Origin of the sequence: Streptomyces sp. NPDC059452 (genome assembly GCF_042750035.1) — a bacterium.
Lineage (GTDB): Bacteria > Actinomycetota > Actinomycetes > Streptomycetales > Streptomycetaceae > Streptomyces.
Genome location: NZ_JBHYVE010000006.1, coordinates 112,004 through 166,841 on the forward strand (window position 1 = coordinate 112,004; position 54,838 = coordinate 166,841).

Annotated in this window: 45 protein-coding genes and 1 tRNA gene (1 of these 46 only partly in view); 27 read left to right on the plus strand and 19 right to left on the minus strand. The window is 71.1% G+C overall.

What is annotated here, in order from left to right; translation table 11 throughout:
- From ACFW9Z_RS11220 to ACFW9Z_RS11270, 11 genes are all read left to right on the plus strand, one after another.
- A protein-coding gene (locus ACFW9Z_RS11220; protein ID WP_384637812.1) for a Gfo/Idh/MocA family protein crosses the window boundary here: on the plus strand, positions 1-1,049 show its 3' portion. Its footprint begins 187 nt before the window's first position; 1,049 of the gene's 1,236 nt are visible here — the last part of the coding sequence; the start codon falls outside the window, past its left edge; its stop codon occupies positions 1,047-1,049.
- Positions 1,050-1,067: 18 nt separating this feature from the next.
- The gene (locus tag ACFW9Z_RS11225) at positions 1,068-2,072 is read left to right on the plus strand and encodes a sugar phosphate isomerase/epimerase family protein (protein ID WP_384637815.1); all 1,005 of its coding nucleotides are present in this window, start codon (positions 1,068-1,070) and stop codon (positions 2,070-2,072) included.
- 324 nt (positions 2,073-2,396) lie between these two features.
- Complete coding sequence (locus tag ACFW9Z_RS11230) at positions 2,397-6,116, plus strand: ThuA domain-containing protein (RefSeq protein ID WP_384637817.1); 3,720 nt, start codon at positions 2,397-2,399, stop codon at positions 6,114-6,116.
- 93 nt (positions 6,117-6,209) lie between these two features.
- Positions 6,210-7,391, plus strand: a complete 1,182-nt coding sequence (locus ACFW9Z_RS11235; protein ID WP_384637820.1) for an inositol-3-phosphate synthase — start codon at positions 6,210-6,212, stop codon at positions 7,389-7,391.
- Positions 7,388-9,046 (plus strand): UbiA family prenyltransferase, encoded by a 1,659-nt coding sequence (locus ACFW9Z_RS11240; protein ID WP_384637823.1) that lies wholly within the window; start codon positions 7,388-7,390, stop codon positions 9,044-9,046. The genes ACFW9Z_RS11235 and ACFW9Z_RS11240 overlap by 4 nt, the downstream gene beginning before the upstream one ends.
- Entirely contained in the window at positions 9,043-9,903 is an 861-nt protein-coding gene (locus ACFW9Z_RS11245; protein ID WP_384637825.1) for a sugar phosphate isomerase/epimerase family protein, read from the plus strand. Before ACFW9Z_RS11240 ends, ACFW9Z_RS11245 begins: the two co-directional genes overlap by 4 nt.
- A complete protein-coding gene (locus tag ACFW9Z_RS11250; RefSeq protein WP_384637828.1) occupies positions 9,897-10,634 on the plus strand; it encodes an EboA domain-containing protein in 738 nt (245 codons plus the stop codon). Before ACFW9Z_RS11245 ends, ACFW9Z_RS11250 begins: the two co-directional genes overlap by 7 nt.
- On the plus strand, positions 10,634-11,482 hold the full coding sequence (locus tag ACFW9Z_RS11255; protein ID WP_384637831.1) for a TatD family hydrolase: 849 nt from the start codon (positions 10,634-10,636) through the stop codon (positions 11,480-11,482). Before ACFW9Z_RS11250 ends, ACFW9Z_RS11255 begins: the two co-directional genes overlap by 1 nt.
- 5 nt (positions 11,483-11,487) lie before the next feature.
- Positions 11,488-12,663 carry a metabolite traffic protein EboE gene (gene eboE / locus ACFW9Z_RS11260; protein WP_384637833.1) on the plus strand — a complete coding sequence of 392 codons (1,176 nt, stop codon included), beginning with the start codon at positions 11,488-11,490 and terminating at the stop codon, positions 12,661-12,663.
- On the plus strand, positions 12,660-14,078 hold the full coding sequence (locus tag ACFW9Z_RS11265) for an alkaline phosphatase family protein (RefSeq protein WP_384637836.1): 1,419 nt from the start codon (positions 12,660-12,662) through the stop codon (positions 14,076-14,078). Before eboE ends, ACFW9Z_RS11265 begins: the two co-directional genes overlap by 4 nt.
- Before the next feature lie 74 nt (positions 14,079-14,152).
- A complete protein-coding gene (locus ACFW9Z_RS11270; RefSeq protein ID WP_384637839.1) occupies positions 14,153-15,247 on the plus strand; it encodes a sugar phosphate isomerase/epimerase family protein in 1,095 nt (364 codons plus the stop codon).
- Positions 15,248-15,281: 34 nt separating this feature from the next.
- Here ACFW9Z_RS11270 and ACFW9Z_RS11275 read toward each other — a convergent pair whose 3' ends face one another.
- The gene (locus ACFW9Z_RS11275; protein ID WP_384637841.1) at positions 15,282-16,586 is read right to left on the minus strand and encodes a DUF2254 domain-containing protein; all 1,305 of its coding nucleotides are present in this window, start codon (positions 16,584-16,586) and stop codon (positions 15,282-15,284) included.
- Positions 16,587-16,696: 110 nt separating this feature from the next.
- Between ACFW9Z_RS11275 and ACFW9Z_RS11280 the strand changes: the two genes are divergently transcribed.
- Positions 16,697-16,784 (plus strand) — tRNA-Leu (locus ACFW9Z_RS11280).
- A gap of 88 nt (positions 16,785-16,872) precedes the next feature.
- Here the strand turns inward: ACFW9Z_RS11280 and ACFW9Z_RS11285 are convergent.
- Together ACFW9Z_RS11285 and ACFW9Z_RS11290 are read right to left on the minus strand one after the other, a co-directional pair.
- Positions 16,873-18,150: a tyrosine-type recombinase/integrase gene (locus tag ACFW9Z_RS11285; RefSeq protein ID WP_384637843.1), complete on the minus strand. Its 1,278-nt coding sequence runs from the start codon at positions 18,148-18,150 to the stop codon at positions 16,873-16,875.
- 29 nt (positions 18,151-18,179) lie between these two features.
- A complete protein-coding gene (locus tag ACFW9Z_RS11290; protein ID WP_384637846.1) occupies positions 18,180-18,743 on the minus strand; it encodes a hypothetical protein in 564 nt (187 codons plus the stop codon).
- 156 nt (positions 18,744-18,899) lie between these two features.
- Between ACFW9Z_RS11290 and ACFW9Z_RS11295 the strand changes: the two genes are divergently transcribed.
- The 3 genes from ACFW9Z_RS11295 to ACFW9Z_RS11305 all read left to right on the plus strand — a co-directional run bounded on the left by ACFW9Z_RS11295 (position 18,900) and on the right by ACFW9Z_RS11305 (position 21,274).
- Entirely contained in the window at positions 18,900-19,064 is a 165-nt protein-coding gene (locus tag ACFW9Z_RS11295; protein WP_384637849.1) for a helix-turn-helix domain-containing protein, read from the plus strand.
- Positions 19,065-19,176: 112 nt separating this feature from the next.
- On the plus strand, positions 19,177-19,551 hold the full coding sequence (locus tag ACFW9Z_RS11300) for a hypothetical protein (protein ID WP_384637851.1): 375 nt from the start codon (positions 19,177-19,179) through the stop codon (positions 19,549-19,551).
- 889 nt (positions 19,552-20,440) lie between these two features.
- Positions 20,441-21,274 carry a recombinase family protein gene (locus ACFW9Z_RS11305; RefSeq protein WP_384637854.1) on the plus strand — a complete coding sequence of 278 codons (834 nt, stop codon included), beginning with the start codon at positions 20,441-20,443 and terminating at the stop codon, positions 21,272-21,274.
- Between the two features lie 23 nt (positions 21,275-21,297).
- On the opposite strand, the gene ACFW9Z_RS11310 is transcribed toward ACFW9Z_RS11305, so the two are convergent.
- The 9 genes from ACFW9Z_RS11310 to ACFW9Z_RS11350 form a co-directional block, all read right to left on the minus strand.
- Positions 21,298-22,140 (minus strand): hypothetical protein, encoded by an 843-nt coding sequence (locus tag ACFW9Z_RS11310; protein ID WP_384637856.1) that lies wholly within the window; start codon positions 22,138-22,140, stop codon positions 21,298-21,300.
- A complete protein-coding gene (locus ACFW9Z_RS11315; RefSeq protein WP_384637859.1) occupies positions 22,133-23,038 on the minus strand; it encodes an aldo/keto reductase in 906 nt (301 codons plus the stop codon). Before ACFW9Z_RS11315 ends, ACFW9Z_RS11310 begins: the two co-directional genes overlap by 8 nt.
- Positions 23,035-24,222: a cupin domain-containing protein gene (locus ACFW9Z_RS11320; RefSeq protein WP_384637861.1), complete on the minus strand. Its 1,188-nt coding sequence runs from the start codon at positions 24,220-24,222 to the stop codon at positions 23,035-23,037. The genes ACFW9Z_RS11315 and ACFW9Z_RS11320 overlap by 4 nt, the downstream gene beginning before the upstream one ends.
- 14 nt (positions 24,223-24,236) lie before the next feature.
- On the minus strand, positions 24,237-24,374 hold the full coding sequence (locus ACFW9Z_RS11325) for a hypothetical protein (RefSeq protein ID WP_281207503.1): 138 nt from the start codon (positions 24,372-24,374) through the stop codon (positions 24,237-24,239).
- Positions 24,375-24,452: 78 nt separating this feature from the next.
- Complete coding sequence (locus tag ACFW9Z_RS11330) at positions 24,453-24,575, minus strand: hypothetical protein (protein WP_356149245.1); 123 nt, start codon at positions 24,573-24,575, stop codon at positions 24,453-24,455.
- 301 nt (positions 24,576-24,876) lie between these two features.
- On the minus strand, positions 24,877-25,710 hold the full coding sequence (locus tag ACFW9Z_RS11335) for a helix-turn-helix domain-containing protein (protein ID WP_384637864.1): 834 nt from the start codon (positions 25,708-25,710) through the stop codon (positions 24,877-24,879).
- Positions 25,707-26,219: a DUF6879 family protein gene (locus ACFW9Z_RS11340; RefSeq protein WP_384637867.1), complete on the minus strand. Its 513-nt coding sequence runs from the start codon at positions 26,217-26,219 to the stop codon at positions 25,707-25,709. The genes ACFW9Z_RS11335 and ACFW9Z_RS11340 overlap by 4 nt, the downstream gene beginning before the upstream one ends.
- Positions 26,203-26,412, minus strand: coding sequence for a hypothetical protein (locus ACFW9Z_RS11345; protein ID WP_384637869.1), 210 nt, complete (start codon positions 26,410-26,412; stop codon positions 26,203-26,205). The genes ACFW9Z_RS11340 and ACFW9Z_RS11345 overlap by 17 nt, the downstream gene beginning before the upstream one ends.
- Before the next feature lie 526 nt (positions 26,413-26,938).
- The gene (locus ACFW9Z_RS11350) at positions 26,939-30,919 is read right to left on the minus strand and encodes an AAA domain-containing protein (protein WP_384637872.1); all 3,981 of its coding nucleotides are present in this window, start codon (positions 30,917-30,919) and stop codon (positions 26,939-26,941) included.
- 395 nt (positions 30,920-31,314) lie between these two features.
- Between ACFW9Z_RS11350 and ACFW9Z_RS11355 the strand changes: the two genes are divergently transcribed.
- The 5 genes from ACFW9Z_RS11355 (at position 31,315) to rbsD (ending at position 37,285) form a co-directional block, all read left to right on the plus strand.
- A complete protein-coding gene (locus ACFW9Z_RS11355) occupies positions 31,315-32,331 on the plus strand; it encodes a LacI family DNA-binding transcriptional regulator (RefSeq protein WP_384637875.1) in 1,017 nt (338 codons plus the stop codon).
- The gene (locus ACFW9Z_RS11360; RefSeq protein WP_384637877.1) at positions 32,328-33,905 is read left to right on the plus strand and encodes a sugar ABC transporter ATP-binding protein; all 1,578 of its coding nucleotides are present in this window, start codon (positions 32,328-32,330) and stop codon (positions 33,903-33,905) included. Before ACFW9Z_RS11355 ends, ACFW9Z_RS11360 begins: the two co-directional genes overlap by 4 nt.
- Positions 33,895-35,850 carry a substrate-binding domain-containing protein gene (locus tag ACFW9Z_RS11365; protein ID WP_384637879.1) on the plus strand — a complete coding sequence of 652 codons (1,956 nt, stop codon included), beginning with the start codon at positions 33,895-33,897 and terminating at the stop codon, positions 35,848-35,850. Before ACFW9Z_RS11360 ends, ACFW9Z_RS11365 begins: the two co-directional genes overlap by 11 nt.
- A gap of 119 nt (positions 35,851-35,969) precedes the next feature.
- Positions 35,970-36,899, plus strand: a complete 930-nt coding sequence (locus ACFW9Z_RS11370) for a ribokinase (protein ID WP_384637881.1) — start codon at positions 35,970-35,972, stop codon at positions 36,897-36,899.
- Positions 36,896-37,285: a D-ribose pyranase gene (rbsD, locus tag ACFW9Z_RS11375; protein ID WP_384637884.1), complete on the plus strand. Its 390-nt coding sequence runs from the start codon at positions 36,896-36,898 to the stop codon at positions 37,283-37,285. The genes ACFW9Z_RS11370 and rbsD overlap by 4 nt, the downstream gene beginning before the upstream one ends.
- Positions 37,286-37,438: 153 nt before the next feature.
- Here the strand turns inward: rbsD and ACFW9Z_RS11380 are convergent, their stop codons facing one another.
- From ACFW9Z_RS11380 to ACFW9Z_RS11410, 7 genes are all read right to left on the minus strand, one after another.
- Positions 37,439-38,038 carry a DinB family protein gene (locus ACFW9Z_RS11380; RefSeq protein ID WP_384637886.1) on the minus strand — a complete coding sequence of 200 codons (600 nt, stop codon included), beginning with the start codon at positions 38,036-38,038 and terminating at the stop codon, positions 37,439-37,441.
- Between the two features lie 42 nt (positions 38,039-38,080).
- Positions 38,081-38,905: an N-formylglutamate amidohydrolase gene (locus ACFW9Z_RS11385; protein WP_384637889.1), complete on the minus strand. Its 825-nt coding sequence runs from the start codon at positions 38,903-38,905 to the stop codon at positions 38,081-38,083.
- A gap of 65 nt (positions 38,906-38,970) precedes the next feature.
- Positions 38,971-39,960: a sphingomyelin phosphodiesterase gene (sph, locus tag ACFW9Z_RS11390; RefSeq protein WP_384637891.1), complete on the minus strand. Its 990-nt coding sequence runs from the start codon at positions 39,958-39,960 to the stop codon at positions 38,971-38,973.
- Positions 39,961-40,166: 206 nt separating this feature from the next.
- Positions 40,167-40,808, minus strand: a complete 642-nt coding sequence (locus ACFW9Z_RS11395) for a class F sortase (RefSeq protein WP_384637894.1) — start codon at positions 40,806-40,808, stop codon at positions 40,167-40,169.
- Positions 40,809-40,898: 90 nt separating this feature from the next.
- Complete coding sequence (locus ACFW9Z_RS11400; protein WP_384637897.1) at positions 40,899-41,315, minus strand: hypothetical protein; 417 nt, start codon at positions 41,313-41,315, stop codon at positions 40,899-40,901.
- Positions 41,316-41,567: 252 nt separating this feature from the next.
- Positions 41,568-43,457 carry a sensor histidine kinase gene (locus ACFW9Z_RS11405; RefSeq protein ID WP_384637900.1) on the minus strand — a complete coding sequence of 630 codons (1,890 nt, stop codon included), beginning with the start codon at positions 43,455-43,457 and terminating at the stop codon, positions 41,568-41,570.
- A 55-nt stretch (positions 43,458-43,512) separates the two neighbouring features.
- Positions 43,513-44,241, minus strand: coding sequence for a response regulator transcription factor (locus tag ACFW9Z_RS11410; protein WP_384638252.1), 729 nt, complete (start codon positions 44,239-44,241; stop codon positions 43,513-43,515).
- A 237-nt stretch (positions 44,242-44,478) separates the two neighbouring features.
- Here ACFW9Z_RS11410 and ACFW9Z_RS11415 point away from each other — a divergent pair, with 237 nt between their 5' ends.
- From ACFW9Z_RS11415 to ACFW9Z_RS11445, 7 genes are all read left to right on the plus strand, one after another.
- Positions 44,479-45,834 carry a cytochrome P450 gene (locus ACFW9Z_RS11415; protein WP_384637903.1) on the plus strand — a complete coding sequence of 452 codons (1,356 nt, stop codon included), beginning with the start codon at positions 44,479-44,481 and terminating at the stop codon, positions 45,832-45,834.
- Positions 45,831-47,084, plus strand: coding sequence for a cytochrome P450 (locus ACFW9Z_RS11420; RefSeq protein ID WP_384637906.1), 1,254 nt, complete (start codon positions 45,831-45,833; stop codon positions 47,082-47,084). Before ACFW9Z_RS11415 ends, ACFW9Z_RS11420 begins: the two co-directional genes overlap by 4 nt.
- A gap of 334 nt (positions 47,085-47,418) precedes the next feature.
- Positions 47,419-48,921: an aldehyde dehydrogenase family protein gene (locus tag ACFW9Z_RS11425; RefSeq protein ID WP_384637909.1), complete on the plus strand. Its 1,503-nt coding sequence runs from the start codon at positions 47,419-47,421 to the stop codon at positions 48,919-48,921.
- A 98-nt stretch (positions 48,922-49,019) separates the two neighbouring features.
- A complete protein-coding gene (locus ACFW9Z_RS11430; protein ID WP_384637912.1) occupies positions 49,020-50,639 on the plus strand; it encodes a GMC family oxidoreductase in 1,620 nt (539 codons plus the stop codon).
- Positions 50,636-51,739, plus strand: a complete 1,104-nt coding sequence (locus ACFW9Z_RS11435; RefSeq protein ID WP_384637915.1) for a glycine betaine/L-proline ABC transporter ATP-binding protein — start codon at positions 50,636-50,638, stop codon at positions 51,737-51,739. The genes ACFW9Z_RS11430 and ACFW9Z_RS11435 overlap by 4 nt, the downstream gene beginning before the upstream one ends.
- A complete protein-coding gene (locus tag ACFW9Z_RS11440; RefSeq protein WP_384637918.1) occupies positions 51,739-53,724 on the plus strand; it encodes an ABC transporter permease in 1,986 nt (661 codons plus the stop codon). Before ACFW9Z_RS11435 ends, ACFW9Z_RS11440 begins: the two co-directional genes overlap by 1 nt.
- A gap of 1 nt (position 53,725) precedes the next feature.
- Positions 53,726-54,703 (plus strand): ABC transporter substrate-binding protein, encoded by a 978-nt coding sequence (locus tag ACFW9Z_RS11445; protein WP_384637921.1) that lies wholly within the window; start codon positions 53,726-53,728, stop codon positions 54,701-54,703.
- Positions 54,704-54,838 lie beyond the last annotated feature (135 nt).

A 54,838-nucleotide genomic window follows, 5' to 3' on the forward strand; every position in this document is an offset into this window, starting at 1 on the left:
GACGCGACCGGGCGGCGGTCGACGCCGCCGCCGCCCGGCACGGCTGGGCGGCGGCGGAGACCGACTGGCGGGCGCTGATCGCCCGGGACGATGTGCAGCTGATCGACATCTGCACCCCCGGCGACAGCCATGCGGAGATCGCCATCGCCGCCCTGGAGGCGGGCAAGCACGTGCTGTGCGAGAAGCCGCTCGCCAACACGGTCGCGGAGGCGGAGGCGATGGTCCGCGCCGCCGAAGCGGCCCAGGCCCGGGGGCAGGTGGCGATCGTGGGCTTCAACTACCGCAAGGTGCCCGCCATCACCTACGCCCGGCAGCTCATCGCGGACGGCCGCCTCGGCACCCTGCGCCACGTACGGGCCAGCTACCTCCAGGACTGGCTGGTCGACCCGGCCTCCCCGCTCACCTGGCGGCTCAAGCGCGAACACGCGGGCTCGGGCGCGCTGGGCGACCTGGGGGCGCACATCGTGGACCTCGCCCAGTACCTGGCGGGGGAGTTGCTGACCGGGGTGTCGGCGGTCAGTGAGACCTTCGTACGGGAGCGGCCCCTGCTCTCCGGACCCGCCGCAGGCCTCTCCGGCAGCGCCGACACGACGGAGCTGGGCGAAGTGACCGTGGACGACGCGGCGTTGTTCACCGGCCGCCTCGCCTCCGGGGCGCTGGCCTCCTTCGAGGCGACCCGGATGGCGGCGGGCCGCAAGAACGCGCTGCGGCTGGAGATCAACGGGGAGCTGGGCTCGCTCTCCTTCGACCTGGAGCGGCTCAACGAGCTCTCCTTCCACGACCACACCGAGCCCGCCGCCACCGCCGGCTTCCGCCGCATCCTGGTCACCGAGCCCGAACACCCCTACCTGGAGGCCTGGTGGCCGCCGGGCCACGGCCTCGGGTACGAGCACACCTTCGTCCACCAGGCCCGTGACGTGGTCCGCACGATCGCCGAAGGGCTGGCCCCCCGGCCCTCGTTCGCGGACGGCCTCCAGGTGCAGCGGGTGCTCGCCGCCGTCGAGGAGAGCGCCGCCAAGAACTCCGTACACACCCCCATCCCGTCCTAGTCCCAGGAGGCAGCCGCCATGCCCCGCCCCTTCACCCTCTTCACCGGCCAGTGGGCCGACCTCCCGCTGGAGGAGGTCTGTGAGCACGCCCGGGACTTCGGTTACGACGGGCTCGAACTCGCCTGCTGGGGCGACCACTTCGAGGTCGACAAGGCGCTGTCCGACCCCGGATACGTGGACAGCAGGCGCCAACTCCTCGACACGTACGGGCTGAAGTGCTTCGCCATCTCCAACCACCTGGTCGGCCAGGCAGTCTGTGACCACCCGATCGACGAGCGTCACCAGGGCATCCTGCCCGCCCGCATCTGGGGCGACGGCGAGGCCGAAGGCGTACGGCGGCGGGCCGCCGCCGAGATCGCGGACACCGCCCGGGCCGCCGCCGCCTTCGGGGTGGACACGGTCATCGGGTTCACCGGCTCCTCGATCTGGCATTTGGTCGCGATGTTCCCGCCGGTCCCGCCGCACATGATCGAGCGGGGCTACGAGGACTTCGCCGAGCGCTGGAACCCGGTCCTGGACGTCTTCGACGCGGAGGGGGTGCGCTTCGCCCACGAGGTGCACCCGAGCGAGATCGCGTACGACTACTGGACCACCAAGCGCGCCCTGGAAGCGGTGGACCACCGGCCCGCGTTCGGGCTCAACTTCGACCCGAGCCACTTCGTCTGGCAGGACCTCGACCCGGTCGGCTTCCTCTACGACTTCCGGGACCGGATCTACCACGTGGACTGCAAGGAGGCCCGCAAACGGCTCGACGGCCGCAACGGCCGCCTCGGCTCGCACCTGCCGTGGGGCGACCCCCGGCGCGGCTGGGACTTCGTCTCGGCGGGCCACGGTGACGTGCCCTGGGAAGACGTGTTCCGGATGCTGCGGTCCATCGGCTACGAGGGCCCGGTCTCCGTGGAGTGGGAGGACGCGGGCATGGACCGGCTGACCGGCGCTCCGGAAGCCCTTGCCCACCTCAGGCGGTTCGACTTCGACCCGCCCTCGGCCTCCTTCGACGCGGCCTTCGGCGGCGGCGAGTAGCACCACCGGTCAGGGCGGAGCAGAGCGGGGGAGAGCAGGGGAGGGCTGGGCAGGTCCCGGGGTCAGGGTCTTCGTGAAGGGCTCCCGGGGCTGCCCCGCCCTGCCCGGAATCCCCTTTGTCCTGGCCCGGGCAGAAGTTCGATCCACCTGTTGCACAAGGGCTTTCCGTCCCAGACGAACAGGTCTACCGTCCTCAGCGTGTACACGACATGACTCGCGTCACCGGGGTCACTCCCCGTCTCCGGTGACGCACGCGCGGCAGTCCCCGCGCGGCACGGCACGGCCCCACCCGCCCGTACAACCGGCACTCTCCGGAGGACCTTCGTGCACCGAACCAGAAAGCGGCTCCTGGCCCGGACCCGCGTCCGTAAATCGCTGGCACTGTTCACCGGCGGACTCCTCGCCGCCGCGACCCTGACCCTCGGCTCCGCCCCCGGAGCCACCGCCCACCCGGGCCACCCCGGGCACGAGGCGCCCGTGGCGGAGGACTTCCAGCAGGTCACCCTCGCCAAGGGCGTCGAGGAGACCGGCGAGCCCATGTCGCTGGCCGTCCTCCCCGACCGCAGCGTCCTGCACACCTCGCGCGGCGGCGAGCTGCGGATCACCGACAGCGCCGGCAACACCAAGATCTCCGGCACCCTCCCCGTGTACACGCACGACGAGGAAGGGCTCCAAGGCGTCGGCGTCGACCCGGACTTCGCCGACAACCGGGCCATCTACCTCTTCTACGCACCCCCGTTGGACACCCCGCCGGGCGACGCACCCGAGACCGGGACCGCCGCCGACTTCGCGAAGTTCGACGGCGTCAACCGGCTCTCCCGCTTCGTCCTGAACGAGGACGGCACGCTCGACACCGCCAGCGAGAAGAAGGTTCTGGACGTCCCCACCTCGCGCGGCATCTGCTGCCACGTCGGCGGTGACATCGACTTCGACAAGGACGGGAACCTCTACCTCTCCACGGGCGACGACACCAACCCCTTCGCCTCGGACGGGTACACCCCGATCGACGAACGCCCGGACCGCAACCCGGCGTTCGACGCCCAGCGCACCTCCGGCAACACCAACGACCTGCGCGGCAAGATCCTGCGCATCAAGGTCGCCGAGGACGGCTCGTACACCGTCCCCGAGGGCAACCTCTTCGCACCCGGGACGGACAGGACCCGCCCCGAGATCTACGCGATGGGCTTCCGCAACCCCTTCCGCTTCTCCGTCGACCAGGCCACCGGCATCCTGTACGTCGGCGACTACGGCCCCGACGCCGGTTCGGCCGACCCGAAGCGCGGGCCCTCGGGCCAGGTCGAGTTCGCCCGGGTGACGAAGGCGGGCAACTTCGGCTGGCCGTACTGCGTCGGCGAGAACGAGCCGTACATCGACTACGACTTCGCCACCAAATCCTCCGGCGCCGCCTTCGACTGCGCGGGCCTCAAGAACGAGTCGCCGCACAACACCGGCCTCGTCGACCTGCCGCCCGCCGAGGCCGCCTGGATCCCGTACGACGGCGGCTCGCTGCCCGAGTTCGGCAGCGGCTCCGAGTCCCCGATGGGCGGACCGGTCTACCGCTACGACGCCGACCTCGACTCCCCGGTCAAGTTCCCCGAGGCCTACGACGGCGACTTCTTCGCCGGAGAGTTCGGCCGCCGGTGGATCAAGCGCATCGAGCAGGACGCCGACGGTGCCGTCCAGTCCATCAACGACGTGCCGTGGTCCGGTACGCAGATCATGGACATGGCCTTCGGTCCCGATGGGGCGCTCTACGTCCTGGACTACGGACTCGCCTGGTTCGGCGGCGACGAGAACTCCGCGCTCTACCGCATCGAGAACGCCACCGGAGGCCGCTCACCCATCGCCGAGGCCTCGGCCGACAAGACGTCCGGCATCGCGCCCCTGGAGGTGACGTTCTCCTCGGCGGGCACCGAGGACGGTGACGGCGACCCGCTCACGTACGCCTGGGACTTCGGTGACGGCGGAACCTCCACGGCCGCCGACCTCACGCACACGTACACGGAGAACGGCACCTACACCGCCACCCTCACCGCCGAGGACCCGACCGGCCGCACCGGTTCTGCCAGCGTCCACATCACGGTCGGCAACACCGCCCCGACCGTCGAGCTGGTGCTCCCCGAGGACGGGCAGCTCTTCGAGTTCGGTGACTCCGTGCCGTTCGAGGTGAACGTCAGCGATCCGGAGGACGGGACCATCGACTGCACCAAGGTCGAGGTCAAGTTCACCCTGGGCCATGACAGTCACGGCCACGACATCACCACCGAGCACGGCTGCGAGGGCACGATCAAGACCGCCATGGAGGGCGGCCATGACCCCAACGCCAATATCTACGGCGGTATTTCGGCCTCCTACACCGACAACGGCGGTGGCGGCCAGGCCAAGCTGACCGGCAGGGACCAGGCGCGCCTCCAGCCCAGGCACCGGCAGGCCGAGCACTTCGACGACTCCTCCGGCGTCACCACGCCCAGCAAGAGCAGCGCACACGGCGGCAAGACCGTCGGTGACATCCACAACGACGACTGGATCTCCTTCAGGACCTACGTCCTGGGCGGCACCACCAAGCTCACCGCCCGGATCTCGTCGGCCGGTTCGGGCGGCTTCCTCGAAGTACGCACCGGATCGCCCACCGGCCCGCTCCTCGGCTCGGGCCCCGTCCCGGTGACCGGCAGCTGGGACACCTTCCAGGACATCGACATCCCGCTCCAGGGGGCGCCGACGGAGCAGACGGATCTCTTCCTCGTCTTCAAGGGCGGCGACGGTGCGCTCTACGACGTCGACGACTTCGAACTCCTCGGCAGCCCGGTCGCCGAGAACGCCAAGCGCGTCCTGGTCTTCTCCAAGACCGCCGGCTTCCGCCACGACTCCATCCCGGACGGCATCGCCGCACTGAAGGAGATCGGCGAGGACACCGACATCACCGTCGACTCGACCGAGTCCGCCGATGAGTTCACCGCCGCCAACCTCGCCCGCTACGACGCCGTCGCCTTCCTCTCCACCACCGGTGACGTCCTCGACGCCGAACAGCAGAAGGCGTTCGAGGAGTACGTGGCCAACGGCGGCGGTTACGTCGGCATCCACGCGGCCGCCGACACCGAGTACGACTGGGAGTTCTACGGCGGCCTCGTCGGCGCCTACTTCGACTCGCACCCGCACATCCAGCCCGCCACCGTCCGCGTCGAGGACCACGACCATCCGGCCACCGCGCACCTGGACGAGGAGTGGGAGCGCACCGACGAGTGGTACAACTACCGCACCAACCCCCGTGACAAGGCGAAGGTGTTGGCCACTCTCGACGAAACCACCTACAGCGGCGGCAACATGAAGGGCGACCACCCGATCTCCTGGTGCCAGAGCTACCAGGGCGGCCGCTCCTTCTACACCGGCCTCGGCCACACCAAGGAGTCCTACGCCGAACCGGCCTTCCGCCAGCATGTGTCGGGCGGACTGCGTTACGCCACCGGCCAGGTCGAGGCCGACTGCGAGCCGGACAAGGGCTACCGGCCCCTCTTCAACGGCAAGACGTCGGAGGGCTGGAAGCAGGCCGGTCCCGGCAACTTCTCCATCAGCGACGGCGCCCTGCACTCCGAGGGCGGCATGGGCCTGCTCACGTACCAGGCCAAGGAGCTGAAGGCGTACTCGCTCAAGCTCGACTGGAAGATGGCCGGTGACGACAACTCCGGTGTCTTCGTGGGCTTCCCGGAGTCCGACGACCCCTGGTCGGCGGTGAACAACGGCTACGAGATCCAGATCGACGCCACCGATGCCGCCGACCGCACCACGGGCGCCGTCTACGGCTTCCAGTCGGCCGACATCGAGGCCCGTGACCGCGTCCTGCGGCCGCCGGGCGAGTGGAACAGCTACGAGATCAAGGTCCAGGGCGAACGCCTGCGGGTCTTCCTCAACGGAACGAAGATCAACGACTTCACCAACACCGACCCGGCCCGCAGCCTCAAGGACGGCTACATCGGCCTCCAGAACCACGGACCCGACGACCATGTGTCCTTCCGCAACATCCAACTGAAGGAGCTGCCCTCGACGTAGGGCGGCCACCTCTGCCGACGACGGGCGGGGGAAGCGCTCGCACCTTCCCCCGCCCGCCGTCCTCCACCCCCTCATCCCCCAGGGAGGCAGCCCGTGACCGCACATGCCGATCGTGAAGGCCGTACGCCTACGCAGAGTTCACGCCGTGGAGGAGCCGACAGCCCGGGCCACCGCACGGGCGTCTGGTTCATCGGAGCACGCGGCTCCGTCGCCACCACCGCCACCGCGGGGTGCGCGGCCGTCGCGGCGGGCCTCCATCCGCCCACCGGCATGGTCACCGAGACACCGCCCTTCGCCGACAGCGGCCTGCCGCCCCTGACCTCGCTGGTCTTCGGCGGCCACGACACCCTGGACTGCCCGCTCGCCAAACGGGCCGAGGCGCTCGCCGAGGGCGGCGTCCTGCCGTACCGCCTTCCCACCGCCGTACGCGCCGAACTCGACGCGGCCGACGCCGAGATCCGCCCCGGCGGACCGCTCCCCGGCGACACCCGCACCGACGGGGAACTCATCGCCGCGTTCGCCGCCGACCTCACCGATTTCGCCCGCCGCCACGAGCTGGCCCGCACGGTCGTCATCAACGTCTCCTCCACGGAACCGGCCCCCGGCCCCGACGACCCGCGACTCCCCGCCAGCTCCCTCTACGCGGCCGCCGCACTCCGCGCAGGCTGCTCCTACGTCGACTTCACCCCCTCCACGGGCCTGCGCGCCCCCGCCCTGGCCGACACCGTCGCCGTCTGCGGACTTCCTCACGCCGGACGCGACGGCAAGACCGGCCAGACGCTGCTCCGCTCCGTGCTCGCCCCGATGTTCCTCCAGCGTGCCCTGCCCGTACGGGCCTGGTCCGGGTCGAACCTGCTGGGCGGCGGGGACGGGGCGGCGCTGGCTGACCCGGGGGCGGCCGCCGCCAAGAACGCGGGCAAGGAACGCGTCCTCGCCGACACGTTCGGTACGGCTCCCGAGGGGGAGGTCCACATCGACGACGTACCGGCGATGGGGGACTGGAAGACGGCCTGGGACCACATCGCCTTCGACGGCTTCCTCGGCTCCCGGATGGTCCTCCAGACCATCTGGCAGGGCTGCGACTCGGCCCTCGCCGCCCCGCTCGTCCTGGACCTGGCTCGGCTGCTCGCCCGCTCGCACGAGGCGGGACTCAGCGGCCCCCGGCCGGAGCTGGGCTTCTACTTCAAGGACCCGGACGGCGGCACCTCGGCCGCGCTCGCCGAGCAGTACGCCACCTTGCTGGCCTTCGCCGATCGGCTGCGGGGCGTGGCATGAGGCGGCGGCTGCGGGCCCTGTCGGCGCTCGGGGTGGGCCTGCGGGCGCCCGTCCGGGCCCAGGGCCGTGCCCCCGAAGACAGCCTGTCCGGTACGGGTGGGACTGCGCCCGCACCGGGCAGGCGCCCAACGTCCCCCGGGCGCGGGAGAGGGGACACGGTGCGGGCCTGGACCGAACTGTTCCGGGTCTCCGCGCTGTTCTCCGTGCCGGGGGACGCACTGGCCGGGGCCGCGGCGGTGGGCCGCAGCCCCGGCCGTGGCACCGCGCTCGCGATCGGCGCCTCGCTCTGCCTGTACGAGGCCGGGATGGCGCTCAACGACTGGGCGGACCGCGAGGAGGACGCCGTCGACCGCCCGCACCGCCCGATCCCCTCGGGCCGCATCAGCCCGCCCGCCGCCCTGGGCGCGGCCGGGGTCCTGACGGCAGCGGGCCTGACCCTCGCGGCCCGGTCCGGCCGTCCGGCCCTGACGGTCGCCACGGCCCTGGCAGCCACGGTCTGGGCCTACGACCTCCACCTGAAGCACACGAAGGCAGGCCCGGCAGCGATGGCTACGGCCCGCGCCCTGGACCTGCTGCTGGGAGCGACGGCGACGGCGACGGTGACGGGGGCGGTGGGGGAGAGGGGCACGGCCATGGCCACGGCGTCGGCGTATGCCGGTACGGGGCCGGGCCCGGGGCCCCGCGCCACGCCTCCGACGCGGGTCGGGGCCGTACCGACCGCCGCGCTTCCCGTGGGCGTCGGGGCCGTACCGACCGCCGGGGCCACCACGTTCCCCGTGGGTGTCGGGGCCGTACCGCCCATCGGACCCGCCACGCCTTCCCTGGGCGTCGGCCCTGCAGCAGACTTCGGGCCGGACAACGTTGCCGGAGCCTCCGGGCCCGCGCTCGGCGTCGTTGCCGCCCTGGCCGCCGTGCTCCCCGCCCTCCCCGCCGCTGTGGTGCTCGGGGCGCACACCTACGGCGTCACCGCCGTATCCCGCCACGAGGCACAGGGTGGATCCACCGCCGTACCGCTCGCGGTCCTCGCCACGACGGCGGCGCTGGGCGCGGCGGTGCTCGCGACACATGGGGGACGCCGTATCGGGCAGCCAGCTCCCGTCGGTCCCGGGCACGCCGGTCCTGGGCACGCCGGTCCCGGGCACGCCGGTCCTGGGCACGCCGGTCCTGGGCACGCCGGTCCTGGGCACGCCGGTCCCGGGCACGTCAGCCCCGGGCTTGCCGGACCATGGCCTGCCGCACTTGGGCACGCCGGACTTGGGTTTTCCACCCCCGGCCTCGCCAGCCGCAGGGCCGCCGCGACCGGCCCCGGCGCTTCTGCCCTCACTGCGACCGGCCCGGGGGAGCACCACCCCCGCCAGGCCCCCGCCCCCACCTTGCAGACGGCATACGGACCGGCCCACCCCCACCACGGCACCTCCCTCCTCCTCACCGCCTTCACCGGCGCCTACCTCCGTACCGCAGGGCCACCCCTCCTGCGCGCCGCACTCAACCCGTCCCCGCCCCTGACCCAGCGTGCGGTCGGCGGGGGCATCCGGGCCATGATCCCGCTCCAGGCCGCGCTCGCCGCCCGGGCCGGAGCGCCCGGCTCCGGTCTTGCCGTCATGGCACTCGTCCCCCTCGCCCGCGCCCTCGCCCGGAAGGTGAGCCCCACATGACCCTCCACCTCGGTTACGGCACCAACGGGCTCACCGACCTCCGCCTCGACGACGCCCTCGGGCTCCTCGCCGACCTCGGGTACGAGGGCGTCGGGCTGACGCTCGACCATATGCACCTGGACCCCCTCGCCCCGGACCTCGCCGAACGCACCCGTCGGGTCGGCCTCCGGCTCACCTCCCTCGGGCTCCGGGTCACCGTCGAGACCGGCGCCCGCTATGTCCTGGACCCGCGCCGCAAGCACGGTCCCTCCCTCCTCGACCCGGACCCCGATGCCCGGGCCGCGCGCACCGCGCTGCTCGTCCGGGCCGTGGACGTGGCCGCCGAACTCGGCGCGCACGCCGTCCACTGCTTCAGCGGCATCACCCCGCCGGGCACCTCGGCGGACACCGCCTGGAAGCGGCTGACCGAAGCGATCACCCCTGTACTCGACGCCGCCGACCGCTCGGGCATCCCCCTCGCCATCGAGCCCGAACCCGGTCACCTCCTCGCCACCCTCGCCGACTTCCACCACCTCCGTGCCCTCCTCGGTGACCCGCCACCCCTCGGCCTCACGCTCGACATCGGCCACTGCCAGTGCCTGGAGGAGGCACCGCCCGTGCAGTGCGTCCAGGACTCCGCCCCCTGGCTCCGCCACGTCCAGATCGAGGACATGCGGCGCGGCGTCCACGAGCACCTTCCGTTCGGCGACGGGGAGATCCACTTCCCGCCCGTGCTCGCCGCTCTCGCCGCCGCCGACTACCAGGGCCTCACCGTCGTCGAACTGCCCCGCCACTCGCACGCGGGCCCCGAACTCGCCCGCACCTCCATCGCCTTCCTGCGCGGGGCCATGACCCCCAAGGGGGGAGCACCGTGCTGAAGTCCCGCAAGGAACTCGACGCCGAACTCGGCGGAGCCGCCCGCGCCTGGCTCGACGAGGCCCTGGCCGAGGCCGCGCACGACGCAACGGCCCGCGAGACCACACACGAAACCGCACGCGAGACCACACACGAAACGGCCCACGAGACCGCACCGGCCGGAAACGCGCCCACCGATGACACCGACGGCATCGGGGCCGCCGTGCCCCACTCCCCGTACACCTCCCCTCCCTGGGAACTCCGCTACGCCACCGCCGGCCGGCACTGCGGTCCGGTCCACGCCGACTCCGTACGCTCCCTCCTGCTCATCGAGGCCCGCGCCCCGCTGCCCACCGTCACCCGGCTCTACGAACAGGGCACCGCCGCCGAACGTCGAGCCGTCCTGCTCACCCTGCACCGCCTCGACCTCGGCTCCACGGCCCTCCCGCTCGTCGAGGACGCCCTGCGTGCCAACGACACCCGGCTGGTGTCCGCCGCCGTCGGCCCGTACGCCGCAGCGCACCTGGACCCGCACGCCTGGCGTCACGCCGTACTGAAGTGCCTGTTCACCGGGGTGCCGGTGGAGGCCGTCGCCCGGCTCGGCGAGAGGGCCCGGGGAGACGCCGAACTCGCGCGGATGCTGCGCGACTTCGCCGCCGAGCGGACCGCCGCCGGCCGCGACGTCCCGGCCGACCTGCGCACCGTCCTCGGTCTTGCCCTCGCCACCCCTGCCGCCCCCACGGAGGAGTCCTGATGCGCATCTTCGACCCCCATATCCATATGACGTCCAGGACCACGGACGACTATCAGGCGATGTACGACGCGGGCGTCCGCGCCCTCGTCGAACCCTCCTTCTGGCTCGGCCAGCCCCGCACCTCGCCCGCCAGCTTCTTCGACTACTTCGACGCCCTCCTCGGCTGGGAGCCCTTCCGCGCCTCCCAATACGGCATAGCCCACCACTGCACGCTCGCCCTCAACCCCAAGGAGGCGAACGACCCCCGCTGCACCCCCGTCCTGGACGCCCTGCCCCGCTACCTCGTCAAGGACTCCGTCGTCGCCGTCGGCGAGATCGGCTACGACTTCATGACCCCGGCCGAGGACCACGCCCTCGCCGCCCAGCTCCAGCTCGCCGCCGACCACGGGCTGCCCGCCCTCGTCCACACCCCGCACCGCGACAAGCTCGCCGGTCTCCACCGCACCATCGACGTCATCCGCGCATCGCACCTCCCCCCGGAGCACGTCCTGCTCGACCACCTCAACGAGACAACCGTAAAGGCCGCCACTGACAGCGGCTGCTGGGCCGGGTTCTCCGTCTACCCCGACACCAAGATGGACGAGGACCGGATGGTCACCATCCTCAAGAACCACGGCACCGAGAGGATCCTCGTCAACTCCGCCGCCGATTGGGGAAGGAGCGACCCGCTCAAGACCCGCAAGGTCGCCGACGCGATGCTGAAGGCCGGATTCACCGAGGACGACGTCGACCAGGTGCTGTGGCGCAACCCCGTCGCCTTCTACGGACAGAGCGGCCGCCTCCACCTGGACGTCCCGGCCCCCGACGCCCTCCACGAGGGCAACTCCATCCTGCGCGGCGGGGAGTAGAGGCCATGCGCTTCCGCCACCCGGACGGTTCCACGGTCCACCTCTCCTACTGCACCAACGTCCACCCCGCCGAGACGCTGGACGGCGTCCGCGCCCAGCTCCGCGACCACTGCGAACCGGTCCGCCGCCGCCTCGGCCGGGACCGGCTCGGCATCGGCCTCTGGCTCGCCCGGGACGCCGCCCGCGCCCTCATCAACGACCCCGCCGAACTCCGCGCACTACGCGCCGAACTCGACGGCCGGGGCCTCGAAGTGGTCACCCTCAACGGCTTCCCGTACGAGGGGTTCGGCGCCGACGAGGTCAAGTACCGGGTCTACCGGCCGGACTGGACCGAACCCGACCGCCTCGCCCACACCACCGACCTCGCCCGGCTGCTCGCCGCACTGCTCCCCGACGACGTCACCGAGGGCACCATCTCCACCCTCCCGCTGGCCTGGCGCACCCCCTACGCCACCGACCCCGGGGCCGCCCGCACCGCACGCGCCGCCCTCACCACGCTCGCCCAGCGCCTGGACGCCCTCGCCGAACTCACCGGCAAGTCGATCCGGATCGGCCTCGAACCGGAGCCGGGCTGCACCGTGGAGACCACCGCCGACGCCATCGCCCCGCTCGCCGACATCGGCCACGAGCGGATCGGCATCTGCGTCGACACCTGCCACCTCGCCACCTCCTTCGAGGACCCGGACACCGCGCTCGACGCCCTGACCGCAGCGGGCATCCCGGTGGTCAAGTCCCAGCTCTCCGCCGCCCTGCACGCCGAACACCCCCACCTGCCCGAGGTCCGTACCGCGCTCGCCGCCTTCGCCGAACCACGCTTCCTCCACCAGACCCGCACGCGCACCGCCGCCGGGCTGCGCGGCACCGACGACCTGGACGAGGCCGTCGCGGGCGGGGCGCTCCCGGACTCCACGCCCTGGCGCGCCCACTTCCACGTACCGCTGCACGCGCCGCCCGCGCCCCCGCTCACCTCCACGCTCCCCGTGCTCCGCACCACGCTCGCCCGGCTCGTCGGGGGGCCGGTGCCGCTGACCCGGCACCTGGAGGTGGAGACGTACACCTGGCAGGCGCTCCCCGCCGAACTGCGTTCCCGCACCCGCACCCAGCTCGCCGACGGCATCGCCGCCGAACTCACCCTCGCCCGGGACCTCCTGGTCGACCTCGGCCTCAAGGAGCTGCCATGAGCGCGCCCGAACCCGGAACGGAAACCGCACAGGGGACCGGGGGCCCCACCCCCCTCCTCGTCCTCGACGTCGTCGGCCTCACCCCGCAGCTCCTCGCCCACATGCCGAACCTCACGGCGCTCGGGAAACAGGGCGCGCAGGCCCCCCTCTCCACCGTGCTGCCCGCCGTCACGTGCGCAGCCCAGTCCACCTTCCTCACCGGCACCATGCCCGCCGAGCACGGCATCGTCGCCAACGGCTGGTACTTCCGCGAGCTCGGGGACGTCCTGCTGTGGCGCCAGCACAACGGGCTCGTCGAGGGCGACAAGCTCTGGGACGCGGCCCGCCGCGCCCACCCCGGCTACACCGTCGCCAACATCTGCTGGTGGTACGCGATGGGCGCCGACACCGACTGGACCGTCACCCCACGCCCCGTCTACTACGCCGACGGCCGCAAGGAACCCGACTGCTACACCCGGCCCCCCGCCCTGCACGACGAACTGACCGGGAAACTGGGCACGTTCCCCCTCTTCCACTTCTGGGGCCCCGGAGCCGACCTGGTCTCCTCTCAGTGGATCATCGACGCCACCCGCCACATCATCGCCACCCGCACCCCCGACCTCGCGCTCTGCTACCTGCCCCACCTGGACTACGACCTCCAGCGCTACGGCCCCGACGACCCCCGCTCCCACCGGGCCGCCGCCGACCTCGACCGGGCGATCGCCCCGCTGCTGGCCGACGCCCGTGCCGAAGGCCGTACCGTCGTCGCGCTCTCCGAGTACGGCATCACCCGCGTGAGCCGCCCCGTCGACATCAACCGGGCGCTGCGCCGGGCGGGGTTGCTGGAGGTGCACACGCAGGACGGCATGGAGTACCTCGACACCATGGCCTCCCGCGCTTTCGCCGTGGCCGACCACCAGCTCGCCCACATCTACGTACGCCGTCCCGAGAACCTTGCGGCGACCCGGGCGGCACTGGCCGACCTGCCCGGCATCGACCAGCTCCTGGACGACGAGGGCAAGAAGGCGCACCAACTGGACCACCCCCGCTCCGGCGAGCTGGTCGCCGTGGCGGAGAAGGACGCCTGGTTCACGTACTACTACTGGCTCGACGACGCCCGCGCCCCCGATTTCGCCCAGCTCGTCGAGATCCACCGCAAGCCCGGCTACGACCCCGTCGAGCTCTTCATGGACCCCGAGGACCCCTACGTACGGCTGAAGGCCGTCTCGGCGGTCGCCCGCAAGAAGCTCGGCCTGCGCTACCGCATGGCGGTCGTCCCCCTGGACCCCTCACCTATTCGCGGCAGCCACGGCCGCCTTCCGTCGAGCGACGACGAAGGTCCGCTCATCCTCTGCTCCACCCCCCACGCGTTCACCGGCCGGGTCAGGGCCACCGAAGTGAAGTCCCTGCTCCTCCAGCTTGCCGGACTGCACTGACAATCCCCGTCACGCACCCGGCACCGCACCACACACCCCACGTCCCGTCAGGTCAGCAAGGGAGATACCCGAACATGAGCCGCACCTCCAAGGACACCGAACTCGCCCGCAGACTGAGCCGCCGCAACATCCTCGGCGTCGCCGCCGGAGCCACCGCCGCCACGATCATCGGCACCGCGAGCGCCCAGGCCGCCGCCCGGGACCACGCCCAGAGCACCGGCAAGGGCCCCGGTCACGGACACGACCACGGGCATGGCCACGGCAAGGGCAAGGGGAAGCCCGTCCTGCCCCCCGGCCGCCTCGGCATCCAGCTCTACAGCCTCCGCGACCAGGTCTCCACGCTCGGTTTCGGCCCCGTCTTCACCGAGCTGGAGAAGTACGGCTACGACGAGATCGAGTTCGCGGGCTACACCCAGGGCTCGGCCGGTCCCATCACCCTGGCCCAGCTCAAGCGGCTGGCCAGGGACCACGGCCTCAACCCGATCGGCAGCCACGTCGGCTACTACGACGACAACAACCCCGGCGCCTACACCTTCGCCCAGAACTTGGAGAAGGTCCTGGACGACGCCCAGGCGCTCGGCCTCAAGCACATCGGCACGGCCTCGGGTCCCTTCCGCTACGGCTCCACCGTGGACGGCTGGAAGCGGGCGGCCGACGACTTCAACAGGTACGGGGCCGCCGCCCGTAAGCGAGGCATGAAGTTCTACCAGCACAACCACGCCGAGGAGTTCTCCTTCGCCACCGACAGGCCGAAGGTGCGCCTCTACGACGTCCTGCTCGCCGAGACCGACCCGGACCTGGTCTACCTGGAGCTGGACATCTACTGGGCGTACTGCGCCCAGTTCCGCTTCTCGAAGCGGGTGGACGGCACCCGGGCCCCGCTCGACCCGCTGAAGTACGTCCTCAAGTACCCGGACCGCTACCCCCTCTTCCACGTCAAGGACGGTGTCCGCGACGACACGACGCGTGACGGCTACCGCATGTCGGACGTCGGTGACGGGGACATCGACTACAGGACGTTCCTGTCGAAGGTGACCAACCGGACCCACCACGGCCGGACCTACCACCACTGGCAGGCCGAGCACGACAACCCGGTGGACTCGCTCGCCTTCGCCCGGAAGTCCAGCGAGCACCTGCATTCCCTCCGGACGGGCCGCTGCGGCGACTGACGCGCGCCGCCCATGCCGGACCGGCCGGGGGGGGCTACCCGATGCCCTGCCGGTCCGGCAGCAGGGCGAACTCCCGGTCGGCGGCCACCGGCACGTTCCGCTCCACGGCCTGGACGAGCAGCGCCCGGTGACGTACCAGCGACGGCTTCCGCTCCTCCGGCGTGAGCAGCAGCAGATCGTCCAGCCCCGCCAGCAGTCGGCGCGACACCTGAGGGCTGCCCGCCACACACCACCGGATCTCCTCGAAGGCGAGATCCACCAGGTCGTCCCAGGTCGGCCCCTCCTGCACCAACCGCACCCGGCCGGACCGGTCCCGGTGGTGGACGGTACCGAGCGGCAGGCGCACCACGGCCGCGAGGAACTGCACGATCCGGTCCAGGCACTGGACGGCGGTCGTCGGATCGTTCACGGACGTGGACAGGGCCCGCAGCGCGATGTCCGAAAGCTGACGCAACCCGAACGCCAGATCCTGGTGCAGGGTGCGCTCCACCCCGACGGAGACGGTGTACCGGAGCCGGTGACGTGGCGGTACGGCGCCGCCGTGGACGGCGAGCACCGGGGTCCCGGGCACCACGAAGTCCCCGATCCGGGGGATGAGCCGCAGGACGACGTCCTGCCGCCGGGCGGCCCGGACCAGCCGCGCCGTGTTCACGTCCCGCAGCACCCCGGCCCGCCCCTCGTGCACCACCCGCCCGGTCTCCGGCCCCAGCCCCTCGGGCCCGCCCGGCCCCCTGGGCATCCGGCCGAGCACCCGGAACGAGTCACGCGCGATCCGGTCGACGACCGGCCCGACCTGCATGAGCCGCAGCGTCGAGCTCACGTAGATGATGAACAGCAGCAGGCTCAGCCCGACGAGCACCAGCGTGAGCAGGCTCTGCAACAGGGGGACCGAGACCACCCGGCGCGGGTCGGTCTCACCCTCGTACGAGGCCAGGACCAGCAGCGAGAAGAGGAACGTCGCGAGGAACACCGTCAGCGTGAGCTTGCTGATCCGGCTGCGGACGAAGATCCGCACCACCCGGGGGGTGAGCTGCCCGCTGGCCATCTGCACGGCGACCAGCGAGATGCTGAACACCACACCGATGAACGTCATCATCGCCGAGCTGATCTGGGTGACGATCGTCTTCGTGTCCTGGGCGAAGGAGATCAGGGTGCCGAGCTCGTCGTACGCCTCCTCCCGCTGGAAGAACGCGACGATCTCCTCGTCGATCTCGGAAGCGGCCAGCCACAGCACGAACACGGAGACGAGCCCCAGCGTCGGGGCGAACCAGAACGTGTCGCGCAGATGCTCGCGCAGGGGAGACAGCGGACGGGGCCGGCGGTAGCCGCGATCACTCATGGACGCGAAGGTAGCCCTGACCACCGGATATGCAGGTGAAAGGCGCGTCGAACCCCTGGTATTGTTTTCCATGTCGCCGCGGGGAACACACCGCGAACGACAGACACCTTGTCCGGGTGGCGGAATGGCAGACGCGCTAGCTTGAGGTGCTAGTGCCCTTTATCGGGCGTGGGGGTTCAAGTCCCCCCTCGGACACCAGCAGAGACCCCAGTTCATCTGGGGTTTTTCTGTTTCTCCGGCTGTGGCGTGACCAACCACGTGACCAACAGCCGAGCGAATCTCCTGGTCAGACCAGGGATGACAGGCCGATGCGGGCAGCGCTGGAAGCGGCCAGCTTCTTCGCTCCTTCGGCGCGACGCCTGCCGTACCGCGCCATGGTGTAGCCCGGCGAGTGGTGCCGGGCGTTGGCCGAGACCTCTACCGGGTTCTCGTAGTTGTCGAGATCGTTCGTGATCTTCGATGCCCGCCAGTCGTGCAGCCGGAAGTTGTCCGGCAGGTGCAGACGGTTGCGTGCCGTCCGCCAGCGGGCCGACACCTTCTCGGGGTCCTGTGGTCCGCCTGCCTCGCCCCGGTACAGCTTGAAGCCGTCACGGGCGAACACGAGGTCATGGTCCACCCAGAGATCCCCGAGGCGTTCCCGCTCCGCATCCTGGCGTTCCTTCTGCCACTTCAGGACGTTCATCAGACCTTGGTCTACGTAGATGATCGCGTTGTCGTCTCCGTCCTTGGTCAGCTTCCGCAGCCGGTAGGTGTTGCCTTCCTCGACCACGACCCAGGCCAGTTCGATGGCGCACTCATCCCAGTGGATGAGCGACCACTTCCACCCCAGCACTTCACTGCGGCGGCACGAGGTGGCCGCGTAGGCGGTCCACAGCGGGGCGTCCCGAAGGCAGTGGTGAGCCAGTCCGTCGTCACAGGCCCGGTTGCCGCACGGCTTCCATACCTCTTTGAGGAAGTGCGTCGTCTCGTGATCGTTGAGGGTGGGGAAGTCCGGCTGTGCCGCCTTGATCTGCCGCTCCGTGGGCGGGTTGGCGGTGTGGGCCGGGTTGACCGCGAGGAGCTTCCTCGGTCCGGTCACCGAGTCCAGCGCGGCCGAGATGATGTTGTGGATGTGGCGGACGCTCTTGGGGCCGAGCGGCTTGTTCCCGTTCGCCTCGATGGGCGTGCTCTCCAAGAGCCGGTACAGCTCGTCCAGCCGCTCGTCCGTCACCTCCACCACCTTGACCTTGCCTATGTGCGGCTTGATGTGCAGCCGGATCTTCGGCTCGTACCCCTCCTTCGTGGTGTCCTCGCCCCGGTGCTTGGCAAGCCATCCGTCCATGAGCTGTCCCATGGTCATGTCGGAGCGGGGTGTGAGGGTGCCTGCCTCGTGGTCGGTGTGCCACTTGCGAAGCGCCCGTTCCGCCTCGGTCTTGTTCTTGTACTCCCGGCCTATCCAGTAGCGCTCCCTCTTGCCCGTCGCCGGGTTGAAGTGCAGGGGCGTACGCACGCCCCAGGTGTTCGGTCGGCCCGTGCGCGGGATCTCCACCGGAGTCCCACCGAGCCCGTTGCCGCGCTTTGCCACCCGGCTACTTCCCCCCTCTGTCCCAGCCGTTACGGCTGTCGTACCTGTTCGACATTGATCCCCCTCAGCGTTTCGACCGCCTTGTCTGTGAGCTGCCCGCCCGCCTTGCCCTCGACCTTGGTCAGGAAGCCGCGCTGACGTGCCGCCCGGAGGTGGCCCTTCAACGTGGCCTGCTTCGTCCCCGTCCACAGCTCAAGGTCTTGGGCGGGTGCACGGCGCCCGGCGTTCACGAAGCGCACGTACAGGGCGGAGAGCACGGCGAGGTACTCGTCCGACACCCCCTTGGGCAGGCCGGCCAGCTCACGCCGGAAGTTCTCGACCGCCTGTTGCCCTGAGTGGGCCAGCTCTGCCAGCGACCCCACCTCCTCCGCGAACGAGGCTGTGTCGATCTGCCGCAGGACCGTGCTGGTGATGCCGCGCGCCACCTCTTGCAGGTCCCCGTCCTCGTGCGGCTCGATCCGGATTTCGCGGGGGTTGCCCGAGGTGGAGTCGAGCGGAAGCCACATGGTGACCTTCCATGCCCCGATGCGCTGTACCTGTTCGACGCCCGCACGAGGCGCAACGCTGCCCTCGTGATCGTTGGTGTTCGTCATGAGCGACAACGTACGGAACCCAACCGCATCAGGCAAGTCAGGGCGTGACGCATCCGGCTTTGACTGAACCAGACTGATAGCGCAGGATGGGCAGCCCGTGGGAGGAGCCGTTCCTTCCGTCGACAGAGGAGCCGTCCTTTGCAGAATGCCCGCCTGATGAGCGTCGCCGACCTTGCCGAGTACCTGGGCGTGACGCCCGCGTGGGTCTACAACAACCACCGAGCACTCAACATCCCCGCCCGCAAGATCGGCGGACACCTCCGCTTCCGACCCGCCGACGTAGACCGCTGGATCGAACGGGACTGTCGGGAAGCCGCCTGACCTGAAACCAACCCCAAGCCAGCCCAACGGCTGGCCGTGCCTACCAGAAGGGAGCACATGCGAACCACCGACTCCGGCGCCCACCACGCCGCACAGGAAGGATCACCACTCAGTGCGCATCGACTTTGGACCCGGCATCGAGTGGGGCGGCCTCTCTCAGGCGCAATGCGAATGCATGGCCAGGGATGATCGGCACCCGCTGACCTACCGCGTCTACTTCGCCGCCCTGTGGAGGGCGAACCAGATAGGTCACGCCGAGTTCCGCATGGGCGAGCTGGCCGGAATCCTCGCGGGTGATGACGGGGTCATCCCGTCCAGGCAGAGCGTCACGAACGCGGTCGGCCGAGCCAAGGCGCTCAGCCTCATCGGGTACGACTCAACCGCCCGATGCCTCACCCTGCCCCATCACCACTTTCAGAAGGGCGGCCGAGGGGGCCGCAGGTGCAGCGTGCACGGCGACGCCAGCCCTTGGATACACGTGGCCTGAGCACTCGCCCACGCGGGCCGACACGCGCCACGTGTACAAACTCCCGAAACGTACACGTCAGGCGTGGCGGAGGGCCACGCCCCGCGTGTCGCGGCATACGCCTTGACCAGGGGAAACGCTCGTCTCCTCTTTATCTATCTCAGTAGGCTCCAAGCCGTACGAGCCTGGGCCCCTCTCGGGGCCGACAGGACGAAGACACTTACGTACGTTCAGCGGCGAAGAGGCAAGCAGTAGTCGCGGCCTCCGGCCGCACAGCCGAAAGCCGCTTCGACAAGGCGGCCCCGAAGGGGGCCGACATCAGGAAGACCAGGAAGCTAGCCAGGTGGGGCGCTGCCGCGCCCCCATAGCGCGAAGCCCCTTCGACGTACGACAAGGGCGTGGGCCGCTTACGCGGCCACAGAGCGAAGCCACTTACGCCAAGCCCTCGAAGGGCTTCATTCTTGTGCAGGCTCCGAGCGCCGGCCAGGCCAGGCACAGCGCCCCCGCCTGCCACTTCTCCGCCACTGCCTATCTTCGCCGCTGCCCTGACGAGGTCTGGAACCGTGGCGGAATCTGAGCTGCTAAGACATGGCGGTCGCGGCCTCCGTGTTCAGGGGGTCATACCCCCACCCCTTCGCCTTCGCCTCGTACGCCTTGGCTGTCTGCTTCGCCGTCGCCGTGGTACATCGTGAGCCTTCCCTTCGCCGTTGCCCTGTCGAACATGAGCACCGGGACCACGGGCAACGCGGAGAGTGATCGCGAAAAGGCGTCTCAATAACCTTCGATAGTGAGACGGTCTGACCGCCCTTGGGTGGTGTCCGTTTCACCCTCACTTCATCGTCTCGAAACCCGTCTCAAAAGATCCATCTCGCGACTCGCTTTTGAGACACGTTTATGAGACGGTCTTGCCATGACCACGAACACCCCGGCCGATCAGGTCGAGCGTCATCCCTGCCCGAAGTGCGAAGCCCCCGCCGGTAGCCCCTGCCGTACGGGAGCGGGCAAGGTGGCAGCGAACTACCACGCGGGCCGCTTCGCCCTCGTGCCCTCACTCAAAGCGGAACTCACCGTGAAGACCCCGGCCGACCGCAACCCCGGTAAGCGGTGGGTGCAGGGTGAGCCCGTGCCTGTGGTGGCTGAAGCCGTGCCGGGCGCAGCGATACGACTGGGCTATGCCAGGTGCAGCACGGTTGGGCAGGAACTACAGAGCCAGTTGGACATGCTCGCCCGTGCCGACTGCGCTCGCGTCTTCTCCGAGAAGATCAGTACCCGCGTGAAGGAGCGGCCGGAACTGGAAAAGGCGCTCACTCTCGCACGGGAGTTCAAGGCCGCAGCCCCGGACCAACCGGTGATCCTCACCGTGGTGGAGATGAAGCGCCTTGCCCGCAACGCGGCAGAACTCATGACCCTCTCGTCCACGCTCCAGAAGGACGGCATCCAACTGGAACTCCTCTCCGGTCCCTTGCAAGGCGTGTACGACCCGAACGGGGCGGGAGCCATCGTGTTCGCCGTCCTGGCCGTGGCCGCAGAGGTGGAGCGGGAAGGCATCCGGGAAAAGACGTTGGAGGGGCTGGACACTGCGGCCCGCAAGGGCAACCACGGTGGACGCCCCTCCGTCGTGGACGACGACAAGCTAGCCGTAGCCCGTGCTCGGCACGCCAAGGGAGAGAGCGTCACGGCCATTGCCAAGGCGCTGGGAATCTCCCGGGCCACCTTGTACCGGCACATCGGTGAGAGCGCCTGAGACAGGCGCACAGGGGCGCGCAGTCAGGCGCTCACCTCCGAGTGCACCGGGACGGGCGGGCGCACCCCGGTGAGCGCCTCTGCACGGGCCACCAGGCGGGGCGCAAGGTCGGGATACCAGCCACGGGCTACGGCTTGCAGCATCTCGGCCAGGGCCGCGAGTTCCCCGATTCGGCCGGCCGGGGTGTCGAGGATCGGCGCGAACTCCTTGCGGATGCGGGCGGCTACGTCGGGCACAAGCAGGCTGTTGGCGTGGAGGAGTCCCGCGTCGTAGCCGAAGGGCACCCGTCCCCACCGCTCCCAGTCCAGCAGGCACAGGGGCGCGGCGCTGAGGTTGCCCCAGTGCAGGTCGCCGTGACCGGTCACCCGCTCCACCTTGGCGGGAGCAGGGACGCCGAGGAACTGGGGGAAGGCTCGTTCGATCCATCCGTCCCGCACGGTTGCCTTCACTCCCTCCGCTTCAGCGAGGAGGGCCAGGGCTTGGCGGAGGTCCGCCCACCACTCGTCAGGCAACCCCGGGTCGTGGTCGATGTCGGCCCGGTCCGGGGACACGATGGGTTGCGTGAGGTAGTCCAGGACTTCCGATTCGAAGGCCCACTCGCCGTCAGTCCAGTCATGCACCGCGTACAGGTAGGGGCGGGGCACGCCGTCAGGCACCAGCTCCGAGGCGCCGACGATGCCTTCCCCCGCCTTCCTGCCCGCGTTCCTCTTCGCCGTCCGACTGACCCGTAGCCACCGGTCCTCCGCTCGGCGTCCGAGGGTGACACCGAGGAAGCCCCACGCCAGCGGCCCCGTGCAGGTAAGGCCCAGTGCCTTGGCCGCCCGGTCGTGGGCGGCCTCCATCAGGCCCTGTACCTCCTTATTCACCGGCGAGTTCATCCGTCACCCTCCTGAGTTCCTGGGCCGTCAGTGGCGCAGCCAGAGCCTTGGCCACATCGTCCCAGTGCTCGCGGGTGCTCGCGGAGGTGAGGACGACATCGAGGCCGGGGCACGAGCCAGCGGCCAGCAGGGCAGCGGCTGCGGCCGACAGGCCGGGGCGGATGAGGTTCACCAGTTCGGGTGTCATGGCGTCGAGGAGTTCGCCCCCGTGCAGCGGAGTGGAGCCGAACGTGATCAGCCCCGCGTCCTTCGCCTGCACCAGGGGTCCGCCGCCGTTCAGGGCCTGTGTGATCGGGGCGTCCATGATCAGGCTGACGGGCATCTGCAAGCCCGTGAAGTGGTGCTCGGCGGAACCAGCCGCCTGCCGGGCGAGCGCGAGCAACTCGGGGACGCTGAACGCTCCGGAGGTCAGGCCCGACCAGGTAGCGACGCCGTACCCGCCGATCCTGTCCGCACGGGCGGACTCTTCCAGCGCCGTGAAGGCTTCCCGTACGCGCCCGTGCAGAACGGCACGGTCAAGGCCGTGCCCGTGGTGCTCGGGGTTGTGGACGAACACCAGGTCCACGCGCCCGAGCGCGGCCAACGACCGCTCCGTCTGCCAGCGGACGAAGCCCCGCTCAAGGCTGTGCCTACCAGCCACCTCTGCCCTGGTGAGCACGCCCTCAGCCAGGGCGGTGCGGCCCTGCTCCGCTGTGAAGAACCCCGTCTTCGTGGCTACCCGCACGGTCGGGTACTCCCCGAGAACCGGGCGCAGTTCCTCATGCGCCCGACCACGGGCGTAGTTGGGTGCCGTGTCCACCCAGGGACTACCGGCCGCCAGGGCGGTGCGTGCCGCCCGACTGACGGCACGCACGCGGTATGTCCCCAGGCAGAGCGCGGCGGTCACAGCGCCGTCCCCACGACTGCGACGGCGTGGCCGTCGATGAGGACGGAGACCAGTTCGGCCACCTCCTTGACCTCAAGCCCGGCGGAGTCGGCGAGTTCGCCGAGCGTGGTCGGCTGGTTGGTCAGCAGCGTGCCCAGCGCGGGCGCGGCGGACTCGGCGAAGTCCCAAGCCGTACCGGCCGCAGAGAAGGTGACCGTGCCCTGTTCGCGGTTCGCCGTCAGGCGGCCCCTCGGAGTGGTGAGCTTGACCGTGATCTCCCCCCGTGCGGGGAGGCCGTCCACGTAGGGCAGGGACGGAATCGCGTGACCCAGGTCCGTCGTGTCGATCGACTCTGCCCACCGCTCCACGAGGCGGGGGTCCGCCATCATGTCGGCCACCTCATGGCGCAGCGCGTCGGTGAAGTCCGACTGTTCCGCCAGCGAGCCGAAGCGCGGGATGTCCCTGCGGAGCGCGAGGGACGCCCGAAGCTGATCGACGACCCACAGCATCAGGTCAGCGCCCGTGTGCGGGACCATGCCGAACGTCAGGTGAAGGGATTCCGTCCCCTGGTCAGCGGTGACCGCGTGCCACCAACCGCGCGGCAGGTAGAGCACGTCACCCGGGGACAGAACGAGATCCGCCATCGGGTCGCCCTCCGGCTCCTCCGGCGACTCCACGTCCCGGAAGGTGGGCGCCTCACGGGTCATCCCCCACAGGCGCCACCGCTTCGAGCCGTGCAGTTGGACCACCACCACATCGTGGTCATCCCAGTGCCGGCCGAAGCCCTCCCGCTCGGTCCACGAGGCGTACACGTTGGCCTGCACGGAAGTTCCGAGGAAGCGTTCCAGTGCCTCCGCAGCCGCCCCCACGGCGGGGTGGATCTTCTCCACCGCGTCAAGGACCAGCGACGCCCCGTCCCTGAGCTGGGCGTGGAAGTCGGACGGCTGGATGCGGGACCAGGTGACCGCGCGGCGGTTCGTGGTGGGGATCGCGTAGCGGTGGAGTGGGACCATCTCGCCGTCGACCGACAGGCGCAGCCGGGGCGGCTCCAGCCGCTGCGTGGCGATGATCCGATTCAGGTCATCCCAGGAGAACAAGCCCGCCGTGTCGGCGACCCCGGGGAAGTGCGCGTATGAGCGGTGGTACGTCTGGGCGAGGAACCTGTCCCCGCCCAGACGCCCCGCCCACGAGGCTGCATCAAGCAACGTGGGCGCTCCCGTCAGTCGTTGCCGTCGGAACGGCCACTGCTGACGTCAGACTCCTGCTCGGCACGGGTGCGCGCGGCCACGATCTTCCGCTTCGCGACGAGCAGGCCACCCCCCTCGGGGGCCACGGAACTGGTGTTCTCTTCCACCATCGGACTACCTCTCTCTTCTCGGGGACTCCCGCCCGGGATCAGGCGGGAAGCAAAGGGGGCCAACGGCGAGCCCGGCGGTTACCGGATCGCCAGGGCTCCGGCGAGAACCACGGCACAGCCGCCGAGGATCATGGCCAGGTACAGCGGCCCCGCGTACCGGCCGAAGTGGCGCAGCACCCAGCGGCCCAGGCCACGGCTCACGCCGTCTTCGGCTCCGCCGCGACAGGACGGAGATCACTCACAGACGGCGAGCTGCGGCCCGTACACCGAGGGCACCCGCAGGGCGGGTACTTGGTCGGTGAACCCAAGATCACTGCGTTGCGCGGGTCCACCTGCACTTCACGAACCGGGCCGTACGTCCGGCCGCCGTCGTATGACACCCGCAGGGTCATGCGTCCGCCGTCGCGGTTTCTCGTTTCGTCTCGCTCGGTCGCCGCCATGGGGGAAATCATTGACCCGGAAAGCGGGGGCTGTGTAGTTCTTTCCCGTCATGGACTAAAGATCATGAACGGCAAGCGGCAGACCACTCCGCCAACAACGCTCGCGCTTGCTCCCCGAACAACGCGTACCCATCCAGCGTGGAGAACAGTTCGAGATGCATTTCGATGTCTCTCGGATCTCTCAGGATCACGACACCGGTCGTGTTCTCCACAGTGGCCAGCGTGTTGTCATAGATGGTGAAGGTGTCCATAGGCGCCATGGGCTTGTATCCCGCGATTGGGATAACGCCGATCTTCACGTTCGTAAGGTGGGTGAGCGACGCCAGCCGGTCAATCTGCATTGCCATCGCAGCCGGGGGCAGGAGCGGCCACCTTACAGCCTGCTCGGTCAGAATGAAGGTAAACCGCTTCTTCGTGTCGTAAAGAACCTCCTGTCGCTCCAGCTTCCTCGCGACCGTCTTAGTGATATCGGCCGGGGAATGGGAAAGACTGGCCCGGATGTACTCAGGGGTTGACAGCAGTCCTGTAATCATCGAGAGCAGGAAGAAGCGGAATTCCGTAGATGAGGATTCGAGGGCTGCAAGTTCCGTCTGCTTCTTCTCCAGCCCTCTACGACGCAGCGAGCGCAGGTCTTGCCATTCAGTGTTGGCCAGCCGCGCAAGGGCGATGACCTCCTCGATGACCTCGGGCGGAGCCACGACGGCTCGGAGGATTCTTTCCAGGTCCAGCAGGCTCGGTTGGGCTTTCCCATTCTCGATCCGACTGATCTTCGATTGGGACATGTTGCAACGCCGAGCGAGCCGGTCCCCAGTGAGGCCGGCTCGCTTGCGTAGTTCTTTCAGCAGGGCCGCCAGTTCCTGTTTAGGCTGGCCCATCTGCTCAGGATCGAACGTCACCCGCTCACGTACTCCAGGAATGGAACCGACTCGGCAACGGCAATCCGCTTCCACTGCCGGTACTGTTCGGGATCACCCTCGTACAGCTCCCGGTTTATCTGCGTCCCGTCCGGACGGTAGTTCATCAGGACCACCTTGGACTCATCGAACATCCAGAAATCCTGATCCGGAAGTCCCGGGTTCTCCCGGTCGGTGAGGTCGAGGATGCGGATATCCTCGCCCACCTTCACGTGGTGCCGGTAGTAATACTCGAACTCGAACCGAAGGTAGTCCGAGAGCGGGCGGGTCACGACGTGCACCCTGCCGACGCTCTTTCCTTCCGAGGTCCATTGCCGAACCTCGTCCATCCAGCCCGACGTGTAATCGTCGGGGGATTTCTCCCCGGCGAGGAAGCGCTTCAGCTTCTCCGCTTCCTGGGGCATGGTGTAGGCGGGCAGCGTCTCCAGCCGCCACGCCTCACTTTCCATGGAATCGAAGCAGTCATTCCACGCGTCACCATCCAAGTGCACGGAACGCCTCCCTGAGAACCGCCTCCGGGATTTCCACGAGCCCTTCCCCGGAGGGCGGGGCGAAGGCGTCGGACATGTCGCCCTGCACCACGAACGACCCGGAAGCCGTGCGGTACACGTTCGGGCAGTCCTTCTCTCCGCACTCGCCGTTGCCGTTGCCCGTGAGCCGGGTGAGTGCCGAACGTTCGGACATGCCAAACCCCCTTGCTCTGGCCCCGTTTGGGCCGCCTGCCCACCGACAGTAGAGGGGGTGGCGCTACGCGTCTATGCGTGAACGCGACTATGCGTGTCCTTGCATAAACAGGTCCCCGACCGCCCCAGCCACCCCCGGTACGTGGTCACGTATGCGCCCGTGCAGACTGGGCGTAGCCCCGTGGCGCGGTCCGGGACGCCCGACCAGGGACGGACGCCTCGGAGGAGCGTTGGTCACGTGACCAACGCATGACCAACAGGGGCCTGAAAGTCCCTGAAACAGCAGGAAAGAACAGGAGGAAGGCCCGCCGAAATCAAGCCTGTCGACGGACGTTTCCCCAGGTCAGAGCGATTGTGGGCTGGTGCCCGAGTGGAGAGTTCAAGTCCCCCCTCGGACACCAAAGGTCGAACGACCGAACAGAGCCGGTCAAAGCGACACGATGTCGCTTTGACCGGCTCTGTTGTCGTGTGGTGAACGTGATGATCCGGCCCCTGCGGTGCGCAGGGGCCGGATCTGCCCGTGCCGGTCATTCGCCGTCCGGTGGCCAGGTCGTACGGTCGCTGACGTGGTCGAACTCCGCCAGCTCGTCGGCGAGGACGTCGAAGTGGGGGAGTGGCGCCCACAAGCCGCGCTCACCGATGACGTAGAGGCGGCGCTTGGCGCGGCTCGCGGCGACATTGAGCAGATGCGGGGTGCGGGCCGCCCACTCGCGGGCTCCGGGACGGCCGCCGCCGAGCACGAGGACGACGACGTCGGCCTCCTTGCCCTGTGCCCGGTGGACCGTGGCGCAGCGCTCCTCCAGGAGCTCGGCGGTCCAGCCCGCACGGCCGCGGCACACCTTCTTGCACTCGGCGACGAGGGCCCGGAACGGGGCGATGACGCGCAGCCGCTCGACGCCCACGCCGTGCCGGTCCAGGAGGTCGAGGACGAACTCGAAGGCACGGCGGTCGCGCTCGCCCCAGGGGGCATCGGCCGGGCGGGCGGGATCATCCGTGTTGAGCCAGCGGCTGGGCAGCAGTCCGTCCCGCTCCTCGTCGGGGAAGGCCTTCGGTTTCGTGCCGTAGACCATGAGGCCGTCGTAGGCGACCTCGTTGCTGACGGTGAACATCGGATCCTCGCAGCGGCGGTGCACGCGCAGCGGTGACCCCACCCAGACATGCTCGTCGTCCCCGTCCGGGGCCGGCAGGTAGGTGCCGTAGCGGTTGGTCCGGTCGGCCACGGCCTGTGCCGAGGTGGCCGAGGGCAGCCACCGCTCGTCGACGCCGTAGGCGCGCAGCAGCCTGCGCTGGAGAGCCGCGGGCATGGTGACGACGGGTTCGAGCTGGAGCGGATCGCCGACCAGCACGGCACGGCGGGCGCGCCACAGCGCGCCCACGGCGGCCTGCGGGGTGGCCTGCCCGGCCTCGTCGACGAGCAGCCAGCCGATCGACTCCCGGCCGAGGCGCGCGAACATGCTGCCGACGGAGGAGAACGTGGTGGAGACGACGGGCACCACGAGGAAGAGGGTCTGCCAGGCGCGCTCGACCTCTTCGTCGGGCAGTGGCCCGTTGGTTCCCGCCATCAGCTCCACCAGGACCTGGAGATTGCCCCGGATCTTCTTCGCGGCCCCGGCGACAAAGGCGCGGTGCAGGTCCAGGGCGCGCAGGAACAGGTCGCTGCGCGCGGTGGACCATGCCTCGTCGGACCAGGGGGAGCCGAGTTCCTGGGCGGCTTCGTCGAGATCGTGCCAGCCGAGCGGCAGCGACGGGAGGGTCCGGGCCGCCTGCCGCACCGTGTGGCGGCGCCGGTCGAGCGCGACGGTGGCGGCCCGCAGGTCGTGGCGGGCCTTGTCGGCGGCCTCCCGGGCCCGCCGCAGGGCGGATTCCGCCTCCATCTGCCGGGCGCGCGTGCTCCGTTCATGGTCGCGGGCGGCGGTGAAGCCGGCGGCGGCCTCGTCGACGGCGGTGGCGGACCGGGAGATCCGGCCCGCGGCCAGGGCCTCGGTGCGCACGGCTGCGGCGACCTGCGCCATGGAGTCGTCGAGGGCGGCGCGCTGCTGGACGAGCAACTGCGCGATCTCGGCCTGGGTGCGCTCCTGCTGCAACTGGGCGGCCTGTCGGTCGGCGGAGCTCTGCAGCAGCCGCCGCAGCCCGCCGCGCAGGCCCCGTTCGACGACAGGCGGTGCGTCCTGGCGGACCGTGAGCGCGGTGACGTAGTCGCGGTGGTGCGCGGCCACCTCACGGGCGGCCGACAGGTCGGCCCGGGCGGCGTCCAGATCCTGCCGGGCCCGTGGTACGTGCTCGGTTGCGGCCCGGTGCCGGGTCTCGGCCGCCGCCAGGGCACTTCGGGCCTCGCCGATGGCGGCGGTGGCCCGTTCCAGGGCGGCCGTCGCGGCGGTGACCCGCTGGTCCGCGCGGGGCACGGCGGCTTCCAGGTCCGCGATCCGCTGCCCGGCCGACGGGGACTCGACGGCCGTCAGCGCGGCGGACAGCCGGGCACGCTCGGCACGCAGGCGCTCGACCTCGTCCCGGGCGGTACGGAACGCGGCGACGGCGTCGGCCCACGACGGCACGGGCTCGGCGGGTCCGGCCGCCGGGCCCCGGTCCGCCGGGGCGGCGGCGCTGCGGCCACCGGGCGGAGTCCTCGGCGGGATCCAGGCGCTCAGGACGGCCTGCATGCCGCGCAGCGGCGGCTGTCCCGCCGCCGTGCGGGCGTCGGCCTCCTTCTTGGGCAGTCGGCCCCACCAGAACCGGTCGCCGAACTCCTTGCGGTTGGCCTTGTTCCCGAGCACCGCCGCGACCAGCCCCCACGCCGGGCCGTCGAGGAGGGCGGAGGCGAGGTCGGAGAAGTGGTCGGTGCGGCCGTGCCAGTGCTCACCGAGCGCGTCCATGCCGGGCAGTTCGGCGGTGATGTTCTCGACCGCGCCGTTGTTGGAGGAGGCGACCACGATCTCGTACCCGGTCAGCCGGGGGTCGAGCCGCGACACGAACCGCGCATGCCTGCCCTGCCGGTCCTTGCCCCGCCACGCCGGACCGGTGAAGGCCTGTCCGGGCCGGTCGAAGGTCGCCAGCACCGCCGCCCGCTCGACCACCAGCGCGGCGACGAGATCGCGCAGCATCGTCGTCTTGCCCGTGCCGGGCGGGCCGTTCACGGAGAACATCCCGCCCTCCGTGCCCGCGCGGTCGGCGAGCATCCGGTCGACCGCGAACTGCTGGCTCAGCGCGAGCGGGAACTCGGCCGGTGCGGGCCACCGCCCCTGCGGGACCAGCTCCGGAGCCACCCCGGCCAGGACGGTTCCGCGCTCCCGGCGCACATCCGTCCGCATCCCTGCGGGAACGGCGTCGTGCTCGGTCAGATACGCATCCAGAGCCGGGCCGATCCCCTTCCCGGCCGCCCCGGCCACCCGGGCGAGGTCGGGAGGGAGCAGGCTGTTGAGGAAGGGGGCCGCGGCGGCGGCCTTCGTCCGTGGGTCCTGAGGCCGGTGGACCAGCCTGCTCCGCACCCGGATCACCTGGGGCCGGAGATGGTCCTGCACCCCGCACAGGTCGGCGATCTGCGCGGTCAGGGCGACGAGGTCGGCGAGCCCGAGCGCGCGGTGACCGGAGCCTGCCCCGTACGCCTCCGATGTCTCCGCCGACTGTGCCGACTCCGATGTCCCGCCGGAGTCGCCCGGCGCCTGGCCGGGAACACCCCTGCCGCCCTCCGGATCGCCGGGTTCCCTTTCGTCCCCGGCGGGCCGTCGGGTCGCTGCCCAGTCGGCGGCGCGACGCACCAGGGGGTCGGCCGCGCCTTGCAGGGCGGCACCGGCGACCTCGCCGAACAGGGCCTGGACCGCGCCGACGGCGGCGCCGCCCAGGATCTCGCCGAGCAGCCCCTGCCAGCTCACGCGGTCGGCCTGGGCCCCTGGTACGGCGGACGGCTGCCCGCCCGCCGTACCAGGGGGCGGGGCGGCGGAGCCGTAGGGAATCGTGGTGGCCGTCAGTTCGTCGATCGCCGCGCCGAACGCCTCGTCGAGGTCCTCGAAGCCGTCCAGCCAGTCCGGTGCGGAAGGGCCCGGGTCGAAGAGGCGGCCGGTCGCCCAGGCGCAGGCGGAGATCACGGACGTGTCCTCGACCGGCCGCCCCTCATCGTCCAGGACCAGGGCGAACATCGCGCTCTGGCCCGGCAGCGTCAGCTCGGACTGCGGCACACCGGGATCCGGATCGGTCCCCGCGGGCAGTACCGAGATCATCGCCTGCCGGAGCAGCTCCAGCTCGAAGACCCCGCCGTAGATCTCGTGCCGCCACATCCGGCCGTACGGCGCCCGGCGCGCGCCCGTCTCCGGATGTCCGGCGTCCCAGGGCAGCCGCGGTGGCACCTGTCCCGGCTGCGGCGTCAGGTCGACGACGTACTCGTCCCTCGGCCCGGACCGTGCGGCGGAGCGTCGTCGGGGCAGTGCCGGGATGCCCGGCGGACCGAACAGCTCGATGGCGCGCCAGCACTCCAGCAGCGCTTTCCGGCGGCGGCTCCGCCCCTGCCCGCTCCGCACCCCTGCCCCCTGTCCCACTTGCGGCGCCCGGCCGCTCCTCTTCACCGATCGACTGGTCAGCCGGTCAGCCGGTCAGCCGATCAGTCGGCCAGTCGACGAGCCGATCAGCACCGGTCAGTCGGCCAGTCGATCACCTGCCAGCCGAATCTACCGGACCCCGACAGGCCGGGTCCGGGCAAGCCGGATGTGCGGTGCGGGCATACTCCGGCACCCCTGTGTCTCTCCCGCATCGCCACCCCTCCCGTCACGATCCGGTCTCGGACACGGAGTGGGGTCTTGTTTTCAGCCATGTAATCGATTCCAATCGTCCCTGTAATCGATTCCACGGCGCTGCGCCCCAGCGGTCCGCCCGCTGGTTTCGAGGTGTACGGAAACCACAAGGAGGTGGTCCGGACATGGCGAGCATCAAAGATGTCGCGGCCCAGGCGGGGGTCTCCGTCGCCACGGTCTCGCGGGTGCTGAACAGCCATCCGTCCGTCAGCGAAGAGGCGCGCACCCGCGTCATCGCCGCCGTCGACGCCCTCGGCTACCGGCCGAACGCCGTGGCCCGCTCCCTGCGCACGGCGCAGACCCGGACCCTCGGCCTGGTCATCAGTGACGTACTCAATCCGTACTTCACCGAGCTGGCCCGCTTCGTCGAGGAGGAGGCCCGCGCGCTCGGCTACAGCGTCATCATCGGCAACGCCGACGAGCGGCCCGAGCTCCAGGACCACCACATCCGCACCCTCATCGACCGCAGGATCGACGGGCTGCTCGTCTCGCCCGCCGACGGCGGCTCGCCGCTGATGCGGGAGGTCGCGCTGAGCGGTACGCCGATGGTCTTCGTCGACCGCTGGATCCCCGGCATCGACGTCCCCGTCGTCCGGGCCGACGGCACGGGTGCGGTCAAGGACCTGGTGGCGCATCTGCACGGGCTCGGTCACCGCAGGCTCGCGATCATCGCCGGGCCCGCGGCCACCACCACCGGCAACGAGCGCGTCGAGGCCTTCCGGGAGGCGATGGGTGAGCTCGGGCTCGCGCTGCCCGACGCCTATATCGGGCAGGGCGACTTCCAGGCCGCCAGCGGACGGCGGGCCACCGAGGGGTTCCTCGCCCTGGCCGAGCCGCCCGAGGTGGTGTTCGCCGCCGACAACCTGATGGCGCTCGGCGCGCTGGACGCCATCCGGGCCCGGGGGCTGCGGGTCCCCGACGACATCGCGCTCGCCGCCTTCGACGACATCCCGTGGTTCGTCCACACGGATCCGCCGATCACCGCCATCGCCCAGCCCACCGCGGACCTGGCCCGCGCCGCCGTACGCGCCCTGGCCGACCTGATCGAAGGACGGACCCCGCACTCCGTCACCCTGCCCGCCCGTCTCGTCGTGCGCCGCTCGTGCGGACAGGACGCGACCGACCAGAGGAGCGACCGGTGACCGGACCGGATAAGCAACTGGTGGACAACCCTAGCGAGTTGCTGCGCATCGAGGGTCTGCGCAAGACCTTCCCCGGCGTCGTGGCGCTCGACAACGTCGACTTCGACCTGCGCAGAGGCGAGGTCCATGTCCTGCTCGGCGAGAACGGAGCCGGAAAGAGCACCCTCATCAAGATGCTCTCCGGCGCCTACCGCCCCGACCGGGGCCGCATCCTCGCCGAAGGCCGCGAGGTGCGCATCGGCAACGCGCAGGACGCCGAAGCGCTCGGTATCGCCACCATCTACCAGGAGTTCAACCTGGTACCCGATCTGACGGTGGCCGAGAACATCTTCCTCGGCCGCCAGCCGCGCCGCTTCGGTCTCGTCGACCACCGGCGCATGCGGGCCGACGCGGAGAAGCTGCTGCGCCGCGTCGGGGTCGATGTGCGCCCGGATGCCAAGGTCCGTGAACTGGGCATCGCCCGGCTCCAGATGGTCGAGATCGCCAAGGCGCTCAGCCTGGACGCCCGCGTGCTGATCATGGACGAGCCGACCGCCGTCCTCACCTCGGGAGAGGTCGACAAACTCTTCGCCATCGTGCGCCAGTTGCGTGCCGACGGTGTCGGAATCGTCTTCATCACCCACCACTTGGAGGAGATCGCCGCACTCGGTGACCGCGTCACCGTGCTGCGCGACGGCCGCAGCATCGACCAGGTGCCCGCGTCCACGCCCGAGGACGAGCTCGTCCAGCTCATGGTCGGCCGCAGCATCGAGCAGCAGTATCCGCGCGAACGCCCGGAAACGGGCGAGGTGTTGCTGTCCGTCCAAGGGCTCACCCGGGACGGGGTCTTCCACGACGTCAGCTTCGACGTGCACGCCGGTGAGGTCGTGGGCCTCGCCGGGCTGGTCGGCGCCGGACGTACGGAGGTGGCGCGCGCGGTCTTCGGCGCCGACCCGTACGACGCGGGCACCGTCGACGTACGCGGTGAACGCCTCGCCCGGCACGACGTGCCCGCCGCGATGGGCGCCGGGATAGGCCTCGTACCGGAGGACCGCAAGGGCCAGGGGCTGGTCCTGGACGCCTCCGTACAGGAGAACCTCGGCCTGGTCACCCTGCGTTCGGCGACCCGCTCCGGGCTCGTGGACCTGAAGGGGCAGCGTACGGCGGCCGCCCGCATCGCCCAGCAGCTCGGCGTCCGCATGTCCGGCCTCGGCCAGCACGTCCGCACCCTCTCCGGCGGCAACCAGCAGAAGATCGTCATCGGCAAGTGGCTGCTGGCCGACACCCGGGTGCTCATCCTCGACGAACCCACCCGGGGTATCGACGTCGGCGCCAAGGTCGAGATCTACCAGCTCATCAACGAACTCACCGCATCCGGCCACGCCGTCCTGATGATCTCCAGTGACCTGCCCGAAGTCCTCGGCATGAGCGACCGGGTGCTGGTCATGGCCCAGGGCCGCATCGCCGGTGAACTCCCCGCCGACGAGGCCACCCAGGACGCCGTCATGGCCCTCGCGGTCTCCACCGCCGTGCCGGACGCGAACGACCACCCCGCACCGAAGAAGGAAGAAGAGGAGGGCCCCCGTGGCCACTGAGACACTCAAGAGTGACCCGGGCGCGGGGAGCACCTCCGTGATACGCCGCGTCCTGCTCGACAACGGCGCGCTCAGCGCCCTGGTCGTCCTGGTGGTGGCGATGTCGCTGCTCTCCGGCGACTTCCTGACCACCCAGAACCTGTTGAACGTCGGCGTACAGGCCGCCGTCACCGCGATCCTCGCCTTCGGTGTCACCTTCGTCATCGTCTCGGCGGGCATCGACCTGTCCGTCGGTTCGGTGGCGGCCCTGTCCGCGACGGTCCTGGCCTGGTCGGCGACGTCCGCCGGGGTGCCGGTCGTCCTCGCGGTGGTGCTCGCGATCGTCACCGGTATCGCCTGCGGCTTCGTGAACGGCGCCCTCATCTCGTACGGCAAACTCCCGCCGTTCATCGCGACGTTGGCCATGCTCTCGATCGCCCGGGGTCTTTCGCTCGTCATCTCGCAGGGCAGCCCGATCGCCTTCCCCGACTCTGTGTCCCGGCTCGGCGACACGCTCGGCGGCTGGCTTCCCGTACCGGTCCTCGTGATGATCGCGATGGGGCTGATCACCGCGCTCATCCTCGGCCGCACCTTCATCGGCCGCTCGATGTACGCGATCGGCGGCAACGAGGAAGCGGCCCGGCTCTCCGGCCTCCGCGTCAAGCGCCAGAAGATCGTCATCTACGCGCTCTCCGGCCTCTTCGCCGCCGTCGCGGGCATCGTCCTGGCCTCGCGCCTCGTCTCCGCCCAGCCGCAGGCCGCCCAGGGGTACGAACTCGACGCCATCGCCGCGGTCGTCATCGGCGGCGCCAGCCTGGCCGGCGGGGTCGGCAAGGCGTCCGGCACCCTGATCGGCGCGCTGATCCTTGCGGTCCTCCGCAACGGCCTCAACCTCCTCTCGGTGTCGGCGTTCTGGCAGCAGGTCGTCATCGGCGTGGTCATCGCACTCGCCGTCCTGCTCGACACCCTGCGCCGCAAGGCCGGTTCGGGTGCGGCCTCCTCGGCCGGGACGGCGCCCGGCGCGCCCGGATCCGGCCGCAGGGGAGCGCTCAAGTTCGCCGGGGCGGCGCTCGCCGTGGCGGTCGTCGTCGGTGGGGTGTCCTACCTCAACTCCGGTTCGTCCGGGGGTACGACGAAGGTCGGCATGTCCCTCTCGACGCTCAACAACCCCTTCTTCGTACAGATGAAGGACGGCGCACAGGCGGAGGCGGAGCGGGCGGGCATCGACCTCACGGTCACCGACGCCCAGAACGACGCCTCGCAGCAGGCCAACCAGCTCCAGAACTTCACCAGTTCGGGGTTCTCCTCGATCATCGTCAACCCGGTGGACTCGGACGCCGTCGGTCCGGGCGTCCGCAGCGCCAACAAGGCGGCCATCCCGGTGGTCGCCGCCGACCGGGGCGTGAACAAGGCCGACACCGCCACCCTCGTCGCCTCCGACAACGTGGCGGGCGGCAAGCTCGCCGCCGAGGCGCTGGCCGACAAGCTCGGCGGCAAGGGCAGCATCGTGATCCTCCAGGGCACGGCGGGCACCTCCGCCAGCCGCGAGCGCGGAGCGGGCTTCGCCGAGGGGCTCAAGGCGTACCCGGACATCAAGGTGGTCGCCAAGCAGCCCGCCGACTTCGACCGCACCAAGGGCCTGGACGTCATGACCAACCTGGTCCAGTCCCACCCGGGTATTACGGGTGTCTTCGCCGAGAACGACGAGATGGCACTCGGCGCGGCCAAGGCGCTCGGCACCAAGGCGGGCAGCTCCGTCTCGGTCGTCGGCTTCGACGGAACCCCGGACGGCCTGAAGGCGGTCGAGGACGGGACGCTGTACGCGTCGGTGGCCCAGCAGCCCGCTGAGCTGGGCCGGATCGCGGTGCAGAACGCCGTCAAGGCGGCGGAGGGTGACAAGGTGGAGAGCATGGTGAAGGTGCCGGTCAAGGTGGTGACACGCGAGAACGTCGCTGACTTCTCCTGACCGCCGCCCCGGCTCCGACCGAAGAAGGCTCGACCGAGGAAAGCTCCGACCGAAGAACCTCCGACCCAGGAAAGCTCGACCGAGGAAAGCTCCGACCGAGGAAAGCAGGAAGCACTTCCATGCACGACAACGCCCCCGGCGACGACCACCGGTACGACCTCCTGGTCGTCGGCTCGGCCAACGCCGACCTGGTGATCGGCGTCGAGCGCCGCCCCGCCCCCGGCGAAACGGTGCTCGGCTCCGACCTGGCCGTCCACCCGGGCGGCAAGGGCGCCAACCAGGCTGTCGCCGCAGCCCGGCTGGGAGCCCGGACGGCGCTGCTCGCCCGGGTCGGCGACGACGACCACGGACGGCTGCTGCTGGAGAGCCAGCGCGCGGCGGGCGTGGACACCGACGGCGTCCTGGTCGGCGGGGCCCCGACCGGCGTCGCGCTGATCACCGTGGACCCCTCGGGCGACAACAGCATCGTGGTGTCCCCGGGCGCCAACGGCCGGCTGACCCCCGAGGACGTACGGGCGGCGGCCCCGCTGCTCGCCGCCGCGCGGGTGGTCTCCGTACAGCTGGAAATCCCCCTGGACACGGTCGCGGAGACAGCGCGCCGCCTGGGCCCCGGGGCCCGCCTCGTCCTCAACCCGTCCCCGCCCGCCCCGCTGCCCGAAGAGGTCCTGGCCGCCTGCGACCCGCTGGTGGTCAACGAGCACGAGGCGCGGTACATCCTCGGCGACGCGGCGGGCGACACCCCGCACGACTGGGCTCAGGACCTGCTCGCGCTGGGCCCGCGCTCGGTCGTGATCACGCTGGGCGCGGCGGGCGCGCTGGTGGCCGACAGCCGTACGGACTCCCTGGACCACCTGGTGAGCCCGAAGGTCGAGGCCGTCGACACCACGGGGGCCGGGGACGCGTTCACCGCTGCCCTGGCCTGGCGCCTGGGCCGCGGTGACGACCTGCGGGAGGCGGCGGCCTTCGCGGTACGGGTGGGGGCGGCGGCCGTCACGTCGGAGGGCGCGCAGGCGTCCTTCCCGACGCTGGACGAGGTCGACGCGCTGTGAAGAAGTCGGGCATCCTCAACCGCCACCTGGCCGGAGCGATCGCCGAACTCGGCCACGGAGACGGTGTGCTGATCTGCGACGCGGGGATGCCGATCCCACCCGGCCCCCGCGTGGTCGACCTCGCGTTCCGCGCCGGAACCCCGGCGTTCGCCGAGGTGCTGGAGGGCCTGCTCGACGAACTGGTGGTGGAGGGCGCGACAGCGGCCCTGGAGGTACGCGAAGCCAACCCGGAGGCCACAAGCCTTCTGGAGGCCCGCTTCCCCGACCTGGACCTGATCCCGCACGACGACCTGAAGGCGCGCACGGCAACGGCACGCCTGGTCGTACGGACGGGAGAGGCCCGGCCCTACGCGAACGTGCTGCTGCGGTGCGGGGTGTTCTTCTGAGCGGCTGACGCGACGACGGTACGAGGGGAGGCACCGCCGACTTCACCTCGGCGCACGGAGCTCGGCGCCCGGGGCCTGGCGCACGGCGCACGGGGCTCGGCGCCTGGTGCCCGCTGCCCGGTGCCGCGCAGAGTGGGGGCCGACCGCGTCCGGTCAGCCCTCGCCCGCTTCCCGTGCCACCCGCTCCAGCCGACCGCGATGGTTCTCCCACCAAGCCCGGTCCTCCGGTGGCATGTTGTCGCGGCCCTCCGTGTGTCCGACGCTTCCGTCGATGAGTTCGCGCACGATGTCGGCGTGTCCGGCATGGCGCTGCGTATCGGAGATCACGCGTATCAGGATGTGGTGCAGGGTCACCTCCCGGCGCTCCTCCGGCCACCACGGGACGTGACCTGTCGCGTCGAGCGGCAGCGCCTCGACCGTGCGGTCGGAGTGTTCCCACGCCCGGCGGTACAGCCCGACGATCTCTTCGCGCGACTCGTCCGCGGTCGCCCACATGTCCGCGTTGGGCTCCGCGTCCTCCGTGTACCACCACGGCGGCGGCTCCTCCGTGAAGAACGGCCGTCCGAACGTGTCGCCGAAGTAGCCGAGCTCCACGCCCGCGACATGTTTCACGAGCCCCAGAAGGTTGGTGCCCGTGGGGGTCAGCGGGCGGCGGATGCCATATTCCGAGAGCCCGTCCAGCTTCCACAACAGGGCGTCCCGCCCCTCTTGCAGGTAGCGCAGGAGGTCCGCTTTCGGGTTCGTTTCGATCATGCCGGGCAGTCTTCCACCCGGCACTGACAGTCGGCCTCCGCGTCACCGGGCACCAGGCCGGGAAGAAGGCCGTCCGACCGCCTCCACCAGCTCCGCCAGCGCCTCCGCCAGCGCGTCGAGCTCCGGCCCCGCCGGGCCGCCCGGCTCGCTCATGTACGTGTCACGGCGGATCTCGATCATCAGCGCCGAGACCCTGCGGTCCGTGCCGTAGTGCTTCAACGGGACATACGTACCGGCGAACGGGCTGTCGACGCCCGTGCCCCCGAAGCGGGCGAACGCCGCCTCCGCCAGGGACCGCAGCTCCGGCGGGGTGTGGAACGGATCCGTGCCGAGGCAGATGGGCGGTCGGGGGCCCGTGCCGTGGAGTTCGTACGGGAGGGGCGCGGTCGGGTACGAGTGGACGTCGACGATCACCGCGCGGCCCGTGGCGGCGATCCGGGCGTCGACCGCCTCCGTCATCGCGTGCGCGTACGGGTGGAAGTACCGCTCCAGCAGCGGCCGTTGGTCGAAGCCCGGACCGCGCAGCCGTTCGCGGTGCGTGGTGTGCGTGTAGACCGCTCCCATGCCTACGGCACGCATCTCCTCCCGCTCGTCCGGGAAGCGCTCGGGGTCGACGACCAGGCGGGAGAGGGCGTTGACGTAACTCCAGGGCCGGACGGCGCAGACCGTGGCCGCCCGGGCGGCCAACTCCGCCGTGTGGGAGTCGGTGATGTGGTCGAGTTCCCGCTCCAGAGCGCCGTCGTCCAGCAGGATTCCGCCGCGCACCTCCTCGGGAATCGTCCGGGAGCCGTGCGGTACGTGCAGCAGTACCGGGGACTCGGGGCTTCCGGGGAGGAGGCGGAACGACGGCTGGGGGACGGTGCTCATGGAGCGGGTCCTTCACGGGCGGGGCAGGGAGGCCCCCGATTGTCCCACCCGGGGAACGTGTGGCGTCAGTTGGCGGAGCCGATCACCGGGTAGTGGTCGGAGAGGTTGGTGTACGTGTAGTTCTTGCCCCAGCTGGAGACCGTCCAGGGGGCGCTCTGCTCCTTGACCACGTCGTTGTTCCAGCCCGCCGGCTTCGCGTGGCCGGCGCGGTGCAGGACGTGATCCAGGTCCTCGCGGGGGTCGTTCGGGTAGCGCTCGGAGGCGATCGAGTTGTCGCGGGTGTCGAAGGAGTACCTGTGGCCCGTCTTCGTGTCGGCCGCGGTCAGGTCGGCGTCCTTGAGGAAGGAGGCGTACTCGGCGGAGTGCGCGTCCACGTTGAAGTCGCCCGCCACGATGACCTGTTCGGAGGCCGGGATCTTCTTGGCGTCCAGGAAGGCGTCCATCGCCTTGAACTGGCGGCTGCGCATCTTGGCGGCCTCGCCCGCCGAACAGCCGGGGTCGGTCGACTGGGCGTGGGTGCCGACGACGTGGACCCGGGTGCCGTTGACGTTCAGCACGGTGTAGGCGAAGCCCTTGTTGGACCACCAGTCGGCGCCGCAGGCGTCCTTGTAGACGTGCTGCTCCTTGCGGACGATCGGCCACTTGCTCAGGATCGTGACGCCGCCGTCCTCCGGAGTCGTCGCCGAGTACGAGCCGCTGGTGGCGTCCCAGCCGCTCTTGCTCCGGCCGACCACCGGGGTCTGGTACGGGTACTGGGCGGCGGAGTTCCGCAGCAGGGCGTCGGAGGCCCCGTTGTCGAAGGCCTCCTGGATCACGACCACGTCGTTGCCCCGGAAGAACGACGTCTTCGGGATCTCGGCCGCCCGGTGGTCCTGGCCCCAGTTGGGGTACAGGGACTTGCTGAAGATGAACGTGTTGTACGAGAGCACCCGCAGCGAGGGAGTGTCGGTGGCGGTGGCCGCCGCTGCCGAGGGTGCGTTCACAGCCATGGGGACGGCGGCGAGTGCGGCGGTGAGTGCTATGGCGGAAATGCGGCGGAAAGCGGAGTGCGGCACGAGGTCTCCTGCTGAATGAGTGGGGGCGTACCGGGGTGCACCCATCAAAGCAGCGGCAGTTACCCACGGGTAGACATCGGATGCCGTGAGTCTGTCCGGGCGAATGCCATCAGGATTCAGCCAAAGATCAACTCAGGTCCGTCCAACTCGGTCCAACTCCGTTCAGCTCAGCTCCGTTCAGCTCGGATCAGCTCAGTCGACTTGGATCAGTTCGGTTTCCGCTCCGCGTAGACGATGAGGTTGTCCACGGGGTGCCCCTCCGAGTCGAACGCGCCGTCGCAGGTGATCAGCCGCAGTGTGCTGCCCTTGGTGGCGCCGTAGACCCGCTCGGTGGGGAAGGCGTTCTTCGCGACCGTCTCCTTGCCTGTGACCGTGAAGCTCAGTGACGTGCCGTTGGTGTCGCGGACGCGTACCTCGGCGCCCTTGCGGATGTCCTTGAGGTCATGGAAGACGGCCCGGCCGAAGCGGGTGTCGTTGTGGCCGATCAGTACGGCCGCTCCCGGGCGGCCGGGCACGGCTCCGCCCGTGTACCAGCCCGCTGTCATGCCCCGCTCGGCGGGCGGGACCTCGACCGTGCCGTCCGCGTTGAGCCCCAGGCGCATGAGGGAGCTGCGGATCTTGAGGGAGGGGATGGTGACCTGGGCCGGGGCCGAGGCGGCCGAGGAGGACGACGGCTCGGGGGGTGCGGTGGGGGCCGCAGGTGCTGAGGATGCCGAAGCGGACGCTGCCGTCCGGGGTGCGGTGGCTGACGGTGTCGGTCCCGCGCAGGCTGTCAGGGCCGCGCAGGTGGCAAGTGCGGTGAGCAGGGCGGCCGTTCGGGGGCGGTGGGAGAGGCGAGGGGCGGGCATGAGGGCTCCAGGTGCGACCACCGGGCGTGGCGCCGCCCCGGTGCGGGACGGCGCCACGTTCGGTGTCAGGGGATGAGTGGTGGCAGCGGGTCAGCCGTTGCGGCGGCGCAGCACGAGGGTGCCCGTGCCCGCGAGCAGTGCGGCTCCGGCCAGCGAACCGGCGAGGGCCGTCGTGCTGTTGTCACCCGAACCGGCCGGGCGCTCTCCGGCCGCCACACCACCGCGCGGCGCGACCGCCGGGGCGGCCTCCTCGGGGGCGGCGGGTGCCGGGCGGTCGCCCGCCGCGACGCCACCACGGGGTGCGACGGAGGGGCGGGCCTCCTTCGGCGCGTCCTCCTCGGCGGCCTTCGCCCGCTCCGGCGACACCTCGGGGGCGCTCTCGGCGGGCGCCGACGGCCTCGGCGTCGCGTCGGCGAAGGCGGCGGTGGACGGGATCAGCACCGCGCCGGCCGCGACGGCGGCGAGCACGGCGGTGCGCAGGGAGAGGCGAGTGGTCGAAGCGGTCATACGGATGGCTCCATTCCATACGGTGCCCCGTGACGGGCCCGGGTGCCGGTGTGCACCGGGTACGAGGCATGGAGCCAGGCTGACCGGGAGTTATGAGGAAGCTGTCAGGACGCTGTGGTCATCCGGTCAGGCCACCCCGGCCACCTCGGTCACCCCGGCCACCTCGGTCACTCCGGCCACCTCGGTCACTCCGGCCACCTCAGTCACTCCGGCCACCTCGGTCACCCCGGTCACCTGTACGCACCGCCCCGGTCAGCGCGCGGACCCGGCGGCCGGGAGCCGGAGCGTGAAGGCCGAGCCCGTCCCCTCCGTACTGGTCGCACTCGCCGTCCCGCCGTGGGCCTCGGCCAGCTTCCGGACGATGGCGAGGCCGAGACCGCTTCCTCCCGTACGGCGGTTGCGGGACTTCTCCGCACGCCAGAAGCGGTCGAAGACGTACGGAAGGTCCTCGGCCGGAATGCCGGTCCCGGTGTCCGCCACTTCGATCACGACCTCCCCGGACCCACCCCCGTACGCGCGCAGCGTCACCGTCCCGCCCGTCGGAGTGTGCCGTACGGCGTTGGAGACCAGGTTCCCCACCGCCTGCCGCAGTCTGACCGGGTCCGCGTACAGGGCCGGGGCCGGGGCGTCGGCCGTCACCCTCAGCGTGACGCCCGCCGTCTCCGCGCGGGCCTGGTGGGCGGCGGCGACCTGGCTCAGGAGTTCGGCGACGCGGACCGGTTCGGGGTGCAGCCGCAGCGCCCCGGCGTCGGCGGCGGCCAGGTCCTGGAGGTCGTCGATGATGTGCTGGAGCTGCACCGCCTCCTCCAGCAGCGAGGAGACGAACGCCGGATCCGGGTCGGCCAGACCGTCCTGGGCCGCCTCCAGCCAGCCGCGGATGTTGCTCAGCGGGGTGCGCAGCTCATGGGCCACATCGCTGACCATCGCCTTGCGCTGCGCCTCCAGGCGCGCCCGGTGCGCGGACATGTCGTTGAACGCGGCGGCCAGCCGGCCGATCTCGTCGTCCCCCGCGACCGGGACGGAGGCGTGCTCCTCGCCGTCCCGCATCCGCTGCGCGGCCCCGGTCAGCGCGTGCAGCGGGCGGACCAGCCGGGCGCCCGCGAGCACCGAGGCGCCCACGGTCAGCGCGAGGACCAGCGCCGCCGCACCGGCGATCTTCGCGGTGTTGGCGGGGGAGAGGTCGAAGCCGGGCACCGTGGCGCCGCCCTCGTCACCGATGAACAGGAGCGCGGGGGAGGCCACGTACGAGCTGAGCTGTTCGCTGCGGGCCGTCCCCACGCACGAGGCGATGGCCCGGTCGTCCTCCCCGGTGAGTTCCCGGGGCGGCTCGACGGCCGGTCCGGGGACCGCCTCGCCCGCCTCGCTCGGCACGGGCCTGGGCATGGGCGCGGACATGATGGGCCCCTCGCCCCAGGAGAGGTCCCGGTTGAGCCGCACCCCGCTGCGGCCCTGGCGTTTCAGGCAGGCGTCGGCCAGCTCGTTGAGCGCGCCGAGGGCCTTGCGTTCCGTACGGGTGGGCGCGTCCAGGTCCGAGGAGTCGCACCGGGTGCCCAGCGCCCGTTCGGGGTCGTTGCCCACCATCTGCACCCGGGGCCGCCCGCTCGGCCCGACGACCACGTCCGCCGCGATCCCCACCCGGTTCAGGCACACCGCGTTCCGGTCGGCGGTCCGCCGCAGCCCCGTACGCTCGGCCGCCGGCAACAGGAACGGTCCCACCGCCCGCGGGTCGATCCGGTCCGCGCCCGTCCCCTGCCCCTCGGTGCTCCGGGCGGCCAGGACGGTGTCCACGGACAACGGGTCGACCACGGCGGAGGCTTCCGGCGGCAGCGCGGGTGCGGTCGTCGCGGTGGCGGAGTCGGCGAGCGGCCGCCTGTCCTGCGTGGTCAGCGCGATACGGCGGCCCGACTGCTCGGCCAGCTCCCGTACCGTCGGCGCCACCCCGTCCCAGGTCGGGTTGCGGGCGGCGTAACCGAGCAGGGTGTCGTATATCCGGGCGTCGGCGGTGAGGTTCTGGCCCTGCTCCTGCTTGATGGCGCCCGAGGTGGTCTGGACGGCGAGCCAGGCGGTGGCCGCCACCGAACAGGCCGCCACCAGCGCCGACACACCGAGCAGCCGCCCCAGCAGACTCCGCCGCAGCGGCACCCGGGAACCGGTCCGATGACGGCTGCCGCCCCGGCCCCGGTCCTCTCCCCGGCCCCTACCCACGCCGTACGGCCTTCGTCCTCGCCTCGGCCTTCGCCGGGTCGGTGAGCTTGTAGCCGACCCCGAAGACGGTGAGCAGGCGCACCGGCCGCCGGGGAGCGGGCTCGATCTTCTTGCGCAGGTTCATGATGTGCACGTCGACCGTCCGGTCGCTGATGTAGCGGTCGAAGCCGTGCAGCTCCTCCAGCAGCCGCTGACGGCTGAACACCCGGTCGGGACCGGCCGCCAGCGCGGCCAGGATGCGGAACTCGCCCCGGGTGCACTCCACCGGCTCCCCGTCCACCGTCACCTCGTGCCGCTCCGGATCGACCACGAGGCCGCCCACCCGCAGGACGGGATCCCCGGCGGCCGGGGCTGCCGGACCGCCCGCCCGCCGGGCGCGGCGCAGCAGGGTGCGGACGCGGGCCATCAGCTCGCGCGGACTGTACGGCTTGGTCATGTAGTCGTCCGCGCCGAGGTCGAGCCCGAGCAGCAGATCGTCCTCGGTGGTGCGGGCGGTCAGCATCAGCACGGGCAGCTCCCGGGCCTCGGCCCGCAGCACCCGCACCACGTCCAGCCCGTCCGCCCGGGGCATCATCACATCGAGGACGAGCAGGTCGGGCTCCTGGTGCCGTACGGCGTCGAGCGCGGCGAGGCCGTCGCCCACGATCCGTACGGAATGTCCTTCCCGTTCCAGATAGCGGCGTACGAGCTCGGCCTGCTTCTCGTCGTCCTCGGCGACCATGACATCTGCGCACACGCCCCTGATCGTAGAGCGGGGCGGCGGACCTGAGTGTCGATCTTGTGATCAAACCTGCGCAGATGTCGTACGGGAGTGATCATCCGGGATGCGAGATGCCGCCGGAAAGCGGTCAGAAAAAGGGTCTGATCGGCCCCGATGGTTCACCGAACCTCCTTATAGTGGTGCCGCGTTGATCGTATGGTCACAACGCGCGAAGCCGTCGCCACTGGAGTCCGTACGATGACGAACCCCTCGTCCGCCACGCCCGCGTCCCCGGCCGGTTCCGGCGGCGGCTGCCCCATGAGCGCCGGCGCGGGAGGTGCGGGAGTCGCAGGAGGTACGGGAGTAGCGGGAGGTACGGGAGTCGCCGGAGCCGTTCCGCTCGGCGGCCCCGGCTTCGACGCCGAACCCCAGGCGCTCTACCGCTCCATGCGGCGCGAACACGGGCCCGTCGTCCCGGTCGAGCTGCCCGGCGGCTTCCCCGCCTGGCTGGTGATCGGCTACCGCGAACTCCACCAGGTCACCAGCGACGGCGAGCTGTACCCCCGGGACGTCGGCCTCTGGAACCAGTGGGACAAGGTCCCCGCCGACTGGCCGCTGCGGCCGATGGTCGGCAGCCCCATGCCGTCCATCTACTTCACCGCCGGGGCCGAGCACCGGCGCCATGTCGACATGGTCGTACCGGCCCTCGAAGCGGCCGACCCCTTCGAGATCCGGCAGCACTGCGAGCAGTTGGCCGACCGGCTCATCGACGCCGTGTGCAGCCGGGGCACCGCCGACCTCGTCGCCGAGTTCGCCGAGCCGCTGCCCGTCCTGGTCCTCGCCCGGCTCGTCGGCTTCCCCGACGACGAGGGCGCCGACATCGCCCGGGTGCTCAAGGACCTGGCCGACGGCGGGCCCGAAGCGCAGAAGGCGCACCTGCGCTTCGGCGAGCACATGCACCGGCTCGTCGCGGCCAAGCGGGAGCGGCCCGGGGACGACGTGACCTCGCGGATGCTCGCCCACCCCGAACCGTTCACGGACGAGGAGTACGCGCTCGACCTCATGGCCATCACGGCCGCCGGGCACCTCACCACCGCCGACTGGATCGGCAACTCCACCCGGCTGATGCTCACCGAGGACCAGTTCGCCGACGCCCTCTCCGGTGGCCGGCACAGCGTCGCCGAGGCCATGAACGAGGTGCTCTGGGAGGACGGCCCGACCCAGATCCTGGCCGGACGCTGGGCCTCGCGGGACGCCCGGCTCGGCGGGCGGAACATCGCCCGCGGCGACATGCTGCTCCTCGGCCTCGGCGCGGCCAACGCCGATCCCCACATCCGCCAGCAGGTCACGGACCAGGTGGTCCGGTCCGGGCGGGGCGGCAACAGCGCCCATATGGCGTTCAGTCACGGCGAGTACCGCTGCCCCTTCCCCGCCCAGGAGATCGCCGAGATCATCGCCCGTACCGGTATCGAGGTGCTGCTCGACCGGCTGCCCGACCTCGAACTGGCCGTACCCGCGACGGAGTTGGTCCGCCGCCCCTCCGCCTTCCTGCGCGGGACGACCTCGCTGCCCGTCCGCTTCACCCCCGTACGCACGACAGGAGACGCCTTGTGAACTGCCCGCACACCGCCGCCGCGCAAGCCGGCGGGAGCACCGGGACCATCGCCATCGACCCCATGGTCCAGGACCTGGACGGGGAGACCGCGCGGCTGCGCGACGCCGGGGTGCTCGCCCGGATCGAGCTGCTCGGGGTCCCCGCCTGGACGGTCACCCGCCATGCCGAGGCCCGCCAACTCCTCGTCGACCCGCGGCTGGTGAAGGACATCAACGCCTGGGGGCTCTGGAAGAGCGGAGTGGTGACACGTGCATGGCCGCTGATCGGCATGATCGACGCCGGGCGCTCCATGTTCACCGTGGACGGGTCCGAGCACCGGCGGCTCCGCACCAAGACCTCGCAGGCACTCACTCCCCGGCGGCTCGAAGCGATCCGCCCGGCCATCGAGAAGTTCACCGACGAGCTGCTGGACAACCTCGACGCGGCGCGGGGCGAGGACGGGGTCGTCGACCTGAAGGCGGTCTTCGCCCAGCCGCTGCCGATGAAGGTCGTCGGCATGCTGATGGGGGTCGACGAGTCCCAGCACGCGATGCTGACACGGCAGTACAAGGCGTTCTTCTCCATGCTCACCCCGCAGGACGAACGCCTCGCGCTGCTGGCCGAGTTGGACGTCTTCTACACCGACCTCGTACGCGAGAAGACCGCGAACCCCACGGACGACCTCACCAGCGCGCTGATCCTGGCCGAGGAGGGCGGCGAACCGCTCACCGAGGAGGAGGTGGTGGGCAATCTGAAGGCGATGGTCGCCGCCGGGCACGAGACGACGATCGGGCTCATCCTCAACGCCGTACGCGCCCTGCTCTCCCACCCCGGCCAACTGGCCAGGGTGCTCTCCGGAGAGATCGGCTGGGACGCGGTGATCGAGGAGACGCTGCGCTGGGACACTCCCACCACCCACCTCCTGATGCGGTTCGCCACCGAGGACATCACCGTGGGTGACACCGTGATCGCGGAAGGGGAAGGGGTCGTCATCTCCTACCGCGCCATCGGCCGCGACATCGAGCAGCACGGCAGCGACGCCGACGCCTTCGACATCACCCGCCCCACCCGCAACCGCCACATGACCTTCGGCCACGGCCCGCACATCTGCCCCGGCGCCGCGCTCTCCCGCGTGGAGGCGGCGGTCGCCCTGCCCGCGCTCTTCGCCCGCTTCCCGGGCCTGCGGCTCGCGATCCCGGACGAGGAGATCACCAAGCTGCCGGTGATGACGCAGAACGACATGGCGGCCTTCCCGGTGCTGCTGGGCTGACCCGGCGCACATGGTGGGGCTCACCCGGTGCACGTCGTGGGGCTGCCCCGGCGTACATGGTGGGGCTCACCCGGCGCACGCCGTGGGGCTGCCCCGGTGTGCACCGTGGGGCTCATCCGGCGTACGTCGTGGAGCTCGCCCCGCGCACATCGAGTAGCCGTCCCGGGAGGCGCTTCCGAGTGAGGTGCATCACGCACAGTTAAATTCTTGGCATACATTCCGGCGGACGGGGGAGGGGCCCCGACCGCTGGTGTGGCCGTACCCCGGTCCACCGCGCAGGACGCCCCCGGCCGAACCGGCGGGGGCATTTCGGGTACGGAAGGCTAAACACGACATGTCGGCGCTCAGCACCATCCACATCGACGGCACCTGGCGGGCCGCCACCTCAGGCGCGACGCGCGAGGTCATCGACCCCGCCGACGCCACCGTCCTGGCCGTCGTCGCTGAGGGCGGCGTCGAGGACACCGATGCGGCGATCGCGGCGGCGCGGCGCGCCTTCGACGACGGCCCCTGGCCGCACAAGCCCGTCGCCGAGCGGGCCGCTCTGCTGCGCCAGGTCGCCGAGCTGCTCCAGCGGGACCGCGAGGAGATCGCGATCACCGAGAGCCGTGACACCGGCAAGACCCTCGAAGAGGGCCGGGTCGACGTCGACGACGTGACCAACGCCTTCCGCTACTTCGCCGACCTCGTGATGAACGAGAGCGGCGGCCGGGTCGTCGACGCGGGCGACCCCGACGTCCACAGCATCGTCGTGCACGAGCCCGTCGGCGTCTGCGCCCTGATCGCCCCCTGGAACTACCCCCTCCTCCAGGCCAGCTGGAAGATCGCCCCGGCCCTCGCCGCGGGCAACACCTTCGTGCTCAAGCCCAGCGAGGTCACCCCGCTCTCCACCGTCCACCTGATCAAGCTCCTCGCCGAGGCAGGTCTCCCCGACGGCGCCGCCAACCTCGTCACGGGCGCGGGCGACCCCGTCGGCGCCCGGCTCTCCGAGCACCCGGACGTGGACCTGGTCTCCTTCACCGGCGGCCTGGCCAGCGGTACGAAGGTGGCCCAGGCCGCCGCGCCCACCGTCAAGAAGGTCGCCCTGGAGCTCGGCGGCAAGAACCCCAACGTGGTCTTCGCCGACGCCTGCGCCACCGACGAGGGCTTCGACACCGCCGTCGACCAGGCCCTGAACGCCGCGTTCTTCCACAGCGGCCAGGTCTGCTCCGCCGGGGCCCGCCTGATCATCGAGGAGAGCGTCCGCGAGCGGTTCGTCACCGAGCTGGCCCGCCGCGCCGACGCCATCCGCCTCGGCCGGGGCACCCTGGACGGCGTGGAGTGCGGCCCCCTCGTCTCCGCCCAGCAGCTCGCCAAGGTCGAGGCGTACGTGGCCTCCGCCCGCGAGGAGGGCGCCATCGTCCGGGCCGGTGGCGAACGCCCGAAGCCCAGCGACGTACGCCCCGAAGGCGGCTACTTCTACCGGCCGACCGTCCTGGACGGCTGCCACCGGGAGATGAAGGTGGTCCGCGAGGAGACCTTCGGGCCGATCCTCACCGTCGAGACCTTCCGTACCGAGGAAGAGGCCATCACGCTGGCCAACGACACCGACTACGGCCTCGCGGGCGCCGTCTGGACCACGGACGCGGGCCGGGCCCGCCGGGTCGCCGGACGGCTGCGCCACGGCACCGTCTGGATCAACGACTACCACCCCTACCTCCCGCAGGCCGAGTGGGGCGGCTTCGGCAAGTCCGGTACGGGACGTGAGCTCGGCCCCACCGGCCTCGCCGAGTACCGCGAGTCCAAGCACATCTACCAGAACCTGAACCCGCGTCCCCAGCGCTGGTTCGCCGGCTGACGCCTGCGGGGGCCCCGGAACGGCTGAACCCCGGGGCCCCGCCCGGCTGTTCGCAGCACCACGCACACGCACGAACCTTGCAGAAGGAGCAGTGACCGATGCCCTCCACCCCCCGCAGCACCGCAGTCCCCGACCCCGAAGGCCCCGTGGCCGACTACGTGATCGTCGGCGGCGGCACCGCCGGATCGGTCATCGCCTCCCGCCTCACCGAGGACCCCGACGTGACCGTCACGGTCATCGAGGGCGGCCCCACCGACATCGACCGCGACGACGTGCTGACCCTGCGCCGCTGGCTCGGTCTCCTCGGCGGCGACCTCGACTACGACTACCCCACCACCGAGCAGCCGCGCGGCAACTCCCACATCCGCCACAGCCGCGCCCGGGTCCTCGGCGGCTGCTCCTCGCACAACACCCTCATCAGCTTCAAGCCGCTCCCCGGCGACTGGGACGAGTGGGCCGAGGCGGGCGCCGAGGGCTGGGACGCGGCCGCGATGGACCCGTACTTCGCCAGGCTGCGCAACAACATCGTCCCGGTCGACGAGAAGGACCGCAACGCCATCGCCCGCGACTTCGTCGACGCCGCACAGCAGGCGGCCGGAGTCCCGCGCGTGGACAGCTTCAACCGCAAGCCGTTCCACGAGGGCGTCGGCTTCTTCGACCTCGCCTACCACCCCGAGAACAACAAGCGCTCCTCCGCCTCGGTCGCCTACCTCCACCCCCACATCGAGGCCGGTGACCGCCCGAACCTCCGCATCCTGCTGGAGACCTGGGCGTACCGCCTGGAGCTCGACGGCACCCGCGCCACCGGCGTACACATCCGGACGAAGGACGGCGAGGAGACCCTGCTGCGCGCCGCCCGCGAAGTCATCGTCTGCGCGGGCGCGGTGGACACCCCCCGGCTGCTGCTGCACTCCGGGATCGGGCCGCGCGAGGACCTGGAGGCGCTGGGCATCGACGTCCGCCACGACCTGCCGGGCGTCGGCGAGAACCTGCTCGACCACCCCGAGTCCGTCATCGTCTGGGAGACCGACGGACCCATCCCGGAGAACTCCGCGATGGACTCCGACGCGGGACTCTTCGTCCGCCGCGACCCCGAATCCCGGGGCCCGGACCTGATGTTCCACTTCTACCAGATCCCCTTCACCGACAACCCGGAGCGCCTCGGCTACCAGAAGCCCGAGCACGGCGTGTCGATGACGCCGAACATCCCCAAGCCGCGCAGCCGGGGCCGCCTCTACCTCACGAGCGCCGACCCCGAGGTCAAGCCCGCCCTGGACTTCCGGTACTTCACCGACGAGGACGACTACGACGGCCGCACCCTGGTCGACGGCATCAAGCTCGCCCGGGAGATCGCCGCCACCGAACCGCTCGCCCACTGGCTGACGCGCGAGGTCTGCCCCGGCCCCGAGGTCACCTCGGACGAGGACATCAGCGAGTACGCGCGCAAGGTCGCCCACACCGTCTACCACCCGGCGGGCACCTGCAGGATGGGGGCCGCCGACGACCACGAGGCGGTCGTGGACCCGCAGTTGCGCATCCGTGGCCTTCAGGGCATCCGGATCGCCGACGCGTCGGTCTTCCCGACCATGCCCGCCGTCAACCCGATGATCGGCGTCCTCATGGTCGGCGAGAAGTGCGCCGAGCTCCTCGCGGACGGGGCGGGCGGCACCGACGCCGTTCCGGCCACTGGTACCAGCACCGGAGATGATGCCCGATGACCGCAACCCAGGCCCCCGAGGCCCCTGTTGAGGCTGCCGAGGACGCGGTGTTCTCCGTACGCAACCTCTGGAAGGTCTTCGGCCCCAAGGCCGACCGCATCCCCGGCAGCGAGCACGCCGCACTCCCGCCCGCCGAACTGCGCGAGGCCACCGGCTGCACCGCCGCCGTCCGCGATGTCTCCTTCGACGTCCGCAAGGGTGAGGTCTTCGTCGTCATGGGCCTGTCGGGCTCCGGCAAGTCGACCCTCGTACGCTGTCTGACCCGGCTGATCGAACCCACCAGCGGCACCCTCGCCATCGACGGCGAGGACGTCCTCGCGATGGACCGCGCCCGGCTGCGCGAACTCCGGCGCCACCGCACTGCGATGGTCTTCCAGCACTTCGGACTCCTGCCGCACCGCACGGTGTTGGACAACGTCGCCTACGGCCTGGAGATCCAGGGTCTCAGCAAGGCCGAACGGCGCGCCAAAGCAGCCGAGTTGGTGGAGAAGGTCGGCCTCGCGGGGCTTGAGGACCGCCGCCCCTCGCAGCTCTCCGGCGGTCAGCAGCAGCGCGTCGGCCTCGCCCGTGCGCTCGCCGTCGACCCGTCCGTCCTCCTCTTCGACGAGCCGTTCAGCGCGCTGGACCCGCTGATCCGCCGCGAGATGCAGGACGAGGTGGTCCGGCTGCACCGCGAGGAGGGCCGCACCATGGTCTTCATCACCCACGACCTCAGCGAGGCGCTCCGCCTGGGCACCCGGATCGCCCTCATGCGCGACGGCGGCATCGTCCAGCTCGGCACGCCCGAGGAGATCGTGGGCTCGCCCGCCGACGACTACGTCACCGAGTTCGTCCGCGATGTGCCGCGCGAGCAGGTCCTCACCGTCGCCACCGCCATGCGGCCCGCCCGCGCCGGGGAGAGCGAGAGCGGCCCGGCCGTGCGCCCCGACGCCACCGTGTACGAGGCCATCGAGGCGGTCTCCCGCTCCGGCGAGGCGGCCGCCCGGGTGATGGACGGCGGCCGGCTCGTCGGCGTCGTCGACCACGCGTGCCTGCTGGACGTGGTGGCCGGAACGACCGCCCCCGACGCACCGGACGGCACCCGCGAGGTGACCGTCTGATGGCCTCCGCACAAGCCTCCCCGGTCCGCCCCGCGCGGGCGGGCGCGGGCCGGGGGCCGCTGGCCGCCCTGCGCGACCGCCCGGCAGCCGGAAAGCTCCTGCTGCTCGCGCTCGCCGCCGTACTCCTCGTCCCCCTCGTACACAGCCGCTGGGGCGGCGGCATCTGGCCGGACGCGCTCACCGCCGACCTCTCCGGGCCGCTCGGCGACGTCACCGACTGGATCGTCTCCAACCGGGACAGCCACCCGCTCTTCCTCTACTTCTTCGGCCACATCAGCAACGCCGTCGTGCTCTCCGTACGCGGGGTCTACCTGGTGCTCCTGGCCCTCGGCTGGGCCGGTGTCACCGTCCTCGCCGCCGCCGTCGCCTGGCGGGTCGCGGGCATCAGGCTCGCGCTCACCGCGGCGGCCTCGTTCCTGGTCTGCGGGCTGCTCGGCATGTGGGTGCCGACCATGCAGACGCTCGCCCTGATGGTCGTGGCCGTCCTCGCCTCCGTCGTGCTCGGCCTCCTCCTCGGCCTGGCCGCCGGGCTCTCCGACCGCACGTTCCGCGTGCTGCGCCCGGTCCTCGACACCATGCAGGTGCTGCCCGCCTTCGCGTATCTGCTCCCCGTGGTGCTGATCTTCGGCATCGGTGTGCCCGGAGCGGTCCTCGCCACCGTCGTGTACGCGGCTCCGCCGATGGCCCGGCTCACCGCGCTGGGCCTGCGCGGCGCGGACGGCGGCGTCATGGAGGCCGTCGCCTCGCTCGGCGCGACCGGCAGGCAGCGGCTCCTCACGGCCCGGCTGCCGCTGGCCCGCAAGGAGCTGCTCCTCGGCCTCAACCAGACCATCATGATGGCGCTCTCCATGGCCGTCATCGCCTCCGTGATCGGCGCCGGCGGCCTCGGCGACCGGGTCTACCAGGCGCTGTCCTCCGTGGACGTGGGCGCCGCCCTCGCCGCCGGTGTCCCGATCGTGCTGCTGGCCGTCGTCCTGGACCGTACGACCGAGGCGGCGGGCCGCCGCCTCGGCACCGAGCCCACCGGCCCGGCCCTCCTGCGCGGTTGGCGCGGCTGGACCCTGGCCGCCGTCGTCACGGCCGCCGTCGCCTTCGTCGGACGGCTCACCGACGGCCGGGTCTGGCCCGAGGGCATCACCGTGGCCATCGCCGGACCGGTGAACACCGCCAAGGACTGGATGGTCGACCACCTCTACACCGGGGTCCCCGTCGTCGGCGGCACCGCCGACCTGGCCTCCCACTTCACCAGCGGCGTCCTCAACCCGCTGCGCAGCGGGCTCACCGGGCTGCCCTGGTGGTCGGTGCTCCTCATCGTCGCCGCCCTCGCCTGGACGATCGGCACCTGGCGCACCGCCGCCACCGCCGTCCTCGCCATGGCCGCGATCGGCGTCCTGGGCGTCTGGGAGCCCTCGATGGACACCCTCAGCCAGGTGATCGCCGCCGTGGCGGTCACCCTGGTCCTCGGCTTCGGCATCGCGATCGGAGCAGCCCGCAGCGAACGCCTGGAACGGCTGCTGCGACCGGTCCTGGACGTCTTCCAGACCATGCCGCAGTTCGTCTACCTGATCCCCGTCGTCGCCCTCTTCGGTGTCGGCCGCGCCCCCGCCGCCGCGGCGGCCGTCGTCTACGCGCTGCCCGCCGTCGTCCGCATCACCACCCAGGGCCTGCGGGGCGTCGACCCGGCGGCGCTGGAGGGTGCCCGTTCGCTGGGCGCGACCCCGGGCCAGCAACTGCGCCAGGTCCAGATCCCCCTGGCCAGGCCCTCGTTGCTCCTCGCCGTCAATCAGGCGGTCGTCCTGGTCCTCGCCGTCGTCATCATCGGCGGACTCGTCGGATCGGGCGCACTCGGTTACGACGTCGTCTTCGGCCTCGCCCAGGGGGACCTGGCCACCGGGCTCGTCGCCGGAGCCGCGATCGTCTGCCTCGGCCTGATGCTCGACCGGGTCACCCAGCCCACCGCCCGCCGCCAGCGACAGGAGAGCTGAGATGAACCGCTCCCGCACCCGCCTGCTCGTGGCGCTCGCCTCGGCCACCGCCCTGCTCACCACGGCGGGCTGCGGCGCCGCCGACATGACCAAGCAGGCCTCCCCGTTCGCCGCCCCCGCCGGGGTCAAGACGGTCACCCTCTCCGTCCAGTCCTGGGTCGGCGCCCAGGCGAACGTCGCGGTGGCGGAGCAGCTCCTCAAGGAGGAGCTCGGCTACCGTGTCGACCTCGTCCAGACCGACGAGGTCCCCGCCTGGGACGCCCTCAGCCAGGGCCGCGTCGACGCGATCCTGGAGGACTGGGGCCACCCGGACCAGGAGAAGCTGTACGTGGACGAGAAGAAGACCATCGTCCGGGGCGGCGACCTCGGGGTGACCGGCCACATCGGCTGGTACGTCCCGAAGTACTGGGCCGACCAGCACCCCGACGTCACCGACTGGAAGAACCTCAACAAGTACGCGGACCAGCTGAGGACCGCCGAGAGCGGCGGCAAGGGCCAGCTCATGGACGGCTCGCCCTCCTACGTCACCAACGACGTGGCCCTGGTGAAGAACCTGGACCTGGACTTCAAGGTGGTCTTCGCCGGCTCCGAAGCGGCCCAGATCACCCAGATCCAGCAGTTCGCCAAGGAGAAGAAGCCCTTCCTCAGCTACTGGTACCAGCCGCAGTGGCTGTTCAACGAGGTCCCGATGGTCGAGGTGAAGCTCCCCGAGTACACGGAGGAGTGCGCGGCCAAGGACCCGAAGGACATCGACTGCGCCTACCCGACGACGCCGTTGCAGAAGTTCCTCAACGCCGATTTCGTCGAGCGCGGCGGCGACGCGGCCTCGTTCCTGAAGAAGTTCCACTGGTCGGAGAAGGACCAGAACGAGGTCTCCGAGATGATCGCCCAGCAGCGGCTCACGCCCGAGGAGGCGGCCAAGCGCTGGATCGACCGCCACCCGGACGTCTGGAAGAAGTGGCTTCCGCAGGACGGCTGACGGCCCGGGGCCCGGCCCCGCACCCCGGGCGGGGGGCCCCCCGCCGCGCCCGGCCCCGCGCCCCCCGGGGGGGCCCACCAGCCGCGGCGGCGGCAGAACCCGAAACCGGTGGGGGGGGGGGGAGGCCGGGGGGGC

Bases quoted from the DNA above. Each gene is read 5' to 3' on its own strand.
- ACFW9Z_RS11445 (WP_384637921.1), top strand. From the start codon at position 53,726: ATGAACCGCTCCCGCACCCGCCTGCTCGTGGCGCTCGCCTCGGCCACC.
- ACFW9Z_RS11385 (WP_384637889.1), bottom strand. From the start codon at position 38,905: ATGAGCACCGTCCCCCAGCCGTCGTTCCGCCTCCTCCCCGGAAGCCCC.
- ACFW9Z_RS11255 (WP_384637831.1), top strand. From the start codon at position 10,634: ATGCGCATCTTCGACCCCCATATCCATATGACGTCCAGGACCACGGAC.
- ACFW9Z_RS11395 (WP_384637894.1), bottom strand. From the start codon at position 40,808: ATGCCCGCCCCTCGCCTCTCCCACCGCCCCCGAACGGCCGCCCTGCTC.
- ACFW9Z_RS11295 (WP_384637849.1), top strand. From the start codon at position 18,900: ATGAGCGTCGCCGACCTTGCCGAGTACCTGGGCGTGACGCCCGCGTGG.
- ACFW9Z_RS11425 (WP_384637909.1), top strand. From the start codon at position 47,419: ATGTCGGCGCTCAGCACCATCCACATCGACGGCACCTGGCGGGCCGCC.
- ACFW9Z_RS11270 (WP_384637839.1), top strand. From the start codon at position 14,153: ATGAGCCGCACCTCCAAGGACACCGAACTCGCCCGCAGACTGAGCCGC.
- ACFW9Z_RS11410 (WP_384638252.1), bottom strand. From the start codon at position 44,241: ATGGTCGCCGAGGACGACGAGAAGCAGGCCGAGCTCGTACGCCGCTAT.
- ACFW9Z_RS11225 (WP_384637815.1), top strand. From the start codon at position 1,068: ATGCCCCGCCCCTTCACCCTCTTCACCGGCCAGTGGGCCGACCTCCCG.
- ACFW9Z_RS11430 (WP_384637912.1), top strand. From the start codon at position 49,020: ATGCCCTCCACCCCCCGCAGCACCGCAGTCCCCGACCCCGAAGGCCCC.
- ACFW9Z_RS11240 (WP_384637823.1), top strand. From the start codon at position 7,388: ATGAGGCGGCGGCTGCGGGCCCTGTCGGCGCTCGGGGTGGGCCTGCGG.
- ACFW9Z_RS11245 (WP_384637825.1), top strand. From the start codon at position 9,043: ATGACCCTCCACCTCGGTTACGGCACCAACGGGCTCACCGACCTCCGC.
- ACFW9Z_RS11265 (WP_384637836.1), top strand. From the start codon at position 12,660: ATGAGCGCGCCCGAACCCGGAACGGAAACCGCACAGGGGACCGGGGGC.
- ACFW9Z_RS11415 (WP_384637903.1), top strand. From the start codon at position 44,479: ATGACGAACCCCTCGTCCGCCACGCCCGCGTCCCCGGCCGGTTCCGGC.
- eboE (WP_384637833.1), top strand. From the start codon at position 11,488: ATGCGCTTCCGCCACCCGGACGGTTCCACGGTCCACCTCTCCTACTGC.
- ACFW9Z_RS11290 (WP_384637846.1), bottom strand. From the start codon at position 18,743: ATGACGAACACCAACGATCACGAGGGCAGCGTTGCGCCTCGTGCGGGC.
- ACFW9Z_RS11355 (WP_384637875.1), top strand. From the start codon at position 31,315: ATGGCGAGCATCAAAGATGTCGCGGCCCAGGCGGGGGTCTCCGTCGCC.
- ACFW9Z_RS11380 (WP_384637886.1), bottom strand. From the start codon at position 38,038: ATGATCGAAACGAACCCGAAAGCGGACCTCCTGCGCTACCTGCAAGAG.
- ACFW9Z_RS11435 (WP_384637915.1), top strand. From the start codon at position 50,636: ATGACCGCAACCCAGGCCCCCGAGGCCCCTGTTGAGGCTGCCGAGGAC.
- ACFW9Z_RS11400 (WP_384637897.1), bottom strand. From the start codon at position 41,315: ATGACCGCTTCGACCACTCGCCTCTCCCTGCGCACCGCCGTGCTCGCC.
- ACFW9Z_RS11305 (WP_384637854.1), top strand. From the start codon at position 20,441: ATGACCACGAACACCCCGGCCGATCAGGTCGAGCGTCATCCCTGCCCG.
- ACFW9Z_RS11275 (WP_384637841.1), bottom strand. From the start codon at position 16,586: ATGAGTGATCGCGGCTACCGCCGGCCCCGTCCGCTGTCTCCCCTGCGC.
- ACFW9Z_RS11440 (WP_384637918.1), top strand. From the start codon at position 51,739: ATGGCCTCCGCACAAGCCTCCCCGGTCCGCCCCGCGCGGGCGGGCGCG.
- ACFW9Z_RS11370 (WP_384637881.1), top strand. From the start codon at position 35,970: ATGCACGACAACGCCCCCGGCGACGACCACCGGTACGACCTCCTGGTC.
- ACFW9Z_RS11345 (WP_384637869.1), bottom strand. From the start codon at position 26,412: ATGTCCGAACGTTCGGCACTCACCCGGCTCACGGGCAACGGCAACGGC.
- ACFW9Z_RS11325 (WP_281207503.1), bottom strand. From the start codon at position 24,374: ATGGTGGAAGAGAACACCAGTTCCGTGGCCCCCGAGGGGGGTGGCCTG.